Below are 47,182 nucleotides of genomic sequence, written 5' to 3' on the forward strand. Positions count from 1 at the left end.
AAATAATGATCAATATCATTTGGATTAAAACCTTGTAACCCAACTAATATACCGTTATCAAGCTTATTATTATCATTACATAAGAAACTATCACTATTATCAACTTCTTTAAATTTAACAGAATTAATAGAGCTATTTGGATTTATAGCTTTTATAGGAATAATGTATTTTGGTACTGATTGATTTAATATTTCTTCCTTTAATATTAATGATATAAATTTTTTCTTTGATAAAGGTTGTTCTTTAGAAACTTGTTCATTAGTTTTATTTAATTGAGGCGACTCATTAGGTTGCATTGGGTGAGTTCTCTCATTAGATTGATTTACTTTAGGTTGTTCATCAGATTGATTTGATTTATCTGAATTATTATATTGCTTTATTTCAGAAGGCTCAATGGAGTGTTTTAATTGAGTTAATTTATCATTTTTACTTGTTTGAGTTGATTTGTTAGCTTTTTCAATTTGATTTTGAGCAGTAGTTTTAAGTGTATTATTTTGTTTAGAATTAAATTTAACAATAAATGTTCCAATTAAAATAGCTATGACTATAACACCAGCTAATAAATATTTCTTTCTCATTTAAAAGGCCTTCCTTCATTTTTTATAATATAAAGTATTACATAACGTTTTATAATCATTTATAGAATCATATTATCACAAATTTTATACTATATATCTACACTCATATATCGAAATTGAAAAAAGGATATACAATAAGAGTAAAAATAATAATTATATTCTATAAAAAATAGTTATACTATTATACTCAGAATATGAAAATCTTATTTTTTATATATTTAAGATTCTATTATGACAAAAAGAATTTATATAAATAGATCCTTTTTGTTAAACTTTAAAATATTTGCCTATTACTAAAACAAGACCACAATATATGCTATATCAGTTAATTCTTTAGCATAAATCTTTACATCATTAGCATTTTCCATAGCAATTCCACAAGAAGCAGTAGATATTAATGTTCTATATATATTAAAAATATTGATTTTTTAATAAATTCAATCATTTTTTTATTAATAAAAGTATTTATAATTACTCATTAAATATCAAATTAACAAATATATTAATTATGTATCCAATAAATACAATTAATAATAAGATAAATTAATCTATAACTTAAATCAGTTGATTTTAAAATTGTTAAGTAAAAAGATGTGTACTTTAGATCTTTAAAATTTGATTTAGAGATCTTAAATAAAAGGCGTAATATAGAAAAAATATTTAATTTTGTACAAATATAAACAAAAGGAGGGGGAGAAAAGATAGTATCAATAAATTAATATAGTTATTTTAGAAAAGGTTTTCATAGGAGGGGGAAATGAAAAAAATAAATAAAAAAACAATAGTATTTTTTATGTTATTGGCATTAACAGTATCAAACATAAGTAGTACAACATTTATGGCATTTGCAGCAGATGATAGTGATATAGTTATTTATGCACATGATTATGGAGTTGATCCAACTGGAAAAAATGATAATGCAAAGGCGTTAGTTAAGGTATTTGAAGCAGTAAAAGAGTTAGGTAAGCAGGGAAAGAGTGTTACTTTAAAATTTGATAATGGTATTTATCAGACTCATAAAGAGAATGCTCAAATTCGTGAAATTCATACTTCAAATACTGATAGTGTAAGATTTCCTAATAAATCAATAGGAATATTAATTGAAGGACAAAAAAACTTAACTATTGATGGGGGAGGAGCAAAGTTTATTATTAATGGTGATATGATGGCTCTTGCAGTTTTACAGTCTGAAAATATAACGATTAAAAATCTAAGCATAGACTATCAGATACCTACAACATCAGAAATGACAGTACTTGATTATGATATGGACAACAAGACTGTTGACTACTTTATTCCAGAATATTTAAATTATGAAATTCAAGGTGCAAATATTTTGTGGAAATCAGAACAAAAATCTAATGGTGAATATTACTGGCAAGAACGTAATGATCACAGAAATTATGGGATTTCAGTTAAATATCCTACAGAATTAATGGGACGTAGCTATTATTCACATCAGAATCCATTTACTAATGCTAAATCAATTGAAAAATTAGATAATTCAAGGGTTAGAATTAAATATAATTCAAATCCAGCATTTGATCTAGTAAAAGGAATGAATTTTCAATTAGTATCTAATGCAGAACGTCCTACAGCAGGTGCTTTTGTATGGGAGAGTAAAGATGTAAATATTATTAATACAAAAATATCATATATGCATGGATTTGGATTTTTAGTGCAGATGGCAGAAAACGTAACTTTTGATGGTATCCGCATGGAAACAGATATAGAAACTGGACGTAACACATCAAGTTTCGCAGATGGAATACATGTTTCAGGGGCAAAAGGTAAGATTGAAATAAAAAATTCATTCTTTAATAACACACATGATGATCCAATAAATATTCATGGTACATTTACACGTGTAGAAGAAGTTATTGGTTCTCATAAGCTTAAACTTAAATATGTTCATGCACAACAAGGTGGATTTAAACAGTATTATAAAGGTGATAAAGTTGTATTCTATACACGTGATACACTAGAGTCTCGTGATAATGAAAAAGAATATACAGTTAAAAGTGTTGAAGGACCAACAAGTGATAATTTAAAAGAGATGATTGTAGAATTTGAAGAAGAAGTACCATCATTTTTAAATGAGCGCATTGGAAATGAGCCAAAATTTGTTGCTGAGAATGCCACATACACTCCAGAAATATTAATTAAAAATAATGAATTTAAAAATGTATTTACTCGTATGATTCTTGCAACATCACGTAAAAAGGTTGTAATTGAAGATAACTATTTTGAGTCACCATCAATGCCAACAATGTTTTTCTCAAATGATTCAGATGAATGGTATGAATCTGGACCTATTCGTGATTTAGAAATTAGAAATAATACATTTAATATTAGAACATTAGGGCGTACATGGTGGAAATATGCACCAGGAATATATGTGCATCCAGTAACAAAAGGTGGAGGTCTGCCAGATGAATCAAATCCAATACACAAGAATATCTTAATTGAGGATAATACATTTTATTTAGAAAGTGATGGAGCAGTACGTGCTGAGAGTGTAGAAAATCTAACGTTTAGAAATAATAAAGTATTTAGATTAGATCCAGGTGTAGAGCTAAATGTTGAAGGTAAGACAGAATTACAAGTTGGTAACCAAAGTAATTTAAAGCTAACTTATGATGGTAATGTAGTGGAAGGTCCTAAGACATTACCAGGTGGACCAGAAGGAAACTCAGGAAGTGTTGCAAACGTTTTAGAATTTAAAAATAGTAAGAATGTAATTTTAGAAAATAATTTTTATGATGATGGATTAAAACAAAATGTTTTATTAGAAGGAATGAGTACTGATAATCTAAAAATGACTGATAACCTAAAGGTTCTAACGAAACGTGAAAATACAAAACCTTCTGAGGCAGTAAGGGATGTTCAGTACGCATCTACAAATCCAGAGGTTGTAAGTGTTGATAAAAATGGAAAGATGACAGCTCATAAAGAAGGTAGCGCTGAAGTGTTTGCATATTATATATGGAACGATACAATTATTGAATCAAATAAACAAGAAATAAAAGTTTCAAAAGCATCAGATACGCCAGTAGTAGATTTTGAATTTGAGTCAGATGTAATGAGTATAAATGATGAATCAGGTATAAGCTTTAAGGTTAAAGGTGATATCAATGCTGATGAAATTGAATATACAATTCATGATAAAGATATTATTCGATTTGATAATAATAAATTCTATGGTTTAAAATCAGGCTTAGCAAGAATTACAGCAAAGTATGAAGGTGTGGAAAAAAATCTATTTATAGTTGTAAATAAGAATGATGACCAAAAAGTTTTAAATCCTATTATTAAAATTGAAGATAAAGATAATCATAGTATAATTAGTGAAGATAGCATTAATATAACACGTCAAAGTGGAAATGATCTATGGGGAAATGATAACACACTAAGTAATCTTGTAACTCTTAATTTAGATTCAGTTGATAAAAATAATTTCACAGGAATTGTAACTATTGATGGTCTGCCAGAGAGAGCTAGTTCTAATTGGGATTCAGCATATTTCTTAATTATGAAGGAAAAGGCTGATGGCACAGTTGATCGTAATAATTATCTATCAATAGGAAAACGAGCTCATGCAGATGGAATTGGTACAGTTCATGAAGTAAATGCTAGGGGAACTGAATATTCAACTAATAATACAAGTGAAAATAGTGTTCGCAAAGCAACATTTGCAATAGAAAAACAAGGAACTTTAGTAAATTTATATTCCATAATAGATGGAGTTAAAAAGAAAGTTCAAACAGTTGATATTAAAAGCTTTGGAGATAATTTAAAACTTGCTATTGCAGGATGGGGTAATGCTCAAGCAAATAAAGATTTAAAGATTGCAGATATAAAAATGGGCAATGGTACAGTTGATGAAATCATGGCAACTAAATCTTTGCCAATTATGATTTTAGATCAATCAGAATTTACGATTTCAAATTTAAGTCATGAAGTTATTAATCATGAATCTATAAATATGACATTTGATTCAAATTATGAAGGTAAGAACTTTGTAATTGTGAATGGGAATGGTAACACACATCTTATAGAAGGAACTAAGGTTATGTTATCACAAGATGGTGATTATAAGATATATGTTGTTTCACAATTACCAAGTGGTAAATTTTCAAATATACTTGATACAACAATTTCTCATAAAGCACAAGAACTTGAAGGGGTTTATGTGAATGGTAAGAAAGTTGTTGATGGAGATACAATTACTATTCCAGCAATGATTACAAAGCTTCATGTTATGGATTATGATAATAAAACTGAAGAAGTTGTTGATATTAAAGATAAAAACGTATTAAATGGAAGGTTTGGTAGTGTCAAACTTAATAAAATTAAATCAAATACTACTGGTATTAAATCCATTAATGCAAAAGGGTTTGGGAAAATTAATCTTGATGATAAAAATTCATTTATTAATACAGATAAAAAAGATAGCACTATAAAATTTGATGTTGAATTAACTGAAGGAACAGATAAGCTTATTGCAAAAAATCATGATCATGGAATTGAGTATGAAGTAAACCAAGTAGGAAATAAAGCAACAGTTACTGTTCCAGTATATAATGGTGTAAATAGTATTGCTTTTGAAGCTATTGCTCATGATGGTATTACAAAGACAAAGCATACTGTACATGTAATGAGATATGCACCAATTGAAAAAGGTATTAAAGAAATAGTTTTAAATAATAATAGTGTAGATCTTGAATCAGATAAAATTGATTTAGAAAATAAGACAAATAAAGTTGTAATTGATGCTAAAGCTAATGATAAGAATGCAAATGTATCAGTTATGAAGCGAAGTGGAGTTAAAGTAGAGACTTTAAAAGGAACAGATACAATTGAAGTTAAAAATGGTGATGAAATTGTTATAAGAATTATTCATGAAAATGGACGTTCACTTGAATTTAAAACATTTACGATTGAAAATGCAAAGGAGCAAATAGATATTAGAGATTTAACTGCATTAATTGAAAAGGCTGAGAATATAAATTTAGAAAATATTACAGACGAGACAAAAGAAGTATTTATATCAGTCCTTAAAGAGGTGCAAGAAGGCGTAGGAAATGGTATTAATTCAGAAGCAGAACGTGATTCAATGATTAAAAAACTTCAAGAAGCAATTAATCAACTTAAAGAAAAACCAACAAATCCTAATGATCCAGATGAGGATAAACCAACAGACCCAGATAAGCCAGACGAGGATAAACCAACAGACCCAGATAAGCCAGACGAGGATAAACCAACAGACCCAGATAAGCCAGATGAGGATAAACCAACAGACCCAGATAAACCAACAGACCCAGGTAAACCAGACGAGGATAAACCAACAGACCCAGATAAACCAGATGGGGATAAGCCAACAGATCCAGATAAACCAGACGAAGAGAAACCAACAGATACGGATAAGCCAGATAATGAGAAGCCAGCAGATCCTGATAAGCAACAAAATCCAAGTAATAGTAATAAACCTAATGAAAATAAAGACGATTTCCCAGAAACAGGTATGAGTGATACGTTAGTAAAGGTAGGTGCTTTGATTGCTTTAATTGGATTTGGATTAATTTTCTTGTATAGCAAGAAAAGGCAAGATTAATAAAAAGTAAATAGACTTTAAGGTATTAAATAAAAGTAGAAATACATAAAGGTATTTCTACTTTTTTATTAATAAAGCTTTTAAAGTATAAACTTGTCTATTCCTACAGCTATACCATCATTATGAACTGTATCAGTTATTTCTTTGGCATAAATCTTTACATCATCATTAGCATTTCCCATAGCTATTCCACAACCAACAGTAGATAGCATTTCAATATCATTCATGCCATCACCAAAGGCATAACTATTTTTAAGTGGAATATCTAAATATTCTAATGCTTTTAAGATTCCAGTTGCCTTAGTATTATGCTTTGAATATAGCTCAAAAGTTTTTAAATTTATATCGTATGTATTAGTATAATCTTTATTGGTATTTACTATAGATAAGCAGTAATCCATAGCTCTATCATCTGGACATAACATTTCTATCTTATAAACATCTATATCATTAATATCATAATTTCTAGTTAGATATTTTTCAGGTATATCTATACTAGTATATAATGAATAAAATTCTTTAAATTCATTCTTTATATATGAGTAGGTTTCACCTTGCAGAATATATTGAATGTGAAGTTCATCAAAGTTTTCAGCTAATTCTTTTACAAAATCCTTGTCCAAAGGTTCTTTATAAATCATTTTGTTATTAATAATTACTTGAGCACCATTTGTAAGAACAAATCCATCAAATCCAAAATTTAATAAGGACTCACTAAGAAATGCATATGGTCTACCAGTTGCTATAAATACATAGTTTCCATCTGATTGTAATTTTTTAATTGCTTTCTTTACCTTAGGAGTGATATCAGTTAACCCATTTACACAATCTATAAGAGTCCCATCGATATCAAAAAATATTGCTTTTTTCATAATCCCAACCTCTTTTCTATTTAATATTAAATTTCATAGCTAGTCCACATTTAATTGTTATCATTTATTACTGTTTATTATCATTTTAAAGTAAATAATTGTAAAAGTCAATTGAATTTATATTGTAGTTATATTATCATTAATATAATGATAATAAATAGGAATAGGTGGAGAATATTATGTTTATTGAAGAAAGACATAAATATATATTAGAAATGCTTGACCGTGACGGAAAAGTATTTGTTAAAGACTTAAGCAAGGAATTTAAAGTAAGTGAAAGCATGATAAGAAAGGATCTTCAAGTATTAGAGAAAGAAAATTTTCTTAAACGTACTTATGGAGGTGCTATTAAGAGAGAGCGTATTATAGTAAATGGGGAGAGCTTCTTAAAAAGAGTAGGAAAAAATACTGAACTTAAAGAGATTATAGCAAGAAAAGCATCTGAGGAGGTTTATGATAAAGATACGATATTTTTAGATGCATCAAGTATTTCATATATCCTTGCGAAAATACTTATAAAGAGTGACAGAGAGATAACTTTAATTACTAATATGTTTGAAATATCATCTCTAATTCCATTAAATTCAAAGATAAATTTTATATTTATTGGAGGAGATTATAATGCACTTGTAGGTGGAAGTGTGGGCTCGTATGCTATTGATCAAATTAAACTTTATAGATGTAATAAAGCTTTTATAGGGTGTAGTGGTATAGATATTAAAGATGGAAGTGTTAGTGTATCAGAGTCAGAGGATGCAAGTACTAAAAGAGCGGTTATAAGCATATCAAGGAAGAGATATTTAATAGCACCAAATGAAAGATTTAATATGGATGGAGCATTTAATTTTTCAAATTTAAAAGATATTGATTGTATTATTACAGAGGAACTGCCAAGTGAGAATATTATTGAGGGACTTAAAGAGTATGGTGTGAAGTTAGTTTAAGTTAAAAATATATTATATATAAAGTAACAATATATTATTTAAAATTTATTGTTAGAGTAAATATAATAACAGTTTGTCTAGCTATATGCATATTTATATTTTTTAACCTTGTAAGTAAATAATTCTTAAAAAGGTATTACTCTAAAATAATCGAATAATGGGATAAACTGACAATATACTATTAAAATTAGGAAGTAAGGTACAGGATAAAGTGATGAAAGTACTTTAAAAAAGGCAGGAAATATAGGAATGTTTAAGGGCTCCGAAACAATGTTTAGTGGGTTCAATATAGAAACTCCTATGAAAACAATATCGCTAACACCAAGAATATCAGTAAGAGCTAAAGTAACACTTACAAAGATTGTTGATTTTGGAAAGCGTATTCAGATGACTTCTGATGCATCAAAGGACCTAGCTGCATCATTAACTCAAGGTGCATTTAGTAGTGGAGTAACTTTTGATTTTACTCAAAAAATTTAGAAAATACATTACAAGGAATAAATGCTGGTATAACAGTAGGAGATTCTATAACTTATAAACTAGAGGTATCTACTGGAGAAATAGTGGAAGAAACAATGGAATATAAACTTCCTATAGATGGTAGAGATGTTTATCAAGCCATTATTATAAGAATACAACAAACTATATATGGATCTATTATGGTTTCAGTGGGTGTAACTAAAGGTCAAGAATAATTAGCTAGCAAGGATAAATCAATACTTTCTTCAGAATAATTACAAACATTAGGTGTTTTTTTACTGATTGGTGCAGGAATACTTTCTTTAATTCCTTCAGGAGGTACCACAGTGCCTGCAGTTGCTACGGTTCTAGTAATATTTTTATTGCCACCAAGAAAGAATTAAGGATATTATTATCTAAACTATGTTATATAAATAATCCTCATATGCTAAAATATACAAAATTGGTATTTGGGTAGAGGGAGAATATAAATTACAAGTATTCATTAGATAATAAACTATATAATAAGGAAATAAATTACTTTCTAGAAAATAATACTACTTTAAAAAATTTAGAAATAAAGTCATTTTTGATTTCTTTAACTGTAGCAATTATTACATTAGTTGTTATACTAATTAAGAGAATTAGTGAAAATAAATATAATGATGATATTATGTATATATTTTTAGAACATATTATAATACTTATCATTGGTACAATTATCCTATGGATATATGCCAAATTATATTTAAATTAACAATAAATAGAAAATTGATTAAATATTGGAAATAAAAATATGTTCATGAATTAGATATTGAAGATGAAAAGATATATTATTCAGGGCCTAATAATAAAAAGATAGAATTGAATAATACTACCTTAAAAGAAGTGATAGAGCTGGATAGTATTATAGGGATTATATGTAGTGGAAGAAAAAGATTCAGGAAGGGTACAGTTGCTATTATTATTGTTCCTAAGAATATATTTAAGTCAAAAGAAGAATTAAATTCGTTTAAAAATATTTTAAAAAATAAATTATAGAAATAAAAAATGTTAGGATTTTTCCTAGCATTTTTTATATATTTTGAAAGAACTTTATTAGATAATCAATTTATATTGAATTAATAGGAGTATAATAATGTTTAGCTTTAATAGAAACATTATTATCTTATTTACCTTGTACAAACTATTCTCTTATGCTAAAATATATCAAAATTGGTATTAAGGTGGGGGAAATATGAAGTACAAGTATTCAGTAGAAAGCAAGGTGTATTATAATGAAATAAACGATTTCCTAAAAAATAGCCTTGTTTTAAAGGAAATAAGAAAAAAACAAATGTTTTTGGGAGCAATTTTAGGAGCAATTTTAGCAATTGTTTTATTTATAAAAAGTGTTATTGAAAACAAATATGACAGGGATTTCATTTATATATTTTTAGAATATATTATAATATATATTGCTGCTGTATCTGTTGTTTGGATATTTAGAAATATTTATATTAATTTTATAGAAAATAAAACTTTGCTTAAAGAATATGATAAGGGATACGTTCATAATTTGGAAATTGAAAATAAAAAAATATATTATACTGTTGATGATAGAAAAATAGAATTAAGTAATAGTATTTTGCAAGAAGTATCGGATTTAGATAATATTTTTGGAATTGTGATTTCCTATAAAAAGAGTCCTAAAAATCCATATGCTATTATTATTATTCCTAAGAATATATTTAAGTCAAAAGAAGAATTAAGTTCGTTTAAAAATATTTTAAAAAATAAATTAGAGAAATAAAAAATGCTAGGATTATTCCTAGCATTTTTTATTTCTTTCAAAGTGATCTTCTCAAATAACCAATTTACATTGGATTAATAGGAAATTTTAAAACAGAAGCATATTAATATATAGTATTATTAGAAATTGTTGATTTTACCATATGAATTATTATATTGATATAATAAGAAAGGATTACGTAATAAAATGTTATTTGAGCTTTTCTTAGATGATTAAAAATAAATAAATCAGAAAATAAAAGTAAAAATATGGAAATAAATAAGTTCAGGTGATATAATTATTTATAAGAATTAAGTTATTAAAATTTAATATTAGAATAATTCTAAATTTGATTATAGATATTAGTAATTTAAAGATTGAAATCGATTGTAATATTAGTAGGAGGCATAGAGATGATTAAGTATTTTATGAAAGATTGGAATAAATGTAAGTCAGATGATACAACGTATAAAATAGATGAAGTAAAGAATTTATTAGAGGATGAAGAATCAAAAAGAGTATTAGAAACTCGTATTAAGGTATATGAGACTGGAGATACGTCTTTACTAGAAGATATTTCAACATATAATGAACAGTATTTTGATAAAGATATAATTAAACTATCAAATAATGAATTTTTTATTGATTTAGGGGCTTATACAGGGGATACTATAGAGCGTTTTATTGAGCAAGCTGATGGAAGCTATAAAAAGATTATTGCTTTTGAACCTGATCATGAAAATATGCTTTCTTTAAATAGTTATATATTAGAAAATGATATAAACAATGTAGTAACTTATAAATTAGCAAGTTGGAACAAAAAAGAGACTCTTAGATTTTATGAAGATGGATCTTTTATATCTCAAATTTATAGTAAAGGCAATTCAACAACTAATGCTAATAGTTTAGATAATGTATTATTTGATATTGCACCTGTAACATTTATTAAAATGGATGTGGAGGGAGCAGAGTGCCAAACTATTGAAGGGGCAGAAAAAATAATAAAAAAGTACAAGCCTAAATTAGCTATTTGTGTTTATCATAGAGCAAGGGATATATATGAAATTCCACTTCTTATAAAGAATCTAGTACCTGAATATAAATTATATTTAAGACATTATTCAGAGTCACTTTTAGATACTGTTTTATATGCAACATTGGAATAGAATTTAATTAATAAAAGCATATTAATTAGACATAAAAAAGGGGGGGATAATTTGAACTTCTTTATTATATTAAATCTAATAGTAGGAGCGTTAGCTATATTCTTTGGATACAAAATAAAGTTTAAAAAAAGTTCAAGCTTTATAAATGATTATAAAATCAAAAATATAATAGATGAGAAGTCCTATTTAAATTGGAGTGGCTTAGTATTATTAGCTTTTGGGCTTTTAATTATTATAATAGCATTAGTTGCTTTTATCAGTAAATCAGTGTTAATTGCAGCTATAATTGATACTATATTAATAGTAGCTCTAATAATTCTATTGATATATGGTGATAAGAAATATAGCAAATAAAGACAGGTGAATAATTAAAATATTCACCTGTCTTTTATATTAATCAAAAATTGTATTCAATGTATTTGTATAACTTAAATTAGTTAATGTAAGTACATAATTAAAATTAATATTAAAAATATTATAAAAACTCACGTAAAAATATAAAATTTTATTTTAGTAAATTGTAATTACTGCATATATAATAATTGGAAGCTTCAATCTAATTAGATTATAAAATATATATAAAAAAAATTAATTTTAACTATAATAGGGGTATTTTTATACTAAAAAATACCTTTAGATAAGTGCGCCAAAAAGGAGGCGATAAAAATTCACATAGGGGGTCCGAATTTGACACGAGATGAGACGATGAAAAATCAGTACCAAAGAATACTAATGCTATATATACTAAAGAAAAATATATTAAAAAAATATATACAAAAAAGATTTTGAAAAGATTTATTAGAATGAAAAGATAGGAGTATAAGTTTTCTATAAGATAAATAAACAAACTATATCAATAAGACATATTCAGTAATAGTATGGTATTAAAAGAATTTTTTTGGAGGATAGAGATGCCACAAAATCATGAAAAAAGCATTATTGATGTTAAAGATGGGAATGTAACTGATAAATTTTCTTTAGATAAAGTAATACTTACAGGTTTTAAAAAAGATAGTGATAGTAATTATATCAGCAATATATCAATAACTGTTAACACAGAAGGAAATGGAGAGGTTATAAAAAAAGATGTTCCATATTCCGGATATAATATAAGTCTATTTCTTGGTGATTTAAATGGAGATGGAAAAGCAGAAATTATGATAAGAGGTATCCTTGAAAATGATATAGGGACATACTTCCTTGCTGTATACACTTACAAAAATAATTCCTTAGAAGAGATTTACAATCATAATATATTTAATACAATGTTTAAATTTGATGCTAGATACTTAGATAATTATAGAGCAGAAGTAACATCACAAGATACAAAGGAAAGGTATATAGTTGATTTGTCATTAAGACCTAAAGTATACCTAAATCAAATTTATGATGAGAAGGGAAAAGTTAAAGAAAATGCAAGTATAAGAGTAGCAAATTTAAGAGGTGTAGACCCAATTGAATCTAATGCTAGAGATATATATAATTTGGTACTTGCTAAATCTATACTTGGAGTAGATGATAAGGATTTACTTGGAGTTATTGAAAGCAATGTTACATTAATAAATAATATTCCAAGAATTACTGAAGTATGGATACTAATACCAGGATCAAAAGAAGGTATGGTTCCAAGAGATGAAAAGGCAGATAAGGAAGAAACTCTTAATATACCACCTGATGCTATAAACATACCACTAAATGAAATTTCTAATAGTAAAGTTATAAAGAGAGATTTTGATGGCGATGGAGAAGAGGAACTATTAATTGCATATACTTTAAAAGGTAAGCCTTATGTCGGACTAAATAAAGAATATGATGATGGAATATATTTTATAGATGGATTTGAAGGAAAAGGATATAGTATTAAGGATTTAGATGTAGTTGAAGTTAATAGGGAAAATTATATATTAGTTGGGTGGAGAGATGGTAATACAGAAAACTGTATGGATATACTATCACTGAAGGATGGAGAGATAAATAAGGCGTTTAGATATAATTTACCATCTTATGAAAAGATGTTTTTAGAAGATATAAAAGGTGATGGTAGAAAAGAGTTAATTTTATGGACTAGAGATATTGATGAAGCTTATAATGTATCTATTTATGAGTTTTATAAGGATGGAATAAGGCAAACAAATAAGTATGATGATATATACTTTGAAAAGGTAGCAGAATATTATGATGCTTTGCTAGATAAGGATGAAGATTCACCAATTTATTTATATCATTTAGCTATGGCACAGTATAGGACATATGATTATATTGGAGCAAATGATACAATAAGCAGAGCAGCAAAATCAGAAACTAAGTATCCATCAAGTAGTGAGTTTAATAAGCTAAAATCAAAGATAAAGAAATCATTTAGAAAATAATTAGAAAATATTTAAAGCATTACTTATGTCAGTAATGCTTTTTATTTTAATTAGAATATTAAGATTAGACTTAGATTTAAAGTACTATGCTATAAAGCTGAAGAGTGCTTAAATGAAATAGCAAAGGGTATTTAAGTCATCTTTTTTATATAATCTTAATTTTATATCTATTTTAATGAGTCCTTTTTCATCAGTTAGTTTTAAATATTATAATTATTAATCAATAATGGTTAAGATTTTATCTAAGGATTTACGATTCTTTTTAGATAGTTCTTTATTTGAACTATATCCAACACTTATAATTAATCTAATTCTTTTTGAAAGGTTTATGTTTAAAAGTTCTTTTATTTTATCTTCATTAAACCATCCAAGAATACAAGTAGATAATCCAAGTTCTGTAGCAGCAAGGCATATATGAGATGCGGCTATACCTATATCAACTTGTGTATATTCTTGATTTTTTAGATTATTTACAATCTTAGTTTGAAGTTTAGGTTTTTCTTCTAAAATTACTATAAATGCTGAAGCATTCTTACTAGATGCTTGAGTAAGCTTTACTAATTTTGATTTTATATCTGAATTAGTAACCAGATAAAATTGCCAAGGTTGACCATTACAAGCAGAAGGAGCTAAACGAGCAGCTTCAATACATTTTATAAGCTTTTCTTTTTCTATAGACTCTCCTGTATAACTCCTGCAACTTTCACGTTTTTCTATTAATTCAAAAAAATTATTCATAGCGGTACCTCTCTAAATATAATATGTATAATTATACCATGTAAATATTTTACTTTAAATTAAAATTAGAAACAGTTGTTGACAAATAAGTTTGATTTAATTGTATAACTATGTAAAAAATGGTAAAATAAATTCGAAAGTTAACTAATAATAGTATTTTATTGATTGTAAAATTATTTTAATTTATGGGGAGATATATTGTATGAAAATAGAAGGAAATAAGATAAGAATTAGAGATTTTAAAAGGAAAGATGCAGAAAACCTCTATAAAATTGTTAGAGAGAAGGAGATTTTAAGATTTATGCCTGATTGGGCAGAAATCGGAAATTCACCACAATCATATTTTGGCTATATTGATTGGCATCAAGCACAAAGAAATTCAACTAATGTTTATGAAAACAAAAGATATGTAATTGCATTAACTGATACAGATGAAATGATTGGAATGGTTGGTATGGGACTTGAAGATACCTTAAATGAAGTTGAAGTAGCTTATTTTATGTCAGAAAAATACCAAAGAAAAGGGTATACAAGAGAAGCAGTAAATGCATTAGTTAACTGGTGTTTTGATGTGTCAGATATAAAGTATATTATTTTAACTATTGATTGTGAAAATATCCCTTCTTGTAATCTTGCAGAGAAATGTGATTTTGAATTATTTGAAAAAAGAATACCTATTGGACATAAACAACCGAACATGGAAAGTAATAGTTACTTCTACTATAGAAAATACAGAGATTTGTAATAAATATAGTTAAATGAAATTAGTACAAATAAAAAACTCAGCAATTCATTGCTGAGTTTTAATTAGTCTTATATTAAAGTTATTCTTTGATGTATATATACTGATTAAATTTTTTAGTTAATTTAAATATAATTCTGGATTTGATACTATATCTTGGACCTCATCATAAAATAATGAGCAATGATAGCCATCAGCAACTGAATGATGCACTTGAAGTGATACTGGCATAAATACTTTTTCATTTTCATTATAATATTTGCCCCAGGTAACCATTGGAAATAACATAGGTATATTAGTCTCATTATTAACGTTAAAGGATGAGTAATTAATCCAAGGAATACATGAAACTAAGTAAAAATTCTTTTGAAAATCAGAAGAGTATGTTGGATCTTTTTTATACATTTCTATATCATATAGCATATTGCTATAAAACTTTTTAAAATCACTACTATATAATGTAAATAATTCATCCATAATTTTTGTTTTATCATTAAGCACAGAATAACATGGACTAATTTTATCATAATATCCTAGCTTACCTTCATCATTAATTGCCATTTTAAATTCTTTATGATTATTTAAGCACTTTGTGGTAATCCAAGTGAATGCAGGATATAACTTTAAATTATTATTTTTAATATATCTATACAAATTTGTTATTTCAATATTTACAGTTATACTATAAGTACATTTTGCATTATTAAAATAGTGCTCGAAACACTTTCTTCTTTCCCACTTCTCAATATCAATAATATTTAAATTCATTATTTTTTCCCCTTTAATTTTAATTAATAATATAACAATTGTGAGTTACTTAGTATTGTAATATCATAAATTGCAATACTAGTAGATTTGTTATTTAATATAACTATTTGTTAGCTTATATACTAATTATATAACACTTTAATGAATTAACTGGGTATTTTTGAAGTATTAGTAAAATTTAGTGGATAAGTTTGTAATATAGTTTCTGGACTAGGAAGATATTCTACAGAGCACGTACACATTGTAGTTGAAAAAGAGAGATAATAATTATAGCCATATTAACTGAAAAGTAATTTTATTATATGTAATATTTAAAGCAATAAATTCATATAATAAAGTGAAGAACTATTTACTAGTAAAATTATTGAACAAACATAAAGAGCAGTTTTGGTTTTAATATTATTAAGACTAAAATTGCTTTTTATGTTTTAAGTAAGAATTTTAATTTATATAATTATCAATTAAATATCATTAGTATATTTCCTACCAATCCAATTATATCAATCAAATTATAACATTATATTCTTAGTAAGTAAAAAATAAGAATTTCTGTTCCTTTTATTACTTAGATGTTAAAATAATATTATATTTATTTCAAAGTATGAAAGGAAAATTATGTTTAAGTATAAATATGACGAATTGATTGAGCCATGCTTTAAAGCTATTAAAGAGCTAGGTGGATCAGCAACAAATGGAGAAATAAAAGAAAAATTAATTGAGATATTAAACTTATCTGAAGATGAAATAGATGATATTCATAGAAACAGTACAACTAAGTTAGATTATCGAAGTGCTTGGGCTAGGAATTACTTAAAGAATTCAGGTTACATAATAAATAGTTCTAGGGCAGTTTGGTCACTAACAGAGACAGGGAATTCGGTTAAGTATGTAGATAAGAATTCTGTTAAGATTATGGCTAAACAAGAACTTAATAAAAATGATAATACTGAAAAGAGTGAAGCTGTAATTAAAGAAAGTAATATTTTTTATGATGATGAATCTAATATAGATGATTTTAATTGGCAAAGCAAGATAATTGATGTTGTTAAAAAGATTTCACCTGAAAAATTTGAAAAACTGTGCCAAAGGATGCTTAGAGAATTAGGATTTAGCAACGTAGAGATCACTGGAAAAAGTCATGATGGTGGAATTGATGGCAAAGGAATATTAAAATTAGGTGGAGTGTTATCTTTTCATGTAGCATTTCAAGCAAAAAGATATGATGGAACTGTAAGTTCATCTGTAGTTAGAGATTTTAGAGGAGCTGTGGTAGGTAGAGCAGATAAAGGAATAATAATAACAACAGGTGTATTTTCAAGGGAAGCAATTAAAGAAGCAACAAGAGATGGCGGAACTCCTATAGATCTAATAGATGGAAATGATCTAGCGAAACATCTAAAAGAATTAGAATTAGGTGTTTCAGATAAAGTTGTAGAAAAAGTAATTATTAATGAAGAATGGTTTGAGAAAATTTAAATATTTTTATTTTTAAGAGGAGGGGTAATATGAGCAACTTTACTTTCTTAAAAGAAAGATGGCCAATACTTGAAAATTTGGGTAAATTAGCAGAAAGAAACCTTTATATAGATTCAAATACTACATTCATAAAGTGTGGTATGTTTGGTGAAATATTAGTTAAATACATGGTGTCTATGGAAGATGTTGATGAAACTTTAATAGCTCATGATAATAATCATAATAATAGAATCAAGTTACTTAAAAAAGAGGACTTAATTCCAGCTGACATTGATAATATTCTTCATATGTTAAGAATAAAGAGAAATAGTGCAGCTCACACTGGATATGAAGATGTTGAGAAAGCTAAGATTCAATTAGAGCTTACATATAAGTTAGCAACATGGTTTATGCAGACTTATGGTGATTGGAGCTTTGAACCTGAAGAATTTAAAATGCCTTCAGAAGATGGGTATGGAGAAAATATTAATGATATAACCAAAGAGTATGATGAAAAAGTAAAAGCTTTAGAATCAGAGCTTAATGAATTAAAAGCACAAGATAAAGATAGTAAGCAGTTAGAAGAACGTAAGATTCAAGGTAAGAAAGCTAGTAGAAAGATTGAATATAGTGAAGCTGAAACAAGAAGAATAATTGATGCTCAATTACAAAGTGCAGGATGGGAAGCTGATACTATTAATCTTAGATATTCAAAAGGTACAAGACCTACTAAAGGAAGAAATTTAGCAATTGCTGAATGGCCTACTTATTCAGAAGAAAAAGGTAATGGAAAAGTTGATTATGCCTTATTTATTGGCAAAAGATTAGTTGGTTTTATTGAAGCTAAGAAGTACTCAAAAGATGTAGGCGGTAATATGGTCGAATCTAAGACATATGCCAAAGGAGTTAAAGAAGACCATAAAGAATATGTTATTTCTAGGTGGAATAATTATGAAGTTCCATTTTTATTTTCTGCAAATGGTAGAAAATATATAAAAGAAATTGCAGATAAAAGTGGTGTTCACTTCTTAGACTGTAGAAGCTCTAGAAATAATACTAGGGTACTTCAAGGATGGTATTCACCAGAAAAACTTGAATCTATGCTTGAAGAAGATGTAGAGGATGCAAATAAGAGGCTTGATGAGTTAAGCTTTGAGTTTCTACAAAGTACTAATAGTGTAGGATTAAGATATTATCAGGTAGAGGCGATAAAGGCTGTTGAGAAAGCAATTATAGAAGGGAAAAAGACAGCATTAATAACTATGGCTACTGGGACAGGTAAAACTAGAACTGTTTTAGGATTAATATATAGATTACTTAAGACTAAGAGATATAGAAGAATCCTTTTCTTAGTTGATAGAACTTCACTAGGAGATCAAGCTTTAGATACATTTAAAGAAGTTAAGCTTGAAGATTTGAAAACTTTAAATCAAATTTATAATATCAATGGATTAGATGAAAAGCTTATAGATAAAGAAACTAAAATTCATATTGCAACTGTACAAGCTATGGTTAAAAGAATTATGTATAATGAAGATGAAATCAATGTACCTTCTGTTGGTGATTATGACTGTATCATAATAGACGAAGCTCATAGGGGATATACTCTCGATAAAGAAATGAATGATAATGAAGTTGATTGGAGAGATAATAGAGATTTCTTAGGTAAATATAAGAAAGTCATAGAATATTTTGATGCATTTAAAGTAGCACTTACAGCAACACCAGCACTTCAAACTACAATGATATTTGGAAAGCCAGTTTATAACTATAGCTATAGAGAAGCAGTTATAGATGGATACTTAGTAGATCATGAACCACCACATCTTATTGAAACAGAGCTTACAAGAGATGGGATTCACTTTAAAAAAGGTGATACAGTTGCAAAATATAATAAATATACAGGTGAGCTTATTAATGGTGCTGAAATTGATGATGATTTAGATTTTGAAATAGACCAATTCAATAAAAAAGTAATTGTAGAATCCCATACAAGAGCTGCATTAGAAGAAGTATCAAAATATATTGATCCTGAAAATGATGAAGGAAAAACATTGATATTTGCAGCAAATGATGCTCATGCTGATATGATAGTTAGATTATTAAAAGAAATCTATGCAGAATCAATGGGTGGAGTAGAGGATGAATCTATATTAAAGATAACAGGATCAATAAAGGATACAGATTTAGCAATTAAGAGGTTTAAAAATGAAAAATACCCTAATATAGCAGTTACTGTTGATTTATTATCTACAGGAATTGATGTGCCTAGAATTGATAAGATAGTATTTTTAAGAAGAGTAAAATCAAGAATACTTTATGAGCAAATGTTAGGTAGAGCAACTCGTCTTTGTGATACAATAGGTAAGACTCATTTCGAGATATTTGACTGTGTAAGACTTTATGAAGCACTTAAAGATATGACTAATATGAAGCCTGTTGTAGCAAATGCAAATACAGCATTTAAGATTCTTAAGGAAAGTTTAGAAAGAACTGATGATATTGATGAAAAGAAGGAAACTATCAGAAAAGTAATAGCTAAACTTCAAAGAAAGAAAAAGCTATTAAAAGAAGACGAGAAATTAGTTTTTAAAAGTCTTTGCAATAATAAAACTCCTGAAGAGTTTATAAAAGAACTTAAAGAAATAGATGTAGACAAGGCAGTAGTTGAGATTATTAATAACGATCCACTAATTAAATACTTAGATGAAAAATCTCAAAATGAAGAAGTTATAATATTAACAGATAAAAAAGATAAAGTTGTATCTCATACAAGGGGATATGGAAAAGGGAAAAGGCCTGAAGACTATTTAGAAGAGTTCCAGAATTATATAGATGAAAATAAAAATCTTATTCCTGCACTAGAAGTTGTTTGCACAAGGCCACAGGAATTAACTAAGGAATCATTAAGACAACTTAGAGCAATACTAGATAAAAATGGATTTAGTGAAGAATACTTAAAAACTGCATGGAAAGATTTAAAGAATGAAGAGATAGTTGCAGATATTATTGCATTTATAAGACAGCAGGCCCTTGGTAGCCCATTAGAGTCAAATGAAGAAAGAGTAAAAAGAGCTGTAGCTAAAGTGAAGAGAGAATACTATTTAACAAAGCCAGAAGAAAACTGGATGAATAGAATAGAAAAGGTAATGTTAAAGGAAGTAGTTATAGATAAAGAAACTTTTGATACTGGAAGCTTTAAAGCTCAAGGTGGAGGATTCACAAGACTTAACACAATATTTAATGGAAAATTAGAAGAAATAATAACTAAAGTAAAAAAATATATGTTTGAAAATGAGGAGATTAGCTAAAAATGAATACACAAGAAATAGTAAGTAAACTTTGGAACCTTTGTAATGTATTAAGAGATGATGGAATAACATATCATCAATATGTAACAGAATTAACTTATATTTTATTTTTAAAGATGGCAAAAGAAACAGGATCAGAAGATAAGTTACCAGAAGGTTATAGATGGGATGATTTAAAGGCTAAGAGTGGAATTGAACTTAAAACTTTTTATAAAGAACTATTAAACTACTTAGGTGAAGAAACTACAGGAATAGTACAACAAATATATCAAGGTTCATCAACAAATATAGAAGAGCCTAAGAACTTAGAAAAAATTATTACAACTATAGATGGATTAGATTGGTACTCTGCAAAAGAAGAGGGACTAGGAAATCTATATGAAGGACTTTTAGAAAAGAATGCATCTGAAAAGAAATCAGGAGCAGGACAATACTTTACACCTAGAGTTCTAATTGACATAATGGTTAAATTAATTGACCCACAGCCAGGTGAGAAATGTAATGATCCAGCAGCAGGAACATTTGGATTTATGATTTCAGCAGACCACTATATGAAAGAAAAATATGATAACTACTGGGACGTAAATACAGATGATATTACAAGCTTACAAGAATTCCAAAGAACAGAAGCTTTTTCAGGATGCGAATTAGTTCATGAAACACATAGGTTGGCACTTATGAATGCTATGCTTCATGATATAGAAGGAAATATCATATTAGGGGATACACTAACTAATGTAGGAAAGCAAATTAAAGACCTAGACGTAGTACTTTCAAACCCTCCATTTGGTACTAAAAAAGGAGGGGAAAGAGCTACAAGAGATGACTTAACATTTATGACATCAAATAAGCAATTAAACTTCCTTCAACATATATATAGAAGTTTAAAGAATGATGGAAAAGCTAGAGCAGCAGTAGTATTACCTGATAATGTTTTATTCCAAGAAGGTGATGGAACAAATATAAGAGAAGACTTAATGGAGAAATGTAATCTACATACAATATTAAGGCTTCCAACAGGCATATTCTATGCTCAAGGAGTTAAGACAAATGTATTATTCTTTACAAGAGGAATTGAGGATAAAGGTAATACAAAGGATGTATGGTTCTATGATTTAAGAACTAATATGAAAAATTTTAATAAGTCAAATCCATTAAAAGAATCACATTTTGATGAGTTTATAAAAGCATATACAGCTGAGAATAGAGAAAAAGTTGAGGATGAAAGATGGACTAAGTTTACTAGAGAAGAAATAAGAGAAAAGAATGATAACTTAGACTTAGGACTTATAAAAGATGAATCTATATTAGATTATGAAGATCTACCAGATCCAATTGAAAGTGCTGAAGAAGCAGTAGCGAAGTTAGAAGAAGCAACTGATTTACTTATGAGTGTTATTAAAGAATTAAAGGCTCTTGAAAGTGAGGAATAGTAATGGCTAAAAAGAAAGTGACATTAGAAGAAAAGTTAGAAGATTCTATTGTTAAAGATGTTTCTTATGAAGTACCTGATAATTGGGTGAATGTAAAACTTAACAGTATAGTAAAGTTTGAAAAAGGAAAAAAACCTAAACTTCTTATAGAGAAATTTGAGGATAATGCGATTCCATATGTAACGATTAAGTATTTTCAAACTAAAGAGGCGGATCAATACACATTTGAAACAGAAACAAATAGATTATGTGATGAAGATGATATATTAATTGTATGGGATGGTGCAAGAGCAGGATTGATCGGAACTGGAGTGCAAGGAGCGCTAGGATCAACATTATGTAAGATAAAGTTTAATTGTATGAATAAAAAATTCATGTACTATTACTTTGTTAGTAAGTATAATTTAATTAATGCTAATACAAAGGGAACAGGAATACCACATGTTGACTCAACATACTTAGAGAAATTAACATTAGGAATACCACCATTAAAAGAGCAACAAAGAATAGTTGATAAGATAGAAAGTCTTTTTGAAAAGTTGGATAAGGCGAAGGAATTAATTGAAGAAGCTAGAGATGGATTTGAAAAGAGAAAATCAGCTATATTGGAGAAGGCTTTTAGAGGGAAATTGACTGAAAAATGGAGAAAAACTAATATAATTTCAGAAAATAGAATTTTAGCTGAAATTAATAAGTTCTATTGTAATAGATTAAGTAAAAGAGATATGGAAATACTATGCGATTTTCAATCTAAAATAGATGAATATGAGATGATTAAAGATTCAAAGTGGGTAAAGTGTTGTATAGGAGCTATTGGAAAAGTTAGCAATGGAAGTACTCCTTCTAGGAAAAATGAAGCTTTTTGGAATGGAACAATACCTTGGGTAAGTTCTGGAGAGGTTAGAAATAACAGGATTAAATATACTAAAGAATATATAACTGAGGATGGATTTAATAATTCTTCAGTAAAATTATTAAGTAAGGGCTCTGTATTAATCGCTATGATAGGAGAGGGTAAGACAAGAGGACAAAGTTCTATATTAGATATAGAATCTACCACAAATCAAAATATAGCAGCAATTGACCTAAGTCATGAAAATATTTTATCAGAATTTTTATGGTATTGGTTACAATATAATTATAAAAAGAATAGAGATAGTGGAAATGGAACTGGTCCAAAGGCGCTTAATTGTCAAAAAGTTAGGGAGTTAGATTTTATATTACCACCAAAGAACGAACAAAAAGAAATAGTAAGAATTTTAGATAAGATTTTAGGAGAAGAATCTAAAATAGAAGAGCTTACACAATTGGAAACCCAAATTGAATTAATAAAAAAATCAATATTAGCAAAGGCTTTTAGAAGTGAACTTGGTACTAATAATTCAGAAGAAATTAGTGCTATAGAACTGTTGAATAATATTTTAGACAGTAACTTAAATAGGTAAATTTATTCATAGAGATAAGTACTTATTAAATGTGGAGGTCGTATAATGAAACTTAAACAACTATTTATTAGTAGTTATAAAAATTTGGGGAGTTTAGAGATAGAATTTGAAAAAAATTCGTCAGTAAATGTCTTTATAGGTAAAAATGGTGCTGGAAAATCCAATATTCTTGAAGTGATAGCGCTTATATTTTCTAGGTTAAATGAGAGGAAAGAAATAAATGAGTTTCAGTTTGATATTCAGTATTTTATTGATGATAGTATATATAGAATTGAAAATTTAACCACAGAAAAGATGGTTATAACAAGAAATGGAATTAAATTATCGAAAAAGGATTTTATAAAAGCACTACCTAAAGCTATTTTTTTATATTATTGTGGAGAAACAGATAGGTTAAAAAAGATATCATCTAGTTATGAAGATATTATGTTTAACAAATTAATAAAAAACGGTGACGAATTTAGAATGAAATTTTTATCATATATTACTGTTAAGGATTTTGGAATAGCTTTAATTTCTAATGCTGTGTATAAAACTCAAGCATTAAAAGAGGTATGTAATCTTACAGAAATTACAGATGTATCTTTTAATGTTAAATTTAAATTTAAAAGACCAAGTTGGAGTAAAAACGGAGCTGTTGATGATTTTTGGAATGCAAAAGGATCTGTAAAGAGTGCAATACAGGAACTAATTGATGTTTCACCTTTAAATAATATTAAGGTAATAGACAGAGATAATGTTGAAATAGTAGTGTCAGATATAAATAAGTTAGCTGATAGAATGCATGATGCCACAACAATGTTTATTATGTTTAAAATGTTGATGCAGTCAGATATATTAGATGATGTTTATTATGAGGTGAAAAAAAATGGAAGGACTTTTGATTATCATTATTTAAGTGAGGGAGAAAAGCAGCTTTCTCAATTGTTATCTATAATTGAATTGACTAAGGAGTATAAAGCATTATTTTTATTAGATGAATTTGATGCATATTTACATCCTAATTGGCAAAGAAAGTTTACAAGTCTTTTAAATAATGTTGATATTAGAGGACAAATATTGATTACTACCCATTCTCCACTAACATTAGGAAAGATGAGAAAGGAAAATGTTAGGCTGATTAGCAATGGAGAAATACATGATATAACAGTAGATCCGTTTAATAGGGACTCATCCCAAATAATGGAAGAGATTATGAAGGTAACTGGAAGGCCAATTGAAGTAAAGAGAGAAATTAAAGAATTTAATAAAGCCTCTCTTAGAGGAGAAAAAGATAAAATGCTTAGCATACAGAAAAAGTTAGAAATTTTATTAACACCAGATGATCCATTTTTTATAACTATAAATGCTGCTTTAAGAAGACTGGAGGACAGATAAATATGAAATATATATCAAAAGGAAATATGCCTCAGTGTCTCCAGAAATATATAAAAAAAATGGAAAAGATTTTAATAAGTTTAAAAATGATTATGAAGCTAGGAACAAGTTAAAAGATGTATTATTAATTGAGCAAGGTCATATTTGTTGTTATTGCGGACAAGCTATTAAACTTGAGAAATGTGTATTGGAACATATAAAACCAAAAGAACATTATCCAGAATTAGCGTTAGATTATACTAATTTAGTTTGCTCATGTTGCGGTGGACAAACTAATAGACAAAAAAATAAAAATTATCCTGTATACTGTGATGCTAAAAAAGGAAAAGAGGAGATAGATATATTACCAACAGATAAAGACTGCGAGAATAGATTTATGTTTGATGATCAAGGAAATATATTTGCTGCACGAGAAGGCGATACAGAAGCTGAGAATACAATCGATATTTTAGGGTTAAATACTCCTACGTTGGTGAATAAAAGAAGAGCTGCTATTGATGCATATAGATATTTAGATAGTCGAAATTTAGATTGGGAGCAAGAGATTGAAAAATTAATAAAAAGAGATATCAAGGGGTATTTTTAAGAGTTCTATTTTGTATTAATTTATTACATTAAAAATTATAGATTGTGTGAAATACGCGATAAATGCTTACAAAATGCATAATAAATCAATAAGAATTAATAGAAGCCTGAGCAATTAATTTAGCTAAGGCTTTTTTAGTTGTTGTCTTTAAAAATTAAATTAATAATATATCAAGTTAATATTAATAAAAAGTAAGTTTCATTATAGAAATTTTGAAGGAATATGAAAGGTAGGTTCATTTTTTATGTTTGCTATATGCACTGTAACGAGTAAATATTGAGAAGGTAATTTCCAAAAGTATTGTATTCTTTTAAATAATAATAAAAAGAAAAGAAGTAAAACATCTATTCATAGTAATAAGAAAATGCGTAAAATTTTAATTCTATGATTCTATTTTAAGAGGAGAAGATGATGGTATATAAAGTGATTATAACACACAAAATAAAAAATCTGAGAGTTTATAATGAAATTTATTAAGCACTAAATCAAATAAGTAAGGTAAAACAACAAAATTTATACTCACAAGGAAATGAGCATATAACTCATATATTAAAAGAAATCTTAAGCAGCAATAAGAAATAGATTGAAATGAAAAGTCTTAGTTATTGAATTAGCTAAGACTTTTCACATCTCAAATAGTAGTTTCATATAAATTATCGAGGAAAATTAATTTGCATTTATATATATTGAAAAATGTTATAAAAAATCTAACAAATAATTTCATTATAGTAAATAATTATTGGCTATAATTTATAATATAATAGATATGATAATTTTTAAGTTATACACAAATTTATGATATACTTAGTTTTAATAATAATAATTTGGATATAATAGTGGATAAGTTTAAAAAAAGGAGATTTATATGAAGATAGGATTAGTGCTATCAGGGGGAGGGGGCAAAGGTGCCTACGAGCTTGGTGTATGGAAAGCATTAAAAGAATTAGGATTAGATAAATATATAGATGTTTTTGCAGGTACTTCAATAGGTGCATTTAATGCAGTCTTATTTGCTCAAGATGATATAAATGCTGCTGAAGCTTTATGGGATGAAGTTACTATGGATAAGCTTGTTCCTATAAGCAAATTTCAACTGCTAAAAAGAGGAATAGAACTTGCAATAGGATCACATCATTTAAACTTAGCTAAGAAATATATGGTTCAAAAGCTAGAAGAGGGTGGAGTTCCAAAAGATGGTGCAAGAGAAATAATAGAGGATTATTTAAATATAGGAAAAGTAAAGGAAAGAGGTAAGATATGCTACGCTGCATGTACGGAGTTACCTGATTTTACAGCAAAGTATTTTAGAATAAATGACTATGATGATATAACAGCTAAAGAGATGATAGTTGCATCTGCATCTCTTCCAATGATATATGATTGTACAGAAGTTTTAGGTGGCAAATATATTGATGGAGGTGTTGCAGATAATACTCCAATACAGCCTGTATATGGAGAAAATTGCGATATTATAATAGTTGTATTGTTATCAAAGGAGGAAAGAGTTGATAAGACTCTTTATCCAAATACTAAGATATTAGAATTAGTTCCTAGAAATTTAAATGAAAGTACTCTTAAGGGAACTCTTAATTTAGATATGGCAGCTAAGAGAATGAGAATAAAAGAAGGATATAATGATACTATAAGTCTTTTAGAACCAGCTATAATAATGGCAAAATTAATGCATGAAAGAGAAGAGCGAGAAAATCATCCAAAACTTTTTAGATTTTATAATTGGATAAAGGAAATTACTTAAAGAATAAATTAAAAGGATATCTGAATGGGCATCCTTTTAATTTATTATATTTTATTAATTATATAAAGACTATCTTTAAATTACTATTCACCTACATATTCTAAAATACTACCAGGTTATCAATTTAATATTTTAGATAATGGGTCTAATGTATCTTAAAAAATAATAATAAAATACTCTTTTATAATGAATATTCGTATAGTTGATATAACAGATGAATCATATAATAGACTAAAAAAGAGGAAAATAAATTTATAAAGTAGTATAATACATAATAACTAAAATAAGGCTATATAGTGGAGGAGTAGTTAATGGCAGTATTTTTTTATGAAACAGATATAGGAACTATAGGGATAGAAGAAAAAAATGGGTTTATATCAAATGTTTATTTTGGGAAAGATGACATTGAAGATAATATAGAATTTAAAGAGACAAAGCTTCTAAAAGAAGCATCAATTCAGCTTAATAAATATATAAGTGGTGAGCTTAAAGGATTTAACCTACCATTATCACCAAAAGGTACAGAATTTATGAACGAAGTATGGAATGGATTATGTGAAATTCCGTATGGGGATGTACTTACATACAAAGAGATGGGAGAGCAGATAGGTAGACCAAAAGCAGCAAGAGCAATAGGCCTTGCTTGTAATAGAAATCCAATACCAATATTTATACCTTGTCATAGAATAGTTGGGAGTAATGGAAAGCTTACTGGATATTTAGGTGGAATTGATACAAAAGAAAAATTACTTAATATAGAGAGAAATAATAAATAAGTGATTATAATAAAAAAAGAAACTTAAAAAGGATTGTTTAATTGTAATGTTAAACAATCCTTTTTAGATATTAGGAAGAGTAGAAATTAGTTCGCTTCTAGCATTTACTCTAACAAGATAAGCAAGTATTGTTGGAATATAGCTCATTGCTATTCGTCTATAAGGATCTTGATGCTCTGGGTCTTGTTCAGATTTTTCCTCATATCTTTTAAATGCTGAGTAAGCAAATATAAAGTTAACCATTAAACCGAGGGTTTCTCCAACATTTATATAAGGAGTGGCATCAAGCCCAGAATCTATACCGTTAAGTGCACTAAGTACTATTTCTTTACCAATAAGAGAGGCTTTAAGATAATAAAAGGATGACATAACAGATAAACAAGTACCAAATAGTTCAATATTAACTATCTCTAAATCTATTCTAAGGAAATATTGCCTACGTTCTTCATCTTCAGGATTACCGCTTTCATCACCAAGATTTGCATTGAATGTATAAGGGCTAAAGAAATTATCCATATTAAAATTATTAATATCCATTTAACACCTCATAGAGTGTAATTTAAATAAGAATTTTACAATTATTATTTAAGTATAATTTATATAAAAGCTTCATCATCAGTATTTGTTCTATCAATTTCAGCAAGCGCAATAACTCTTTCTTTATTTGCTATTACACTTAGAAAATATGCATTAGCCAATCTTTTATAAGGGTCAAGGGACTCATCGGAACCTTCTAAAGCCTTTTCATGTATTCTTCTTATAGCAACTATCCAAAGAATAATAAGTCCTTCTAAAATTAATTCTTCACCTATAAGTAGAAGGCGTGAAGGTCTAATTCTACGACCAGGAGATATTGGGATATTTGGATTAAGTATATTTTCTTTATCTTCATTAGCTGCAATTATAAAATAAGAATATCCTACAATTAAAAGTATTGATCCAAGTATCTCCATATCCGCAAGTTCTAAGCCTAGATTTGCAAGATATTCTTCCAGTTCAGGTGGAAGCCTTGTATTTTCTTCTTCATTATTCATCAAAAAAAACACCTCAATAGAAACAAGGTTTTAATTTAATATATGAGATGTAGATTTTATTGGTACTTATTATGATGATAATGGTAGAAATGGAGAATAGATGGGGAATGATTAGATAATATAGAGATTTAAAATAAATAAAAAATTAAATGAGAGGGTGAATAAATCTCATCCTCTCATTTGTAGTATTTAAATTTTAAATATATAGCTAAACGTTGGGTTAAGGTACCATATTTCCAGCAACTTTATAAATTTTATACCATTCTTCTCTAGTTAATGGAATTTCAGATCCTCTGCAAGCATCTATAATACGACTTGGTTTAGTAGTACCTAAAATAACTTGAATATTAGCAGGATGACGTGTAATCCAAGCAGTAGCTATTGCTGTACTTGTAACTCCATATTTTTCAGCAAGTTCATTAATAGTTTGATTAAGCTCTGGGAATTTCTCCATATCACCAAGGAATACTCCGTCAAAGAATCCATGTTGGAATGGTGACCAAGCTTGAAGAGTTATATCCTTTAGACGACAATATTCTAGAACACTACCATCACGGTCGAAGGATTGATTAATATCCATATTTACTGCAATACCTGAATCAATAATGTTAGTATGTGCTGCTCCAAATTGTAATTGATTTATTATAAGTTTTTCATCAGTATACTTTTGTAATAATTCAATTTGAGCTGGATTATGGTTTGATACACCAAAGTGTTTAACCTTTCCACTTTCTTTAAGTTTTGAAAATGCTTCTGCAACTTTTTCAGGTTCAACTAAAGTATCAGGACGATGAAGAAGTAGAATATCTAAATAATCAGTTTTAAGTCTACTTAATATACCATCAACTGAATTTAATATATAATCCTTTGAAAGGTCATAATAGTTTCCTTTTGTATTAATACCACATTTACTTTGAAGAATCATTTTTTCTCTAATATCGGAATTCATTTTAATTGCAGTAGAGAACATTTCCTCACATTCTCCGCCACCATATATATCTGCATGGTCAAAGAAGTTAATTCCTTCATCCATAGCAGTACGTATTAATTTTTCAGCTCCATCTAAAGATAGCTCATTAATACGCATATTACCCATAATTATATTTGATGATTTTAATTCTGTATTTGAAATGTTTAAATATTTCATTTTAATACCCCTCCCATATCACATAGTCTAATTTAATAATAAACCTTAAAGTGAGCTTTAGGTCAAGTAAAAGTTTTCAAAATTATAAAAAAGTAATAAAGTAAGCTCTGAAAAATATACTAATGAATAAAAAAGAAAAGGTGATTCAAAGTTATGAATCACCTTTTTTATATTTCTCTCAGAACAATTTGTTGAATTGCCATTAATGGAGGCCACACGTCATCAGGAGGTAAAGTATACTGAACATATCCTGGACTAAGGTTCTTAACCTTTAGCTCATAAGTCCTAAAATTGATAAGTAATAATGGATTACCAAGATTATCTTTTCCAATAACGCTACATAATATTCCTTCATCTTTATAATACTTTACTACTGCATCTAATAAATCATTCATGTTATAGTAAACATTAGTAAATTCTAATACTACTTTTCTATTAAACATAAAAATTCCCCCCTTTTATAAAATAATTTCATAAACTGATATAATTATATCTTTAATATTTGGAATCCTAATAAATAAATTGTAAATATTAAGGGAGACAATAAAAAGCACGATATAATAAAATTTGAGTTATATATAATATCTTATCATATTTTTTTAATAAAAGTACTCACTTGAAATAATTAACAAGAACATGACGTTTTTTAATCATTATATGTTATCATTACAAATTTGATTAATAGCAATAGATTGGGGAAGATAAATTTATATAAAATAAAAATCATATATAGAATTAAAGATATATGAAATACATAATGTATAAAATAAAAGCAATATGCAGAATTAGAACAATGCATATTGCTTTTGTTTTTAATAATATAGTGTGATTTTTAGATCCTATAATTTATATAAGGTTTTGCCTTCTTTAATAGTTTCAAGAATCTTTATATTTTTAATTTCCATAGGGTCAACTTTAAGTGGATTATTGTCTAAAATAATTAAATCAGCTAACTTGCCATCTTTAAGAGATCCTTTTTTATATTCTTCAGAGTATTGGTAGGCTGCATTTATCGTTACAGCTTTTAGAGCAGCAAGGGGAGATATTCTTTGATCTTCTCCAATTATAACTCCATTTTTGCTTACTCTATTTACAGCACACCAAACAGTCTCAAGCATATTTGGCATAATAACTGGACTATCTTGATGGAATGTATATAAAACTCCATCTTCTAGAGCAGTTTTTGCAGGGCTTATATTAAATGCCCTTTCTTCTCCAAAGTTTTTAATGTGGACATCTCCCCAGTAATAAGTATGTGCAACAAAGAAAGATGGTATCATATTAATGTCTTTAAGAGAGGCAATCTGATTTTTCCTTAATAATTGTGCATGAATCATAACTGGTTTAATTTCCTTAGAATTAGGATTTTTGCTTAAGACTGACTTAAATGAAGTTATAAGTTGATTTGCAGCAGCATCACCATTACAGTGAGAAAGTAATTGAATATTATAGTCTAAAGAAGTTTTAATAAAATCTTTAATTTCATTATCTTGATAAACTGGATAACCACAATAATCTTTATATCCATTTAGATAAGGTTTTGTCATCCAAGCAGTTCTTCCTTGAGGAGAACCATCTAAGAAGATTTTAAATCCACCAATTTTAAATCTATTAACATAGTTTTTAACATATTGTTTATTATCATCAACTATATGTTTACAATTTTTTAAATCAACATATCCAACTACATCTATATCTAGGTCTTCATTGTCAGATATATTCTTAAGTAAAGCAAATGATTCATCTTTAACAAGTCCATCTTGAGCTGTTGTAATACCATAGCTTAAATAAATGTTTTGAGTTTTTTTTAGTAATTTAATTAGATTGTTTAAAGAGGGAGCTGGGATTTTAGATGATGCATTTACAAAGGCAGTTTCTTCTACATAACCATTAGGTTCATTTGATGTACCTACACGTCCAATCTTTCCACCTTCAGGATTTTTAGTAGCTTTTGATATTCCTATTTCTTTAAGGGCGGTAGAGTTTAAAACACCCATATGACCTGATATATGAGTTATAACTATAGGATTTGTAGTAGATACTTTATCTAATATTTCTTTAGTTGGGTTTATCTTTTCTTTTAGTGAATTATTATCATATCCAAATCCTATAATCCAATCGGTATCATTTAAATTATTTTCTTCCTTATAATTTTTTAGTATAGTAACTAAATCTTCAAAGCTTTTTGAATTACTTAAATGTACCAAAGAAAGAGTGTTTGCAACAGCAGTTATATGACTGTGAGAATCAATAAATGATGGCATAAGTGTTTTGCCATTTAAATCTATTAAGTCTGTATTATCATTTTTAAATTTAAGAACCTCATCTTTTGTACCAACTTTTTTTATAATTCCATCCTTTATAAAAATAGCATCAGCATATAGACTATCTTCCATAGTTAATATATCACCATTAAAAAAAATCTTTTCTACCATAAATAAACCTCCCTTAGTTTTCAATGTATATTATAAATATACTATAAGATTAACTAATAAGGGAGGTTTTATATGGTAAATATTTAAAATATTTATAATTAATGTAATAAGTTATAAATATTATTAGATTGTTATACTAATTGTTATAAATTTCTTCGTTTAATGAATAATTGTTATAAACTTCTTCATCTAATGAATTTTCAGATTTTGCAACATATATAGCGGCAGCAGAGTCACCAACAACATTAAGTGATGTTACAAGCATTTCAACTGGTCTATTAATTGCAAGGATAAGTGAATAAGCAAGAAGTGCAGCATCATTTTGATATCCCATTCCAGTTAAAACAGTAAATAATATTATTGCACCAGCACCAGGGGCAGCAGGTGTACCAATTGATGATATTAATGCAAGAATTGATATTATTGTTAAGCTCATCGGAGTTACTTCATACCCAGCACTTGAAGCTATAAATGTTGCAGCAATTACTTGCATTATTGCAGTTCCGTTCATGTTTATAGTCATTCCAAGAGGTAGAGTAAATGAAGCTATATCTTTATCGACACCAAGTTCTTCAACTGTAGTTTTAGTGTTTAGTGGAAGAGTTGAAGCTGATGATGAAGTTGAGAATCCAAATAAAGCAACCTTTGCAATTTTTCTTACGAATATAAATGGATTAAGTCTTGATGATAAGAATATAAATAATGCATATCCAAATACTAAGAAAATTAAAAGTGCAACAGTTGTTGTACCAACATAAGCAAGTGCAGGTCTTAAGTGATCAATACCGTATATCGCAAAAGTTCTTGTGATAAGTACAAATATTGCAATTGGACCAAACTTAGTTATTATAAATGTTAAAAATACTGTGATTATTTTATTTATTTCTTCTAATATTTTCTTTAAAATCTTAATTTCATCACCAAGTTTATTAATACAAAGTCCTGTAGAAACTGCTAAAAATACAACAGCTAGTATCTTACCATTTTCAGAGAATACTGATGTTATATTATTTGGTACAGCTTGTACTAACACAAGTAATGGATTATTACCTGTATTACCAGCTTGAGCTGAAACTCCATCTATGCTTACATTAAAAAATCCTAGTTTATGTGCAGTAAGTGCAAAAATACCTGCAAGGATTAAAGCAAATACAGAAGTTATTAAAAATGCCATTATAGTTTTATATGATATACGTCCAAGCTTCTTAGTATCAGTTATATGACACATTGCAAGAGCTATTGAAGTAAATACCATAGGTACTATAACAAGTTGAAGTGAATTTACGAATAATTGACCAATTATATAGAATATACCTAAAGAATTTTTACCTTCAGGTGTTGTTATATCTTGAAATAAAATTTGATTTATCTTAGTCCATAAATCAGCATTAGAATTGCTAATTAGATATTCTCTAAGAAGCATAAAGGCACCACCTAGTAGTAGACCTAAGATAAGTGCAATTCCCATTTGTATTGCAAGTTTGTTTTGATTGTTTTTAAGTGATTTAATTTTCATAATGTCCTCCTAAGTAAATAAGTTTTATAGGACACCATAAAAAACCTTAACACCAATTAAGATGCTAAGGTAAAATACTATAGTATAATGACTATTATGTATATGCCTTATTAGTCTCTCAGGACTATCTTAAAGGTATCCCACGGTTATAAATATAATAACAATGAGAAGGTCTGTCAATACAAAATATCAAAAAATAAATATTAAATTATCTGATTGTTAAAAATAGCTAATTATAATTTAAAAGTTATAATTATATTAAAAACAAAGGGGACTTATGCTGCTAATTATAGCTTGAGGACATACCTCTTTAAACTTATCAAATAATTCTAATGAAGGGTCTATAACTTCTATTTCTTCATTATCATATTTAAAAGAAATATAATTACAATCAAAATCAAATCTGATATCTCCAGGAGATTCATTCATTGAATCATATGTATAATTTTTCATAAAATCTATAATTAATTGTCTATTTTTATTTAACTTACAAAGTTCAAGAATATATTTTTCATCAATTATAAACTTATTTTCCACCTCAGCAACAAAATCACTTAGTCTTTCTAGTGGACGTATTATTGTATTACCATTCTCATCAGCCACTTCGTATCCATCAAGGGTATCTTTTGCAAAGAAGTTTTCAGTTCTACTCATAAGAACAGCTTCATGCTTACTATCAGTGTATTCAGTGTATTCAATCTTAATTTTTGAGGATTTCCAATTAAATAATTCTTCCACGCTCTTTTCTTTATCGTACATAAGTTTATCTAATTTTTTCTCTTCAAAATAAGGAACTCCTTTTTCAATAGATAATTTATATTCAGTAAGCTCTTTAATGAGTTCATCAATTTTTTTAATCTTAAGTTCTTTATTCAAAGTATATACCTCCTCATCCTATTTAACCATATTATAACATTAATTATAGAAAAATTCTCCGTGGTATATATTTACAAATTAGAAGATATAATATATACTATCATTAAACGATATATCATTTAATGATATAAGGAGGGAATATGGCTAGAAAGAAAGCATTAGAAGAGGATATATTAACAGATTCAACTTATTATATTTTATTAACTTTAGTAAGACCAATGCATGGATACGGGATAATGCAAGAGATTAAGGAGCTATCAAATAATAAGATAGATATAGGACCTGCAAGTCTATATACTATTTTAAAGAAACTGCAAGATGGGGAATTAATAAAATTACTAGATGATAATGAAGATAGAAGAAAAACTTATATACTAACAGATAAGGGAAAAGAATTAATTAAAAAGGATATTGAAAGAAGAAAGCTTATGGTTTCCTATGGAGAAAAAGCTTTAAAAATTTTAGAAGGGTGAGTTTAATTATGAGAGAAAAGAAAAAGTATAAATATTTAATTAATGGGGGGTATGCCTTTGATGAAGAAAAAATAACTAAAAAACTTAGTGATTTATCAAAGGAGGGGTGGATACTTGAAAGTGTAGGTCCACTTAGATATAAGTTAGTTAAAGGGGAGTGCAATGACTATATTTATTCAATGGACTATAATGAAAGCAAAGAAGATTTAGATGAGTATTTTGATATATTTAAAAGTGGTGGGTGGGATCATGTAGATTCTACTGAAGGTTTTCATTTCTTTAGAGCAAATAGAGGAACTACACCAATATATACTGATAAAGAAAGCTACAAAAATAAGTATGAGGTAATTAGATCTAGATGTAATAAGACTGGGATTATAAGTGGAGTAATAATGATATTTATAGTTTTACTTGGATTATCATTTAAAGAAATTTTAAATAATAATGATTTATTATTTATATTATACCTAATCTCTATAGTAATGCTTATAGGAATTACGGTACCATCCGTTATGGTGAGCTTTGCATATTACTTTAGAAAAAGAAAAATACAAAAGGAAAATTAGTGTTTATATGAATTGAAATTTATATAAATCATAATTTATGTAAAATGTATATAAGATATCTTATATACATTTTTTTATAGTATAATAATGTAAAATGATTAAGGTTACTTAGGTGATAAAATGATAAATTTTGAGATGAAAAGTTATAATTTAGTCTTTAGAATTATAGTAGTATTAGGTGTTATAGGTATTACTATCCATGATAGTGGAAATGGATTTGTTTTAAGTTTATATGTTGTTGGATTTCTTATACTATCTCTTATGCAAGGATTAATTAGAAAAAAGTATAAATATATATTTTTCATATTATTGATTATATGGAACTTGATTTTTTATTATCTGGGTATGGAGATAACAAGTACTTTAATAACGTTATTGTTAATTGAAGTTTGCGCTTCAAAGGCTGAGTTATTAATTCCTCTTATTATAATTTCTACAACGTTTGTTGCAGCATTTTATAAAAAAGATTTTATACCATTTTATATTTACACCACAGTGCTCGGAATTTTCTTTATGAGAATATTTAGTGTATATGATAGAAAATTTATAAAATTAGAAGATGATATGGATAAAAAGATAAAAGAGGGACATGCATTAAGCCAAAAAATTAAGGATGAGAGTGATTTCTACAAACAAAGTATTTATTCAGTAAAATTAGAAGAGAGAAATGATATATCAAGAAGAATGCACGATAATGTTGGACATGTAATTGCAGCATCCATTATGAGACTTGAAGCAGCTCAGATAATCTTAAATACAGATATAGATAAAGGGCGAGAGATGATAAAAGAAGCTACGGAAAACCTAAGAAAAGGAATGGATGATATAAGAGAGACTATTCATGAAATAACTCCAAGAAGTGAAGAGATTGGAATTAACAAGATAAAGCTTTTATTAGAAGAAAAGCTTAAAGGATCTAAGATTAAATATTCAGTAATGCACAGTGGTAATATAGATAAAGTGACTATAGTAGAATGGGCTGTTATATATGAAGGTATAAAGGAGTTATCAACTAATAGTATTAAGTATAGTGGCTGTGATAAGATAACGGTAAACATAGAGATATTAGATAAATTACTAAAGATAACATTTAAAGATAATGGAGTAGGAAAAGAAAAGGTAATAAAAGGTTATGGTTTAACAAAACTGGAAGAGGAAGTTTTAAAGCAAAGAGGGAATTTAATAATAGATGGAAGTGATGGATTCACAGTTATTATGATATTTTATAAATAAAGGGGGAAAAGATTTTGACTATAAGGCTAGTCATTGGAGAAGATGATGACTTAATAAGAGAAAGTTTAAAGATAATACTTGGAACAAATCAAAATATAGAAGTTTTAGATGCTTTTCCAAATGGACGTGAAGCTCTTGAATATGTAGTTAGAAATGATGTTGATATAGCACTGTTAGATGTTAGAATGCCAATTATGAATGGAGTTTTAGCAACTAAAGAGATAAATGAAAAAAGTAATACTAAAGTTATTATTTTAACTACCTTTGATGAAGATGATTATATAAGAAGTGCAATATCTTATGGTGCAAAGGGATACTTACTTAAAAATACTCCACCGGATAAGATAATAAGTGCTATAGAGATGGTTTACGCTGGTAACTCAGTTATTCAGGAAGAGGTGTTATCTAAATTATCATCTAATTTAGACTATAAAGAAAAAGAAGAATTTGATATGACACAGTTTACTGAAAGAGAAATTGAAATTATAAAAGAGATATCAAAGGGTGCTAGTAATAAAGAGATTAGTAGTAATTTATTTATATCAGAAGGAACGGTTAAAAACTATATAACATCAATCCTTCAGAAGACTGAACTTTCTCACAGAACTCAAATTGCAATTAAATATTTAAAATCAATATGACAAAAGTCATATGAAAGATGTGACCTTCTCTAGATTCAAAGGGGAGGTCTTTTTTATATAATTAGATTATAAAGATTTAAATGATTATTTTAGAGGAGAGATTTTAAATGTATGCTATAGAAATTAAGGATCTAGTAAAGAAGTATGGGGACTTTTTAGCAGTAGATAATATATCACTTAAAATTGAAAAGGGAAGAATATATGGATTACTTGGACCAAATGGTGCTGGAAAGAGCACAGCTATAAACATTATATGTGGTCTTATAAGAGGAACATCAGGAAATATCATTATGAATGGCGTTGATATTACAAAGAGCATGAAGGGTCAGAACAAAAAGATAGGATTAGTTCCACAAGAAGTTGCACTTTACTGGGACTTTACAGCAGAAGAGAATTTAAAGTTCTTTGGAGCGATATATGGACTTAAAGGATCAGTCCTTAAAGAAAGAGTAGAGGAATCATTAGAATTTACAGGACTTATGGATGTAAGAAAAAAACTTGCAAAAGAGTTTTCAGGGGGAATGCTTAGAAGACTTAATATAGCCTGTGCTCTTGTCCATAGACCAGAGATAATTATAATGGATGAGCCAACTGTTGGAATAGATCCACAATCAAGAAATCATATATTACAATCTGTAAAAAAGCTTAATAAAAAAGGTGTAACTATAATTTACACAACTCACTATATGGAAGAAGTTGAAACCTTATGTGAAGAGATAGCAATAATAGATCATGGAAAAGTTATTGTACAAGGAACTAAGGAGGAACTTAAAAATATAGTAAGTGAAACAAGAAATCTACATCTATTAGTTGATAATGGAGCAATTATAGAAATAAATGAACTTAAAAAGGTTAAAGGAGTTCAAGAAGTAATAATAAATGAAAATGAAATAAAGATAGCTTCAAGTAAGGAAGTTAATAATTTAAGTAATATCATTGATAAAGTTAATGAGCTTGGAGCAAATATATTTGATATTGGATATAAAGATATAACTCTAGAAACTGTATTCTTAACTCTTACAGGAAGAAGTTTAAGAGATTAGATGAAAGAAATATTAGAATAAATTAAGGGGGATTAATTTAATTATGAAAGCATGTATTAAAAGTACAATACTTTTAGTTTTAAGAAGTCCAAAATACTTTATATTTTCAATGCTTTTTCCAATATTTCTAACAATTTTAATTGGAGGAGTTCTTGGAAAGTATTTTAATACCAGCAGTAATATGAAGGAAAGTGAAGTATATTATATAAATAATATTGGTGATGAAGGTAGCGATATTATAGATAATTTGGTTAAAGCTTCTGATAATGGAGGCACAAAGCTCACTTTTCAGACTATATCATCAGCAGATGAAGGAAAAGAGAAGGTACGTGAAGATGATGATATTTTTATAGAATTAAATAAAGATAAGATCAATGTATTTGTACAAAGTGGAAGTGATTTTCATTATTCATATATAAATTCTTTGCTTAGTGGGATAACTAGTAGAGGAGAAGCTATAAAGCTTATGTATAGCATAAATCCAGTTGAAGCAACTAATATTCTTAAAAATGATAGTTATGATTCAAAAGATTCAAGTATAGACTTTAAATTACTTGATAGCGAACAAGCACCTACATCATTTGATTATTATGCAATTGCAGAACTTACAATGATGTTACTTTATTTAATGTTATTCCCTATGAGTAGGTATTTTGAAGATAAGAGAACTGGTATCAGGGAGAGGATGAAGATTCTTGGAATATCAGATTTTAATTATTATTTTGGATCAACAATTGGATATTTCATTATTTCATTTGGAACTACACTACCAAGTTTCTTATTCTCAAATTTTGTACTAAAGACTAATTGGGGAAGTAATCCACTTCTTTGTTATGCTGCAATACAAGTATTTGCCCTTGCAAGTATAAGTATTGGTACAGTAGTAGCTAGTTTCTTTAATGATGAGGAAAAGGTAGAGGGAGTATTCCAAGGTGTAGTATTTCCAGTATTATCATTCCTCGGAGGTGCTTATTTAGCTCTTCCTGATAATGTAGGAGGAATATTCCAAATAATAACTAATATTTCTCCAATTAGATGGCTTAACAGAGGGATAATGCAAAGTATATTCAATAATAGCAATAAGCTTCTTATATCATCTTGTGCTGTTGCTTTAATAGTTACTGCAATAATGGCAGCTATCATGGTTGTAAGTGGAAGACGAAAGGAGTGGAGAATATGAGAAATATCTTAGTAATGCTAAAAAATAATTTAAGAATGATGATATTAAAAAAACCACTCTATTTTATAGCAAGTATAGTAGCTCCAGTTGTAATAGTACTAGTAGTAGGTTCTTTATTGACAAGTGGATCATCAAATATGTCAATTGGTGTATCTAATTTAGATAATAGTAAATCTTCAGAATTGATACTAAAAAATATAGAAAATCAAAACAATTTTACTGCCCTAGATATGAATGAAGAAGAAATAGAAAGTAAGATAAAAGAAAAAAGTATAGAATGTGGAATAATAATTAAAAAAGGATTCCAAGAGGGAATAGTTAATGGAAATTCTAAAAATCAAATTGAGATTATAGGTAAAGATGGAGATTCAATATATAAATCTATAGAATCTATGATATCAATTGATTTAAAAAATCTAGAGGATTTAGGAAAGATAAGTAATGAAGATAGTAAGGTTTATAATAATCTTTTAAAAGATTATGAAAGCAATAAAGTCACTATAGAGAGAGGCTCTTTAAGAGATGATAGTAAAGATTATAATAACACATCAATATTTGTAGGATTTTTAATAATGTTTATGTTCTTTAGGTCAATACTCGGGGCAGAACGTATATTAGAAGATAAGAAAACTAAAGTATATACTAGAATATTTGCAGCTCCTATAAAGGTTTATCAATATTACCTAGGTAATATTTTAGCTAGTATATTAGCTATAAACTTACAAGCAGCACTATCTTTAGTTGCAATAAGATATTTAATAAATATAAATATTGGTATGAGCTATATACAGATGTTCTTTATACTGTTCTTAATTAGTATACTTGCAGTAGCTGTAGGAACATTTTGTATAGCAGTAACTAGAACTTCACAGGAGGCTAGTATAATTAGTAACATCTTAATTATGATACTTTTAATGCTTGGAGGATGCTTTGTTCCAGTAGAGCTATTCCCAAGTGCATTAGATAAACTATCAAAATTACTTCCAACAAGATGGGCTATGGATATGGTGTCATCTCTTCAAGATGGAATAGCTATTAATTCTTTATATAAAAATATTATAATAATTTTATTATACTCAGCAGTATTCTTCTTAGCTGCAGCTTATGTAACTAAGCGTAAGGATAAGAAAGTAGATATAGCTTAGTATTGTATATTGGAAAATCTATACTTTTCTATTTGCGGAGAGATGTAATAATTACAATATGACCATTACAGATTTAGTTTCTATAATTAAAAGTATAGACAGGAAATATAAAATCTCAAGGAACCTAAATAATGAATTTAATTTATGTAGAAAAAAAGACTTTAATAATGGTAATGACAGTAAATAAATTATCTTTTAAATATTATTTAGTGGAAAGTATCATAAGAAGAATATTAAGAGAATATAGAGAAAAAGCCAAAAAGATATTTGTTAATTGCAAATATCTTTTTTATATATTGAACATAAATTAAACAGAATTGTTTATGGATTATGTATGCATATGGACAATGTGATAAAATTTATAATAGCAAATGTGTAAAGTAATAAGATATATTTTATTGATTATGAATAATTATGCTTGAATTAGGGGGATATTGATATGAGGTTTGATAAGATTACAGTTGCAGTAGATATGGCTGGGTGTCCGAATAGATGTAAACATTGCTGGATAGGACATTTTAACAATGGAAATATGTCTATAGAAGAGTTGAAATATATATCAAATACTTTTAGTGAATATACTGATTCACTTGAAGTATATAGTTGGTTTAGGGAGCCAGATTATAAGAGTAATTATAAGCAACTATGGGAATTAGATAATGAATTGAGTATAAATACAACTCCAGAAAGATTTGAGTTACTAAGTTTTTGGAGAATAAATAGAGATAAAGAGTATGTTAAATGGGCATATGATATTGGTGTTAGAAGATGCCAATTAACTTTTTTTGGACTTGAAGAAGAAACTGATTACTACATTGGAAGAAAAGGTGCATTTAAGGAATTAATAAATGCTACTGAGATATTACTTAATAATAAAATTGCTCCAAGGTGGCAAATGTTTATTAATAAATATAATATTAATAAGATACAATCACTTATTGATTTAAGTAAAAAAAAGAAATTAAGTGAAAGATGTGAAATCATAGGAGAAGAATTTGAGTTATTTGTGCATCAAGGAAGTTGTGATGGTGAAAATGAAAAGTTATATGATATAAGAATAACATCAGATGATTTAGTGAATATACCAAAAGAATTTCATAAGCATTTAGGTGATACTGAAGAAAGAATCTATAAGAAACTTATTATAGATAATTCTACTGTTAACCTTGTTTCGCAATCTCCTATTTTCTATATTACTTCAGAATTTGATGTATACCCAAATTACACATCAATATTACCATGGTGGAAATTGGGGAATATAAAGAAAGATGGAATTGAAATAGTATTAAATAATTATATAAATAACAATTGTTTAGCACAACACAATAGATTAACAATACCCATTAGCAAAATGGTTAAAGAATGTGGAAATCCTAAAAGTAATAGATTATTTGATGAAGAAGATTACATTATGTATATAATAAATCAATATTGTAATAGAGAGGTAAAATAAATTAAGTTTTACTAGCTAAATGAGAGATAATTAAACCAATGTATGGAGGTTCAATTGAGGAAGTTACAATATTATTTGAAAGACTTGATAAGAAGATAATAGCAAATATCCCTTTTGAACCATTTATTACAGTTTTATCAGGGGTGATAGTTAATGGAAAGCAAAATTATGCTACATTAGGTGCATATGGTGTTGTAAGTTAGAAGGATGTATTGTATATTTCATTGAAAAATTCACATTATACAACTTCAGGTGTAGTGAAAAATGGATTCTTTAGTGTAAACATACCATCCTCTGAATTTGTTAACAAGACTTATTTTGGTGGGTGTGTCTCTGTTAATAAAGAAGATAAATCGAATGTTTTTGATTCGTTCTATGATGATGCAGGAAATGCTCCAATGATAAATGTAAGAATGATACAGAATTTTATTATCTTACGTACTAAATTAAGATAGAATATTAATAAAAATATCGTATTATTCAGAAACGAATCTTACGGTATTTTAATTTTGCATTATATAACAATTACTCATTAGTCTATATATAATTAATGTATAATTTATATAAATACAGATTGACTTTTCTTAAAATCTTTAACCATAGCATATTTATAAGGTACATTACCTTGTACTATAAAATCCTTAGTTTTTACAGTACCTTTTTTAATTTTGATTTTATAAATAAATGTTTGTATAATAAGTAAAAATACACTTATAATTAATAGACATGATGATTGGACAGAGAGGAGCGATTTTTTATGAGTAAATTTATGAATAGACATAGAATGGAAACTATACTTATAGGTATTGGACTTATAGTATTGTCTTTATTTCTGCATTATTTACACTATTTAACTTTTAATGATTTACACCATACTTTAATATTTTTATTTGCAGACATTGCATTTATTCCAATGGATGTATTCTTTACAGCCTTTGTAATAGAAAAGCTACTTGAAAAGCGTGAAAAGAATCATAAGAGGGAAAAATTAATTATGATTAAAGGAGTATTCTTCTCAGAGTTTGGAGCAGATCTTCTAGAAGAGTTTTCTAAAGGTGATAGAGAGATTGAAAGTATAACTAAGGTGGCCATTGTAAATAAAGAGTGGGAAAAGAACGATTTTAAGGAGCTTGAAAGGGTTATTGAAAATCATGAGTTTTCTGTTGATGCTAGCAAAATAGATTTAGATAGAGTTAAGGAAATTCTTAAAAGTAAGAAAGATATGATAATATCATTTATAAGTAATCCAACTTTAATGGAACATGAGGTATTTTCAGAGTTAATTATGTCATTATTCCATTTACTAGAGGAGTTTGATGATAGATATTATAACATGATATGTGGTTGTTGTGATGATAATCATATAGAAAAAGATATAACTATTTGCTACGAGCAATTAAGCGGAATCTGGGTTAAATATATGAGACATTTAAAGGAGGAATATCCTCAATTATTTATAAAGGCAATGCTTCACAATCCGTTTGATACAAGGACTCTTGATGAAAAACTTGAAACATGTGGATTAAAATGTAGCGGTAAAAAATAATAAATGATAATATTTTAACAAAGCAATATTTTAAAATTATGTAATGTATTGTATAATTATTATATAATCTAATTAATTTTTAAAATTAGTTACTGATTAAAGTAAGAATTAATAATATAAGGATTATAGAAGAGAAGAGGATTTATGAAAAAGATATTTAAAGCAAAGACAATTAAATTAATAGGCTTTTGTTTAATACTTATATTAAATTCTATTCTTTTTATAGAAATAAGTTTTTTAAAAAGGACAGTTGATAATTCAATTGGAGATTTTTATGAATTTAGAGATGTTTTTAAGAATTATATAAGTCCTACTATTAATATTATAGAGATAATTTCAATGATTATTTTTGTTATAGTTATTATATTATATTTAAAATTTGTACTGCATGACAGTAAATTAAATAAAGAAGCAAGTAAATAAAGGGTGGATAATCCACCCTTTATTTAATACTAAAATTAATAATTATTAGTATTAATATAATTGCTCTATTATATATCCTTGAGTCTTAAAAAGATCTTTAATACTTGCTATATGTTCATATCCGTTTGTTTCAACGGTGACTTCAAGTAATGTATTTCTTAGCTTGTTAACTGCCTTAAATTGATTATGCTCAAGCTTAACAACATTAGCGTTAGTTTCTCTAAGAAGGTCTGTAATTCTACTAAGTTCTCCTGGAATATTTGGAAGTTCTACTGTAAAGCAGAATAATCTTCCTCTAGAAACTAAGCCACTATTAATAAGAGACATTATAGTAAGCATATCTATATTTCCACCACTTATTATAGAAACAACATTTTTATCCTCAAAATCTAATTTTGATAATGCAGCAAGTGATGCGGCACCAGATGCTTCAGCAACAAGCTTTTGTTTCTCATTAAGTGCTAAGAAGGCATCAACTATTTCATTGTCACTAACTGTTACAATAGTATCAACATTCTTTTGGATTAGTGAAAAAGTAAGGTCACCAGGACATTTTACTGCAATTCCATCAGCTATTGTGCTTACATAAGGAATGGGAGTCAATCTTTTTGCATGGAAGCTATCGTGCATAGCACTTGCACCTTCAGCTTGAACTCCTATAACTTGTATATCTGGATTAATTTCTTTAGCAGCTAATGAAATACCGCTAATTAATCCACCACCACCGATTGGACATACTATTGCATCTACATTTTTAAGATCTTCAAATATTTCAAGTGCTATAGTTCCTTGACCATGAATTACATCAATATCATTGAAGGGATGAAGGAATGTAGCTCCTTGTTCTTCTTCAATTTTCTTTGCAAAACTATAAGCATCATCATAACATTTACCATGTAAAATTACATTTCCACCAAAATCTTTAGTAGATTGAACCTTTAGATATGGCGTAGTAGTTGGCATTACAATTGTTGCTTTAATACCCATTAAATTAGCAGCATATGCAACACCTTGTGCATGATTACCAGCAGATGAACAAACAACGCCCTTAGCTTTTTCTTCATTAGTTAAGCTCATCATTTTGTTAAGGGCACCTCTTATTTTGTATGCACCAGTTAATTGAAGGTTTTCACACTTCATAAACACATTGTTTTTTGATAAGTCAGAGAAAAACTTACTATGCAATAATGGAGTTTTAACTACTACATCTTTAATATTTTCTCTTGCGGCTTTAATACTATCTAAATGCATAAATAACACCTCTCTTTTGTGAATTCTCACACTTATTATAACATTTACAATAAAAGATTATAGAGGTTAAATACAAAATAATTAAAATATTTAGACTTTTTATCAAAATTTTAGACTTTTTGAGATTTTTTCTTTATAATGGAATTACAAAAGATAAGAGGAGGGAATTTTATGAATAAAACAATAATCAAAACAAATAACGCACCTGCTGCAATAGGACCATACTCACAAGGTGTTAGAATAGGTAATATGGTATACACATCAGGTCAAATTCCACTAAATCCAGAAACAAAGGAATTAGTAACAGAAATAAAGGCTGCTACAAGACAAAGTTTAACAAATGTTAAGGGTATTCTTGAAGAAGCTGGAACAAGTATGGAGAATGTTATAAAGACAACAGTTTTTGTTAAAGATTTAAATGATTTTGCTGCTGTTAATGAAGTTTATGCAACATTCTTCCAAGGTGAACCACCTGCAAGAAGCTGTGTGGAAGTTGCTAAATTACCACTAGATGCACCTGTTGAAATAGAAGTAATTGCTATAGTAGAATAGTATTTAAGTTTAAAAATAAAAAAGGCTAAAAATCTTTTAAGATTCTTAGCCTTTTTTATTAATATAAATAGTTTATACAGTCAAATATAGATTTCTTCTATTATTTTTTAATATTCTATTTTAATTTTTTCGTTATTAAATTTTTTAATTAAAGTAAATAATGATTTTAGACCACTATATAAAATTATTATTAGAGCTATACATTGAATTATATAGAAAATAAAATATATGTGATTATATATATTTTCAGAAAACTTTTCTATAGTAGAAGCAACTTTATTAGTTAATAATAAAATTGTTAAAGCTTTATAACTTAATCCTTTTTCAGTTTTAAAAGAATATCTAACCCAACAAGTAAATATAAAAATAAAGAAAATATCTAGAACTATTTTAATAAAATAATCTATGTTCATAGTCTCATCTCCTAAAAATAAATTTATAATCTTATAAATTATAATAATAATAATTTCACAAAAAATAATCAGGTTATTCATTAATTATATTATTT

At 27.5% G+C, this 47,182-nt stretch carries 41 protein-coding genes and 1 pseudogene (1 of these 42 running past the window's edge); 29 read left to right on the top strand and 13 right to left on the bottom strand.

Translation table 11 applies throughout. The annotated features are described in order from the left end of the window. On the bottom strand, window positions 1–578 hold the 5' portion of the coding sequence (locus JOC62_RS09565; protein ID WP_204595040.1) for a hypothetical protein. It extends 97 nt beyond the left edge of the window; 578 of the gene's 675 nt are visible here — the first part of the coding sequence; its start codon is at window positions 576–578; its stop codon lies off the left edge, out of view. Between the two features lie 757 nt (window positions 579–1,335). Here JOC62_RS09565 and JOC62_RS09570 point away from each other — a divergent pair. Continuing rightward, entirely contained in the window at window positions 1,336–6,192 is a 4,857-nt protein-coding gene (locus tag JOC62_RS09570) for an Ig-like domain-containing protein (RefSeq protein ID WP_204595041.1), read from the top strand. Between the two features lie 80 nt (window positions 6,193–6,272). Here the strand turns inward: JOC62_RS09570 and JOC62_RS09575 are convergent, their stop codons facing one another. Beyond that, window positions 6,273–7,064, bottom strand: coding sequence for an HAD family hydrolase (locus JOC62_RS09575; RefSeq protein ID WP_204595042.1), 792 nt, complete (start codon window positions 7,062–7,064; stop codon window positions 6,273–6,275). Between the two features lie 179 nt (window positions 7,065–7,243). On the opposite strand from JOC62_RS09575, the gene JOC62_RS09580 reads away from it, so the two are divergent. The 7 genes from JOC62_RS09580 to JOC62_RS09605 all read left to right on the top strand — a co-directional run bounded on the left by JOC62_RS09580 (window position 7,244) and on the right by JOC62_RS09605 (window position 13,773). Next, window positions 7,244–8,008 carry a DeoR/GlpR family DNA-binding transcription regulator gene (locus JOC62_RS09580; protein WP_204595043.1) on the top strand — a complete coding sequence of 255 codons (765 nt, stop codon included), beginning with the start codon at window positions 7,244–7,246 and terminating at the stop codon, window positions 8,006–8,008. A gap of 249 nt (window positions 8,009–8,257) precedes the next feature. Then, window positions 8,258–8,488 (top strand): hypothetical protein, encoded by a 231-nt coding sequence (locus tag JOC62_RS09585; RefSeq protein ID WP_204595044.1) that lies wholly within the window; start codon window positions 8,258–8,260, stop codon window positions 8,486–8,488. 83 nt (window positions 8,489–8,571) lie between these two features. Continuing rightward, window positions 8,572–8,703: a hypothetical protein gene (locus JOC62_RS19360; protein ID WP_279381516.1), complete on the top strand. Its 132-nt coding sequence runs from the start codon at window positions 8,572–8,574 to the stop codon at window positions 8,701–8,703. 1,031 nt (window positions 8,704–9,734) lie between these two features. Beyond that, window positions 9,735–10,259, top strand: coding sequence for a hypothetical protein (locus tag JOC62_RS09590; protein ID WP_204595045.1), 525 nt, complete (start codon window positions 9,735–9,737; stop codon window positions 10,257–10,259). 392 nt (window positions 10,260–10,651) lie between these two features. After that, complete coding sequence (locus JOC62_RS09595) at window positions 10,652–11,404, top strand: FkbM family methyltransferase (protein WP_204595046.1); 753 nt, start codon at window positions 10,652–10,654, stop codon at window positions 11,402–11,404. Window positions 11,405–11,455: 51 nt separating this feature from the next. Continuing rightward, a complete protein-coding gene (locus tag JOC62_RS09600; protein WP_204595047.1) occupies window positions 11,456–11,758 on the top strand; it encodes a DUF3784 domain-containing protein in 303 nt (100 codons plus the stop codon). 557 nt (window positions 11,759–12,315) lie between these two features. Next, the gene (locus JOC62_RS09605; protein WP_204595048.1) at window positions 12,316–13,773 is read left to right on the top strand and encodes a hypothetical protein; all 1,458 of its coding nucleotides are present in this window, start codon (window positions 12,316–12,318) and stop codon (window positions 13,771–13,773) included. 216 nt (window positions 13,774–13,989) lie between these two features. Here JOC62_RS09605 and JOC62_RS09610 read toward each other — a convergent pair whose 3' ends face one another. Then, window positions 13,990–14,511 carry a nitroreductase family protein gene (locus JOC62_RS09610; protein ID WP_204595049.1) on the bottom strand — a complete coding sequence of 174 codons (522 nt, stop codon included), beginning with the start codon at window positions 14,509–14,511 and terminating at the stop codon, window positions 13,990–13,992. A 202-nt stretch (window positions 14,512–14,713) separates the two neighbouring features. Between JOC62_RS09610 and JOC62_RS09615 the strand changes: the two genes are divergently transcribed. After that, on the top strand, window positions 14,714–15,256 hold the full coding sequence (locus JOC62_RS09615; protein WP_204595050.1) for a GNAT family N-acetyltransferase: 543 nt from the start codon (window positions 14,714–14,716) through the stop codon (window positions 15,254–15,256). 117 nt (window positions 15,257–15,373) lie between these two features. Here JOC62_RS09615 and JOC62_RS09620 read toward each other — a convergent pair whose 3' ends face one another. Continuing rightward, on the bottom strand, window positions 15,374–16,021 hold the full coding sequence (locus JOC62_RS09620) for a chloramphenicol acetyltransferase (protein WP_204595051.1): 648 nt from the start codon (window positions 16,019–16,021) through the stop codon (window positions 15,374–15,376). Window positions 16,022–16,636: 615 nt separating this feature from the next. Between JOC62_RS09620 and JOC62_RS09625 the strand changes: the two genes are divergently transcribed. The 8 genes from JOC62_RS09625 to JOC62_RS09660 all read left to right on the top strand — a co-directional run bounded on the left by JOC62_RS09625 (window position 16,637) and on the right by JOC62_RS09660 (window position 28,160). Next, window positions 16,637–17,497, top strand: a complete 861-nt coding sequence (locus tag JOC62_RS09625) for a restriction endonuclease (RefSeq protein WP_204595052.1) — start codon at window positions 16,637–16,639, stop codon at window positions 17,495–17,497. Between the two features lie 29 nt (window positions 17,498–17,526). Continuing rightward, window positions 17,527–20,787, top strand: coding sequence for a type I restriction-modification system endonuclease (gene hsdR, locus JOC62_RS09630; RefSeq protein WP_204595053.1), 3,261 nt, complete (start codon window positions 17,527–17,529; stop codon window positions 20,785–20,787). A 2-nt stretch (window positions 20,788–20,789) separates the two neighbouring features. Further along, entirely contained in the window at window positions 20,790–22,220 is a 1,431-nt protein-coding gene (locus JOC62_RS09635) for a class I SAM-dependent DNA methyltransferase (protein ID WP_204595054.1), read from the top strand. Between the two features lie 2 nt (window positions 22,221–22,222). Further along, entirely contained in the window at window positions 22,223–23,665 is a 1,443-nt protein-coding gene (locus JOC62_RS09640) for a restriction endonuclease subunit S (protein WP_204595055.1), read from the top strand. Between the two features lie 45 nt (window positions 23,666–23,710). Continuing rightward, window positions 23,711–25,042 carry an AAA family ATPase gene (locus JOC62_RS09645; RefSeq protein ID WP_204595056.1) on the top strand — a complete coding sequence of 444 codons (1,332 nt, stop codon included), beginning with the start codon at window positions 23,711–23,713 and terminating at the stop codon, window positions 25,040–25,042. A 34-nt stretch (window positions 25,043–25,076) separates the two neighbouring features. Continuing rightward, window positions 25,077–25,628 (top strand): retron system putative HNH endonuclease, encoded by a 552-nt coding sequence (locus JOC62_RS09650; protein WP_204595057.1) that lies wholly within the window; start codon window positions 25,077–25,079, stop codon window positions 25,626–25,628. Window positions 25,629–26,493: 865 nt separating this feature from the next. Next, entirely contained in the window at window positions 26,494–27,384 is an 891-nt protein-coding gene (locus JOC62_RS09655; RefSeq protein ID WP_204595058.1) for a patatin-like phospholipase family protein, read from the top strand. A gap of 311 nt (window positions 27,385–27,695) precedes the next feature. Next, window positions 27,696–28,160, top strand: coding sequence for a methylated-DNA--[protein]-cysteine S-methyltransferase (locus JOC62_RS09660; RefSeq protein ID WP_204595059.1), 465 nt, complete (start codon window positions 27,696–27,698; stop codon window positions 28,158–28,160). A gap of 63 nt (window positions 28,161–28,223) precedes the next feature. Here the strand turns inward: JOC62_RS09660 and JOC62_RS09665 are convergent, their stop codons facing one another. From JOC62_RS09665 to JOC62_RS09695, 7 genes are all read right to left on the bottom strand, one after another. Continuing rightward, window positions 28,224–28,697, bottom strand: coding sequence for a hypothetical protein (locus tag JOC62_RS09665; RefSeq protein ID WP_204595060.1), 474 nt, complete (start codon window positions 28,695–28,697; stop codon window positions 28,224–28,226). 59 nt (window positions 28,698–28,756) lie between these two features. Then, window positions 28,757–29,194: a hypothetical protein gene (locus JOC62_RS09670; RefSeq protein WP_204595061.1), complete on the bottom strand. Its 438-nt coding sequence runs from the start codon at window positions 29,192–29,194 to the stop codon at window positions 28,757–28,759. Between the two features lie 220 nt (window positions 29,195–29,414). After that, complete coding sequence (locus JOC62_RS09675) at window positions 29,415–30,341, bottom strand: aldo/keto reductase (RefSeq protein ID WP_204595062.1); 927 nt, start codon at window positions 30,339–30,341, stop codon at window positions 29,415–29,417. Window positions 30,342–30,508: 167 nt separating this feature from the next. Next, on the bottom strand, window positions 30,509–30,784 hold the full coding sequence (locus JOC62_RS09680) for a hypothetical protein (protein WP_204595063.1): 276 nt from the start codon (window positions 30,782–30,784) through the stop codon (window positions 30,509–30,511). 396 nt (window positions 30,785–31,180) lie between these two features. Next, on the bottom strand, window positions 31,181–32,776 hold the full coding sequence (locus tag JOC62_RS09685) for an amidohydrolase (RefSeq protein WP_204595064.1): 1,596 nt from the start codon (window positions 32,774–32,776) through the stop codon (window positions 31,181–31,183). Window positions 32,777–32,912: 136 nt separating this feature from the next. Further along, a complete protein-coding gene (locus JOC62_RS09690) occupies window positions 32,913–34,292 on the bottom strand; it encodes a dicarboxylate/amino acid:cation symporter (protein WP_243425043.1) in 1,380 nt (459 codons plus the stop codon). Between the two features lie 258 nt (window positions 34,293–34,550). After that, complete coding sequence (locus tag JOC62_RS09695; protein WP_204595065.1) at window positions 34,551–35,168, bottom strand: hypothetical protein; 618 nt, start codon at window positions 35,166–35,168, stop codon at window positions 34,551–34,553. Between the two features lie 140 nt (window positions 35,169–35,308). Here JOC62_RS09695 and JOC62_RS09700 point away from each other — a divergent pair, with 140 nt between their 5' ends. From JOC62_RS09700 to JOC62_RS09750, 11 genes and pseudogenes are all read left to right on the top strand, one after another. Continuing rightward, window positions 35,309–35,641 carry a PadR family transcriptional regulator gene (locus tag JOC62_RS09700; RefSeq protein ID WP_204595066.1) on the top strand — a complete coding sequence of 111 codons (333 nt, stop codon included), beginning with the start codon at window positions 35,309–35,311 and terminating at the stop codon, window positions 35,639–35,641. 8 nt (window positions 35,642–35,649) lie between these two features. After that, a complete protein-coding gene (locus JOC62_RS09705) occupies window positions 35,650–36,207 on the top strand; it encodes a DUF2812 domain-containing protein (protein WP_204595067.1) in 558 nt (185 codons plus the stop codon). Between the two features lie 120 nt (window positions 36,208–36,327). Then, a complete protein-coding gene (locus tag JOC62_RS09710) occupies window positions 36,328–37,440 on the top strand; it encodes a sensor histidine kinase (RefSeq protein ID WP_204595068.1) in 1,113 nt (370 codons plus the stop codon). 14 nt (window positions 37,441–37,454) lie between these two features. Next, on the top strand, window positions 37,455–38,081 hold the full coding sequence (locus tag JOC62_RS09715) for a response regulator transcription factor (protein ID WP_204595069.1): 627 nt from the start codon (window positions 37,455–37,457) through the stop codon (window positions 38,079–38,081). Window positions 38,082–38,188: 107 nt separating this feature from the next. Beyond that, window positions 38,189–39,124 carry an ABC transporter ATP-binding protein gene (locus JOC62_RS09720; protein WP_204595070.1) on the top strand — a complete coding sequence of 312 codons (936 nt, stop codon included), beginning with the start codon at window positions 38,189–38,191 and terminating at the stop codon, window positions 39,122–39,124. Window positions 39,125–39,167: 43 nt separating this feature from the next. Next, on the top strand, window positions 39,168–40,304 hold the full coding sequence (locus tag JOC62_RS09725) for an ABC transporter permease (protein WP_204595071.1): 1,137 nt from the start codon (window positions 39,168–39,170) through the stop codon (window positions 40,302–40,304). Continuing rightward, window positions 40,301–41,449 carry an ABC transporter permease gene (locus JOC62_RS09730; RefSeq protein ID WP_204595072.1) on the top strand — a complete coding sequence of 383 codons (1,149 nt, stop codon included), beginning with the start codon at window positions 40,301–40,303 and terminating at the stop codon, window positions 41,447–41,449. Before JOC62_RS09725 ends, JOC62_RS09730 begins: the two co-directional genes overlap by 4 nt. Window positions 41,450–41,888: 439 nt before the next feature. Next, entirely contained in the window at window positions 41,889–42,902 is a 1,014-nt protein-coding gene (locus JOC62_RS09735) for a radical SAM protein (protein ID WP_204595073.1), read from the top strand. Between the two features lie 38 nt (window positions 42,903–42,940). Beyond that, a pseudogene (locus JOC62_RS09740) lies at window positions 42,941–43,306 on the top strand (hypothetical protein); the annotation flags it as partial. Between the two features lie 353 nt (window positions 43,307–43,659). After that, window positions 43,660–44,448, top strand: a complete 789-nt coding sequence (locus JOC62_RS09745; protein WP_243425044.1) for a hypothetical protein — start codon at window positions 43,660–43,662, stop codon at window positions 44,446–44,448. A gap of 144 nt (window positions 44,449–44,592) precedes the next feature. Next, window positions 44,593–44,871, top strand: coding sequence for a hypothetical protein (locus JOC62_RS09750; protein WP_204595074.1), 279 nt, complete (start codon window positions 44,593–44,595; stop codon window positions 44,869–44,871). A gap of 51 nt (window positions 44,872–44,922) precedes the next feature. On the opposite strand, the gene ilvA is transcribed toward JOC62_RS09750, so the two are convergent. Continuing rightward, the gene (gene ilvA / locus JOC62_RS09755) at window positions 44,923–46,122 is read right to left on the bottom strand and encodes a threonine ammonia-lyase (RefSeq protein WP_204595075.1); all 1,200 of its coding nucleotides are present in this window, start codon (window positions 46,120–46,122) and stop codon (window positions 44,923–44,925) included. Window positions 46,123–46,293: 171 nt separating this feature from the next. Between ilvA and JOC62_RS09760 the strand changes: the two genes are divergently transcribed. Further along, the gene (locus JOC62_RS09760) at window positions 46,294–46,674 is read left to right on the top strand and encodes a RidA family protein (protein WP_204595076.1); all 381 of its coding nucleotides are present in this window, start codon (window positions 46,294–46,296) and stop codon (window positions 46,672–46,674) included. A gap of 107 nt (window positions 46,675–46,781) precedes the next feature. Here JOC62_RS09760 and JOC62_RS09765 read toward each other — a convergent pair whose 3' ends face one another. Beyond that, window positions 46,782–47,087: a hypothetical protein gene (locus JOC62_RS09765; RefSeq protein ID WP_204595077.1), complete on the bottom strand. Its 306-nt coding sequence runs from the start codon at window positions 47,085–47,087 to the stop codon at window positions 46,782–46,784. Window positions 47,088–47,182: the final 95 nt, after the last annotated feature.

Origin of the sequence: Clostridium sardiniense (genome assembly GCF_016907995.1) — a bacterium.
In the GTDB taxonomy this organism is placed as follows: domain Bacteria; phylum Bacillota; class Clostridia; order Clostridiales; family Clostridiaceae; genus Clostridium; species Clostridium sardiniense.

Coding starts and splice junctions, on each gene's coding strand:
- JOC62_RS09645 (WP_204595056.1), top strand. CDS start 23,711: ATGAAACTTAAACAACTATTTATTAGTAGTTATAAAAATTTGGGGAGT.
- JOC62_RS09735 (WP_204595073.1), top strand. CDS start 41,889: ATGAGGTTTGATAAGATTACAGTTGCAGTAGATATGGCTGGGTGTCCG.
- JOC62_RS09680 (WP_204595063.1), bottom strand. CDS start 30,784: ATGTTTAATAGAAAAGTAGTATTAGAATTTACTAATGTTTACTATAAC.
- JOC62_RS09610 (WP_204595049.1), bottom strand. CDS start 14,511: ATGAATAATTTTTTTGAATTAATAGAAAAACGTGAAAGTTGCAGGAGT.
- JOC62_RS09765 (WP_204595077.1), bottom strand. CDS start 47,087: ATGAACATAGATTATTTTATTAAAATAGTTCTAGATATTTTCTTTATT.
- JOC62_RS09720 (WP_204595070.1), top strand. CDS start 38,189: ATGTATGCTATAGAAATTAAGGATCTAGTAAAGAAGTATGGGGACTTT.
- JOC62_RS09640 (WP_204595055.1), top strand. CDS start 22,223: ATGGCTAAAAAGAAAGTGACATTAGAAGAAAAGTTAGAAGATTCTATT.
- JOC62_RS09745 (WP_243425044.1), top strand. CDS start 43,660: ATGAGTAAATTTATGAATAGACATAGAATGGAAACTATACTTATAGGT.
- JOC62_RS09605 (WP_204595048.1), top strand. CDS start 12,316: ATGCCACAAAATCATGAAAAAAGCATTATTGATGTTAAAGATGGGAAT.
- ilvA (WP_204595075.1), bottom strand. CDS start 46,122: ATGCATTTAGATAGTATTAAAGCCGCAAGAGAAAATATTAAAGATGTA.
- JOC62_RS09670 (WP_204595061.1), bottom strand. CDS start 29,194: ATGAATAATGAAGAAGAAAATACAAGGCTTCCACCTGAACTGGAAGAA.
- JOC62_RS09660 (WP_204595059.1), top strand. CDS start 27,696: ATGGCAGTATTTTTTTATGAAACAGATATAGGAACTATAGGGATAGAA.
- JOC62_RS09570 (WP_204595041.1), top strand. CDS start 1,336: ATGAAAAAAATAAATAAAAAAACAATAGTATTTTTTATGTTATTGGCA.
- JOC62_RS09760 (WP_204595076.1), top strand. CDS start 46,294: ATGAATAAAACAATAATCAAAACAAATAACGCACCTGCTGCAATAGGA.
- JOC62_RS09575 (WP_204595042.1), bottom strand. CDS start 7,064: ATGAAAAAAGCAATATTTTTTGATATCGATGGGACTCTTATAGATTGT.
- JOC62_RS09675 (WP_204595062.1), bottom strand. CDS start 30,341: ATGAAATATTTAAACATTTCAAATACAGAATTAAAATCATCAAATATA.
- JOC62_RS09625 (WP_204595052.1), top strand. CDS start 16,637: ATGTTTAAGTATAAATATGACGAATTGATTGAGCCATGCTTTAAAGCT.
- JOC62_RS09635 (WP_204595054.1), top strand. CDS start 20,790: ATGAATACACAAGAAATAGTAAGTAAACTTTGGAACCTTTGTAATGTA.
- JOC62_RS09580 (WP_204595043.1), top strand. CDS start 7,244: ATGTTTATTGAAGAAAGACATAAATATATATTAGAAATGCTTGACCGT.
- JOC62_RS09690 (WP_243425043.1), bottom strand. CDS start 34,292: ATGAAAATTAAATCACTTAAAAACAATCAAAACAAACTTGCAATACAA.
- JOC62_RS09620 (WP_204595051.1), bottom strand. CDS start 16,021: ATGAATTTAAATATTATTGATATTGAGAAGTGGGAAAGAAGAAAGTGT.
- JOC62_RS09615 (WP_204595050.1), top strand. CDS start 14,714: ATGAAAATAGAAGGAAATAAGATAAGAATTAGAGATTTTAAAAGGAAA.
- JOC62_RS09655 (WP_204595058.1), top strand. CDS start 26,494: ATGAAGATAGGATTAGTGCTATCAGGGGGAGGGGGCAAAGGTGCCTAC.
- JOC62_RS09725 (WP_204595071.1), top strand. CDS start 39,168: ATGAAAGCATGTATTAAAAGTACAATACTTTTAGTTTTAAGAAGTCCA.
- JOC62_RS09685 (WP_204595064.1), bottom strand. CDS start 32,776: ATGGTAGAAAAGATTTTTTTTAATGGTGATATATTAACTATGGAAGAT.
- JOC62_RS09730 (WP_204595072.1), top strand. CDS start 40,301: ATGAGAAATATCTTAGTAATGCTAAAAAATAATTTAAGAATGATGATA.
- JOC62_RS09585 (WP_204595044.1), top strand. CDS start 8,258: ATGTTTAAGGGCTCCGAAACAATGTTTAGTGGGTTCAATATAGAAACT.
- JOC62_RS09700 (WP_204595066.1), top strand. CDS start 35,309: ATGGCTAGAAAGAAAGCATTAGAAGAGGATATATTAACAGATTCAACT.
- JOC62_RS09705 (WP_204595067.1), top strand. CDS start 35,650: ATGAGAGAAAAGAAAAAGTATAAATATTTAATTAATGGGGGGTATGCC.
- JOC62_RS09595 (WP_204595046.1), top strand. CDS start 10,652: ATGATTAAGTATTTTATGAAAGATTGGAATAAATGTAAGTCAGATGAT.
- hsdR (WP_204595053.1), top strand. CDS start 17,527: ATGAGCAACTTTACTTTCTTAAAAGAAAGATGGCCAATACTTGAAAAT.
- JOC62_RS09710 (WP_204595068.1), top strand. CDS start 36,328: ATGATAAATTTTGAGATGAAAAGTTATAATTTAGTCTTTAGAATTATA.
- JOC62_RS09750 (WP_204595074.1), top strand. CDS start 44,593: ATGAAAAAGATATTTAAAGCAAAGACAATTAAATTAATAGGCTTTTGT.
- JOC62_RS09665 (WP_204595060.1), bottom strand. CDS start 28,697: ATGGATATTAATAATTTTAATATGGATAATTTCTTTAGCCCTTATACA.